Here is a 57,025-nt window from a genome sequence, read left to right as displayed (position 1 = left end):
GGCGCCTTTGGCGTCATCGGAGGAGTCGGTGTAGCCCAGGGCATCACCTTCGCTCTCGGCTTCCCCTCCTCGCTCGCCGTCTGGAGCATCTTTGCCGGGCTCTTTGTCGCCACCGCCACCGGCCTCTTCTTCGGCGTCTATCCCGCACGAAAGGCAGCCATGCTGAACCCCATCACTGCGCTGCGGTCGGAGCTCTAAATGAAACTCGCCGACTTCAAAGAAACCGTCACCATGGCCATGGACACGCTGCGCGCCAACAAGCTGCGCTCCGGTCTCACCATCCTTGGCATCGTCATCGGCGTCTCCACCGTCATCCTGATCTCGTCGGTCATCAACGGCCTCAACGGCCAGGTCTCAGAGGCTGTCTCCAGCTTCGGCACCAACGTGCTCTGGGTCTTCCGCTTCGAGTTCGGCTTCGGTCGTCCCACCACCGAGATGCTGACCCGCAAGCAGCTCACCTATGACGATGCCATGGCCATGAAAGACCTGCCGCACGTCGTCGCAGTCTCACCCGGCCTGCGCTATGCCAACATGCAGTTCAACGAAGGCAACGTCACCGCCAAGTTCAAGAGCCGCAAGGTACAGTCCGTCTCCATTGAAGGCGACACCGCCTCTGTCAAGGACGTGTATGACTACAACCTGACCGCCGGCCGCATGTTCACGGAGACCGAAGAACAGCGCGCCTCCGACGTGGTCGTACTCGGCTACGACACCGCCGCCGGCCTCTTCCCTGCGGAAAACCCCATCGGCCAGGAGATCGCCCTCGACAACCGCTTCTTCACCGTCATCGGTGTCATGGACAAGCAGAAGTCCCTGGTAGGCGGCGGAAAGAACCCGCAGGACAACTACGCCTACATGCCGCTGGCCACCTTTCACAAAATCCACCCCGAGATCCTCGATTACTGGGTCAGCGTGAAGTACGACGAGCAGAAGAACCGCTCTCTGGTGGAAGACGAGCTGCGCGACCTGCTGCGGCGCCGCCGCAAGGTGCCTAACAACAAGGACGACAACTTCGCCATCTTCTCGTCCGACTCCATCACCCGCCTGTGGTCGCAGATCACCGGCGGCCTGTTCGCCCTGATGTTCGGCCTCTCGTCCGTCGGCCTGATGGTGGGCGGCGTCGGCGTCATGAACATCATGCTGGTCTCCGTCACCGAACGCACCCGCGAGATCGGCGTGCGCAAGGCCATCGGAGCCACCAAGCAGACCATCCTCTCGCAGTTCACGCTGGAGGCCATCACCCTGTGCGCCGTCGGCGGCTTCATCGGCATCACCGTCGGAGGCATTCTCGCCGGCCTGCTGCACTTCCTCCTGCCGGTCAGCATCTCCGTGGTCTGGATCATCGCCGCCTTCATCGGCTCCTGCGGCATCGGCCTGGTCTTCGGCATCTACCCAGCCTGGAAAGCCGCCAACCTGAACCCCATCGAAGCCCTTCGTTACGAGTAATAAGTTGTGCGTGCTGAGTTGTGCATTGTGTGTAGAAATGGCCTGAGGGCCCAACTCACACCACACAACTCGTAACTCGCAACTCCGCTCCATTTACCCTAGAAGCAATGGCCCTCGGGATTGCCATCTTCTTCGCTCTGCTCACCCTCGCGGGAATCGCCTTCTGCCTGATGTCGCTCTGGGGAACGCGGGACTTCGTCCGCACATGGCGCAAAACACAGCGCCCGGACTTCGCGCCCGGCGTCACCGTCATGAAGCCCCTCAAGGGCATGGACCCGCATCTCTACGCCGCCTTCGCCAGCCACTGCACCCAGCAGTACGAGGGGCCGGTACAGCTTCTCTTCGGCGTCTCCGACATGGCCGACCCCGCCGTCGCCGAAGTCCATCGTCTGCAGGCCGAGTTCCCGCAGATGGACATCCTCCTGGTCCACACGCCACAGCGGCTGGGCACCAGCGGCAAGGTCAGCAACCTGGCCCAGATGCTGCCGCACGCCGCGCATGAGTACATCGTCATCAACGATGCCGACATCCTCGTCTCGCCGCGCTACCTGGCGCGCGTGCTCTCGCCCTTTGACGATGCCCGCACCGGCATGGTCACCTGCGCTTATCGCGCACTCACCACACAGCGCGGAGCCACGGTCTGGGCAAAACTCGAAGCTCTCGGCATCGCCTGCGACTTCGTTCCCGGCCTGATGGTCGCGCGGCGTATGGAGAAAGGCATCCACTTCGGCCTGGGCGCAACGCTGGCCACGCGCAAGCGCATCCTCACCGAGATCGGCGGCCTGGAAGCCATCGTCGAGTACCTTGCCGATGACTACGAGCTTGGCCTGCGCATCAGCCAGGCCGGTTACCAGGTTGTGCTCTCAGACGAGGTTGTCGACACCTCCGCCCCGCAATACACCGCCCGGGACTACTGGAGCCACCAGATCCGCTGGTACCGCACCGTGCGCGATGCGCGCCCCGGCGGCTACTTCGGCCTGCCCACCACCTACTGCGTACCGTGGGCTCTGGCTACCGTCATCGCCTCAGGCTTTGACCTTTGGGCTTTCTCGCTGCTGAGCATGGCACTGCTGGCCCGCATGGCCATGTGCCTCACCGTTGGAGTCGGCGTACTGCGCGACGGACAGGTGCTGCGCGACCTGTGGCTCATCCCGTTCAAGGACTCGGTTTGCCTCCTGCTCTGGCTCTTCGGTCTGACCGACGACACCATTGAATGGCGAGGCGAAACCTTCAAGCTGAACAAGGGCAAACTTGTGAAGACAGTTGTTAGTTCTTAGTTCTCAGTTGTGAGTTATCTCCACCGATCTGTCATCCCGCAGCGATCTGCTTCTCTGACACCTGACAACAGAGCACTGAAAACTCCCCCTACTTCGGGACCACATTCCCATAGTTCGAGATCAGTGCTTTCCCGCCGCTCTCCAGAACCACGAAGTAATCCTTCCCCAGGAACGGCGGCACCTTGCCGCTCTCCGTCCACAGGAAGACCCTTTGATGGCTCAGCCACTTCGCCTTCAGCGATGCCTCGTCTTCAAAGATCTTCGGAGCGTCCGTGAAGAACGATCCGTACCAGAGGTTCGCGCTGCGCCCTTCGTAGATGTGAATGTCATTGCGCCGCAGGTAGAAACCCAGCGTCGACCCGGCCTCGTACTCGCCGTGAATCACGATCAGGTCTTTCGGAGTTACATCGTTCTTGATTGCGTCCGCAAGCTGCTTTGAGGTCAGTGCCGGGGCAAAGAAGCGCAGCCCCGTATGCGCCGCCAGCAGAAAGGTAAACGCCATCCCCACGATCCAGAGGTTCGACACATGCGGCTCAAACTGCCGCCGCTTCCACCACGCCATTGCCGTGCCCACGCCAAAGGCCACGGCCGTCAGCCCCAGCGGGCCTTCAAACATGCCCATCGCCGGCCCGGTCAGGTCAAGAAAGTGCCCGAACGACAGAGCGTACTCCCCGGGATTCTGCTGCAGCAGCGCCGCAATGTCCGTGCCCGGCGGCGGCTCCTTGGCATTCAGCAGCAGAAGTCCGCAGACCATCATGATCAGGACACCGAGGACAAACATCACCGTCACCACGCGCTGTCCGGTAGCCACCAATGGCTGCGGCACGGCAAAGCTTTCGGCCTCGACGGCTTCCTCCTGCAGCCAGCAGGCAATCAACAACGCCAGGGCGGGCAGCGCAGGAAGAACGTAATACTCCTGCCGCGTGCTGAAGCTGAAGAACAGCATTGGCACCGCCGCCCACACCGCCAGGAACAGCCGCTCGCGGCCGGCCTTCGTCGCGTCCCGGAACCGCACCCGTTTCAGCGCCGGCAACACAAATGCCGACCACGGCAACAGCCACACCAGCAGCAGCGCCCAGAACAGCCACAGAGGAACCGTGTCGTAATCCCGCGGCACCCGCAGGTTCATGTAGCGCAGCACGTGCTCGTTCATGAAGTAGAACCACGTCCACCCATGCACATTGCCCAGCGTGGGCTCCGGTACAAACCAGTGGCCGTTCTGCCGTATCAGGCCAACCGGGTGACCGTGGTCCGGATTCGCCAGCCCGATCAACACATGCCACGGCGCGGCCACTGCGAGAAAGACAAGCAGAGAGCTGATGGGCCGCATCTGCCACACCCGCCGCGGCATGCCTCGCCACCCATGGGCCAGCAGCAGATAGACGACGGCAATGGCCCCCGGGAAAACAAGACCGATCAGTCCCTTTGTCAGAACGCCCAGCGCACAAAAGACGGCAAAGCCCCAGCAGTACGCTGTTTCATATCCACGGGTGCTCCATCCTCGCAACTCTAGGGTAGGTGGCAAGGCACTCTCCACCCTCCAGAAGCAGTACATCGCCACCGTCAACCACAGACACACCGCCACATCCGGCAACAGAATGCGGCTGAAGATAAAGATCCCGAAGCAGCTCAGCAGCACGATCGCCGCATAAAACCCAGCCCGCTCGCCGTTCAGCCTGCTCCCGAAGATCCATGCGATCGCCGCCAGCGCCAGCACCATCAACGCCATGGGCACGCGCGCCGCGGCGGCATAGGCCCCCAATACCTTCATGGACGCCGCCATGGACCAGTACAGCACCGGCGCCTTCTCCAGGTAGCGGATGCCATTGGCATACAGCGTCACCCAGTCGCCGCGCTGCACCATCTCACGCGCCACCTCGGCGTGAACGGAATCCGCATCGTCCAGCAGTGGCGGCGAAAACAGCGTAAAGCTGGCATAAAACACGGCCCACAAGGCCAGCAGCCACAAAACTCTTCTCGTCGATGGAGGAAGGGCTCTCACGTGAGATCAGTGTAGGTGCAGTTGCGCGATGCGAGTTGGGTGGCGTGTGTTCTTCGTCACACCACAGAGAACGCGCAACGCACATCTCGCAACTTCTGTTGTAGTCTCAGGCTCGGATGAAGTTGCGCAACGACAAGCTGATGGAGGGGGTTGAAGGCCCTCCGACAGAGATGATTTTTGGCGAGTGGTACCCGGCGCTGCGCAGCGACCTGCTGCGCAAGGGCAAAACCACGACCGCCCTTCTGCTGGGCGTGCCTCTCCTGCTGGGCCGCAAGAATGACGGCAGAATCTTTGCCATGAGGGATCTATGCCCCCACCGCGGCATTCCGCTCTCCGCGGGCTGGTTTGATGGCGAGCATGTGCAGTGCAAGTACCACGGCTGGAAGTTCGAGCCCTGCGGCGGCCAGTGCGCCGAAATCCCTTCGCTGACGCAGTTTGACACCCTGCAGCCCGGCAAAATCTACGCCGGCGCCTATCCCTGCGTGGAGCAGGATGGCTATGCCTGGGTGTACATGCCGGAGCCAGGCGCCAGCCGCGTCCAGGCCAGCCTGCCGCCTGTTCCCGAGCTGCCAAAGTTCGGCAAACACTTTACTTACGCCCATATTTCGGCAGATCTTCCGTGCAATGTGGACCACGGCATTATTGGCCTGATGGACCCGGCGCATGGACCGTTTGTGCATCGTGCGTGGTGGTGGCGTTCGGCGGCCAGTATCCACGAGAAAACAAAGCATTTTGAGCCGATTCCGGAGGGTTTCCGGATGTCGCCGCATGTGCCGTCGTCCAACTCCGCGCCGTACAAGCTGATCGGAAAACCGGAGACAACGATCGATTTTGTGCTGCCAAATCGGCGTTTCGAGACGGTTTTAGCCCGTAAAAACGGCGAAATTGTGCACTGGTTCGCGTCGCTGACAACCGTAACGCCGGTGACGGCCTCCACCTGCCGCATTGATGTCATCGCCGCCTGGAGCATGCTGCACTGGCTGCCGGTGGTGCGGCCCATCGCAATGTGGTTCGGCAAACGGTTCGTCCGCCAGGACCAGGAAACGATGATGGAACAGGCCGAGGGGCTGCGCTTCCGGCCGGCGATGATGCTGATCGACGACGCCGATAAACCGGCCAAATGGTACTTTGCCCTGAAACAGCGGCGTTTGAGCGGAGAAGGGGAGCATCCGCTGCCTGGTCCGGTGGAGCTGCACTGGCGCAGTTAAGGCTATCTAACGATAGGGTCATCGCGCTGGAGTAACCCTACAGGTAGGTAACCACCGCAGATCGCGCCAAAACCGCGTCAAATGTATGTAAATGATGTGCCGCATTAGTTTGACGCGCGTTATCCACGTTGCTACCATAGAAGTCGAGCCCCTCTGCTCTACGAGACCAGCGGGGGGACCCTGCAACAACTGATTTGCTCCTGCCTGCCGAGCCTCCCATTGGGAAGTGTGACAAGTAGTTGAGCCGGACACGAAAAAACGTGAGCCGACTTGATGGCTTGCCAGAAATCGGCAGAGCGAGTGAATCCTGGCCTCGGGAGTCTTCGTCCAATGGTGGAATCCCAAACTCGTCCAATGGCTGAATCCCAAAATCCTTTAACAGAGAGCAAAACCCTGAACACCGAACTGGAAACCCTCGTACCTGAAGAGACGACCGCCGTTGCGGCCGCCACCGACACCACGCACACCACCAACGCTGATGAAGCCGACGATGTCGATTACGACATGGCAGACTTCGCGACCGCGCTCGAGAGCTTTGATCGCGAGCAGGCAGCCGAGAAGGAAGCAGCTCAGTCGGTTATGTCCGACGACACCATTACAACGGGCACGGTGGTCAAGATCACCGATAAGCACGTGGTTGTGGACATCGGACTGAAGTCCGAGGGCCTGATTCCGCTGGATCAGGTTGTGGATCACACCGGCGCACCGAAGTTCCAGGTGGGCGATACGGTGGATGTGGTCGTCGAGCGCGAGGAGCCCGAGGGCGGATATCTGGCCAGCTACGAGAAGGCCCAGCGCCTGCGCGTTTGGGACGAGCTCGAGAAGGCCTGCAACGACAAGGCAATCGTCACCGGCACCGTTCTTGGCCGCGTGAAGGGTGGCCTGACCGTCGACATCGGCATCAAGGCATTCCTCCCTGGCTCTCAGGTTGAGATCCGCCCTGTCCGTAACCTGGACGCCTATGTTGGCCAGCCGATCGACATCCGCGTCATCAAGCTGAACAAGAAGCGCGGCAATGTGGTTGTCTCCCGCAAGGAGATCCTGGAAGAAGAGCAGAACAGCAAGAAGTCGCTGACCCTGGAGACCCTGGAAGAGGGCGCGGTGCTGACCGGCGTGGTGAAGAACCTGACCGATTACGGCGCGTTTGTCGACCTGTCCGGTCTGGACGGCCTGCTGCACATCACCGACATGAGCTGGGGCCGCCTGACGCATCCGCGCGACCTGGTCCAGGTTGGCGACGAGATCCAGGTAAAGGTTCTGAAGTTCGACAAGGACAAGCAGCGCGTTTCGCTCGGCTTCAAGCAGCTGACACCTGACCCGTGGCTCGACGCTGTGGAGCGTTACCCGATTGGCGCGCAGGTTCGTGGCCGCGTTCTCTCGGTAACCGACTACGGCGCGTTCGTTGAGCTGGAGCAGGGCATCGAAGGCCTGGTCCACGTCAGTGAGATGAGCTGGTCCAAGCGTCTGAAGCACCCCTCGAAGCTGGTTAAACCTGGCGACGAAGTGGACACCATCATTCTGCAGGTGAATCCGAGCGACCGCCGCATCTCGCTGGGCATGAAGCAGCTGCAGGAGAATCCGTGGGAGCAGCTGGACGACAAGTTCCCGGTCGGTTCGACCGTGGAAGGCCGCGTCCGCAACCTGACCGACTTCGGCGCCTTCATCGAGATTGAAGACGGCATCGACGGCCTGGTCCACGTATCGAACCTGAGCTGGACCAAGCGCGTGAAGCATCCTTCGGAAGTCCTGAAGAAGGGCGAGAAGGTGAAGGCTGTTGTTCTGGGTGTTGAGCCTGAGAACCGCCGCCTGTCGCTGGGCATCAAGCAGCTGGAGCCGGACGTCTGGGATACCTTCTTCGCGCAGCACCGTACCGGTGATGTGGTGAAGGGCAAGATCCTCCGCACCGCGCAGTTCGGCGCGTTTGTTGAGATCGCCGAAGGTGTTGAAGGTCTGTGCCACATCTCTGAGATGGTCGACGACATCGGCGCGCCGGTGAAGATGGACATCGGTGACGAGAAGGAGTTCAAGATCGTCAAGATGAGCCCGGAAGAGAAGAAGGTTGGCCTGAGCCTGCGCGGTATCGGCGAAGATGCCAGCCGCGACGAGGTCGAGAGCTACAAGAAGGCAGCTTCTTCCTCCAGCTCCACCTCCTCCTCCGGCACCACGCTGGGCGACCTGATCAACTGGAAGCGCTCGGAGCGCGAGTAACCCTCGCTTCCGCAGTAAAAACAAGCAACGGCCATCCTTCGGGGTGGCCGTTGTTGTTTCTGCACGACAGAAGCATCCGGATGACAAGCAACAAAAAAGCGCCCGTGGCCGCATGAGGGATGGCCGCCGGGCGCTGGCGCGGAGAATGGATTCGCCTTAAGTACTTCGACGGTCATCGAAGTACTTAAGCAGACGCGGCGATCCTCGGGGGCGATGCATTAAATGCGGAGGACGTCTGCTTTTAAAGCTTGCTTGTTTCCAACGATGTGGCTTCCCAGGGCCCGAGAAGCATTCCGCGGAACATCTCGGCGACTCTAAATCTGCGAGAGTTCGTCGAGGTAGGCCTTCAGCACATCGCGGTTGACGGAGAGGTAGCCGCAGCGGCCTTCGCGGCGGACCTCGATCAGGCCGGCGACCTCCAGCTCCTTGATGTGGTGGGAGAGGGTGGGCGGCGTGATGTTCTGCGTCTCCTGCAGTTCGCCACAGGTCATGCAGCTTTCGCGGGCGGCCAGGTCCTTCAGCATCTGCACGCGGCGCGGCTCTGCCAGGGCGCGGCCAATGCGCGCGAATTCCTTGGGTGTGAGCGTTGCTTTGCGGGTAACCATGCGGAATTTATTCTACCTTCCGCGCAGTTTGCTTAACTGACGGCGGTCGCGCTTGGAGGGCCGTCCTTCGTGCTCGAACTCGAAGACGGGCATGGACTTGCGAGCCTCTGCCACCAGGGCGCGCGCGGCCTTGCTCTCTTCGCTCTCCTGGTAGAGCGCCTGCGCGGCGGCGGCAGGGCCCCGGATCTCACTGAGGGCGAGTACGTTCACCTCAAAGGTGCCGCCGTCGTTGGTGATCCGCAGCCGGTCGCCGGGTTTTACCTCGCGGGAGGGCTTGGCGTTCTGTCCGTTGAGAAGAACGCGGCCGAGGTCGCAGGCCTTGACGGCGATCGACCGGGTCTTGAAGAAACGGGCCGCCCACAGCCATTTATCCATGCGCACATGTGCAGGTACAGCCATGGTGATTATTCTCTCGCGTCGAAACCTTCTTTCGCCAGTAAGGACGAGCCAAACGTATCTTCGCTATGCCATGATCGTTGGCATGAAGCACGTCCGGCATGCCGCAGCCGTTGCAGTCCTTTGTGTCTCTGCCCCGGTCTTTTCGCAAACCGCAGCACCCCAGCCCGCAGCCCAGCAGCCGCCGTCGCGGCCTGCTGTGAATGAGCAGGTGACGGTAACAGCATCGCGCCAGGCGCTGACGCTGGATGCCGGCGCATCGAGCGTACGTGTGCTCTCAGACGAAGACCTGAACCGCACACCCGGCTTTACGCTGGATGACCGTTTGAAGCAGGTGGCTGGCTTTCAGCTCTTCCGCCGCACCTCATCGTGGGTGGCGAACCCCACCTCGCAGGGTATTTCGCTGCGCGGACTTGGATCGACGGCGGCCTCGCGCACGCTGGTGCTGAGCGACCAGGTGCCGCTGAACGACGCCTTTGGCGGCTGGGTGCACTGGAACGAAGTGCCGCGGCTGGCGCTGCGCCAGGTGGACCTGATGCGCGGCGGAGCTTCGGACCTGTACGGCTCCTCTGCGATCGGCGGAGCGATCAACGTGACTCCGGAAGAGGCTGGGCCGCTGCGCTATGGAGCTTCGCTGGAAGGCGGCGGGCTGAACACGCTTAACGGCGATGGCCTGCTGACCGCAGCCAGTGGCCCGTGGAGCGGCCTGGGCGCGATCACGCTGTTCCAGACCGATGGCTATAAGCTTACCGCTCCTGCTGCGCGCGGACCGGTGGATGTGCCTGCGTTTGTGCACTGGCAGAGCGGGCGCACGGAACTGCGGCACCGTTTCACCAAGGAGCTGGACGGCTTTCTGCGTGGCAACCTGCTGAATGAGAATCGCGGCAACGGCACGCCGCTGACGACCAACGCCACGCGCATATGGCGCTATGCGGCGGGCGGCGACTGGAACTCAGCCGACTATGGCCGAGCCTTCCTGCGGCTGTATGGGTCAGAGGAGAATTATCGCCAGAGCTTCAGCACGGTGCTGGGCGGAGCAGCACGCAGTTCAGAGCGCGTGGTGCGCACGCAGAAGGTTCCTTCAGAGGAGCGCGGCTATGCCACGCAGTGGGCGCGGGGATTCGCGGGGGCTCCGGTAACAATTGCCCTCGGGTCGGACATGCGGGACATTCGCGCGACCAACATTGAGACACCGTACAACGCATTGAACGTTCCGCAGCCGCAGACCAATACCCGCGCGCGGCAGCGCGACACCGGAGTGTATGGCCTGGGAGTATGGCAGCCGCGGCACTGGACCATCCAGCTTTCGGGCCGCTATGACCGCTTCTCCATCCTTGACCCGCGACAGATCTCAACGCCTGCCGTTGCGCTGACCGGACGCGATGAGAATGTCTTCAGCCCGCGGCTGGGCGTGGTGCGGGATATCGGACGTGGCGTTTCGCTGACGGGGTCCGTCTTCCGCGCCTTCCGTGGAGCCACGCTGAACGAGCTGTACCGCACCAGCACGGTGGGAACCACCACGACGCTGGCCAACCCGGATCTGCGTTCGGAGCGTGCGACCGGATTTGAGCTGGGCGGCAATATGACGCTGGCACACGATATCCAGGTGCGCGCCTCGGGCTTCTGGACGATGGTGAACCGGCCGATTACGACCGTGATCCAGACACAGACCTCCAGCGCCACGACGGACAAACGCTTCAACGCGGGTCAGCTTCGCAGCCGCGGCATGATGATCGAGACACGCGTGCATCCGATCCGCCCGCTGGTGATTACCGGGGCCTACCAGCTTGCAGTGGCCACCGTGACGCGTTTCGATCAGCAGCCGCAGCTTGTCAACAAGTGGGCGCCGCAGGTGCCACGCCACTCCTTCACATTGACCACCCAGGCAGAGAGCCGCCACATTGGCCGGCTGAACGTGATTGCCTATGCCAGCGGCCGCCAGTACGACGACACGCTGAATACGCTGAAGCTGGGAAGCTATGTACGGTTTGATGTGCAGGCCGAACGCGACTTCGCGCGGCGGTTTACGGCGTCAGTCGCCGTGCAGAACCTGCTGGACCGGTCCATCGATGCGGGACGCACCGGCGTGCTGACGCTGGCGGCTCCGCAGACAGTCACCATGCGGCTGGCGCTGCATGGTGCCAGATAGACTCCCGGCCTTCCCATCAGCTACCGTTTTGCGATGCCGCGATAACGGTGCGTCCTTCGACGGATGACCCAGGGCCAGAGCGCCAGCTTCGCGCAAATCAGCACCGCCAGCAGAGAGAACAGGGCGATGGCAACAGTCTTGTTCTCGGGCGAGATCATGCCCTTTCCTGTTGCGGGAAGGTGCGGAGCTCACCCTCTTCCACCTCTCCCAGGGGCTCGCGGCGCAGCAGGGGAAGCTGGGCCAGGGCGATGCGCATGCGTTCCGCCATCTCAGTGGAATCTGCCGGGTTGCGGACGCCGGCCAGCGTTGTGTACATGCGGCCAAGAATCTGGTCGCGGACGGAGCGCTGGCGGCGGCGTACCAGCCAGCCGAGCGAGCCATGCAGCAGGGCCACGGCCATGGCGGCCACGGCGGTCATCTTCCAGGGGTTGCTGAAATGAGGGCTGAGGAACAGGTGCACCAGCACGATGACCGGTAGGCTCATCAGGTTCAACACCATCTCAATATTTCTGAAGAATGCAGTCATGGCCCATCTCCCTAATTTTTGGGGAATCCAAGTGTAACGCGTCTATTTCCCCGGAGACAGGTAACGCTAGTTGTACAGGGCAGCCTCGAACTGCTGCAGAAGCTCGTCGCTCCATGCATGGCTGCTGCTGCGCCAACTGCTCTGCTGGCCTTCCATGAAGTTGGGGAAGTTGGTACGGCAGTAGCCGCAGCGCTGGCCGAAGTCCGCGATGGCGTGGGCGTAGCCGTTCAGGTAGAGCACGGCTTTCAGGCCGTCCGGCGACCAGACGATGCTGGCCAGGTGTTCGCGCTCAGCGTCGGGGATGTGCTTCACGTTGTAGATCAGCATGGCGTCCTGGATGCGCTCATCGGAGTCGCCAAAACGCGTGTCGACGGCGTAGAAATACGCCGTGTCGCCTTCATCTTCAAAGATTACTGCCCAGGGGACGGTGGGGGAAAGCGAGGAGAGATAGGCCTTGCCTGGGCGGAACGAAACGGAATCCATACCCCTTCACGATACACTCAAAGCAGTCCCGGAACCCCGGAAACGGGCCTGGGGACGCCATCGCAATGACCCTGCCACGTATTCATTTTGGACGTCCGCAGCAACTGGCTGCGCTGCTGTTGCTTGTCTTCTTCGTGCAGGGGCTGTACCGCATTGCCCATGCCCCGCTGACCGAGACCGACTATCGCTACGCCCGCTGCGGGCGCGAGATGTGGGAGCGTCCGTCGCCGCTGCTGGGTTACTTCACCTCCTGCGGCAACATGCAGGGCGATGGCACCTTTGCCTACCGCGCCGCCGGTCTGCCGCTCTCCGTCCAGCGCTGGGCCCTGCTGACGGTCGACCACTTCCGCAAGCCGGAAGACCGCCTGTATCCCGGCGATACGCTGAATGGTTCCACGTGGGAATCGCGCCACCAGCTCTCCTATGTGAACTGGCTGCTGCGCCTGCCTTTCCTGGGCTTTGGCCTGTGGCTGGGCGGAGCTCTGTGGTGGGTAGCCCGCCGCCTGTTCGGCAATGAAGGCGGTTTTTTCGCACTGGGCCTGTATACCTTCTGCCCGGAGATTCTGCGCGCCTCCACCACGCCGAACAACGAGATTCTGGCGGCGTGGGGCCTGTTCGGGCTGATCTACACCAGCATTGGCGTGGCGCATGCCATGCAGGGTCCGCGGCATAAGTGGAAGCCACGTATTCTGCTGCTGACGCTGGCGCTTGGACTGACGGCGACCGCGCATATTCTGGCCGCCATCTTCGGCTTCCTGGTCTCGTTTGTGCTGATGCTGTACCTGGGCGAACGCCGCCGCGGCAACGTGATGCAGGCCATGGTTCTGGCGGGCGCCGGTGCGATGGCGATTGTCTTCGCCTTCTTCGCCTTCCGCATCGGCCCGTTCAGCTATGTCTTCACGGCGGGCGCGGCGCGTTTCTGGTTTTCGCTGCAGGGCCTGTCGCTCTTCTTTGGCAACTGGATGGAGAACGCCGCGCTTGAGATTGCGCTGCTGGTGGCGCTGGTGCTGTGGGCGACCGTGCGGCGCTCACGCTACTTTGGCAACACGGTGCCGCTGCTGGTGGCGCTCCTTCTGCTGCCGCTTGCCTCCACCGGCGTACGTTCCGAGCCCTGGCTGTGGGCCGTACCGTTTCTGCTGACCTTTACCGGCGGCGTGTTTGCCGATGCGCTGGAAACAAAGTACCGCAAGCTGTTCCTGGTACTGGCCGGAACCGTACTGCTGACGCAGGCACTGATCTCGGTCGTCACCCTGAAGCTGGCGCTTCTCTAAGGGTGTCTTCCAGTCGCTTCTCCCTGGAAGCCGGTGTTTGAGAGCTTTAGCTTTCAAACAGATTAAGCAGTGGCCCTTCAAGCCACTGAAAGAGCGCGTGACGAAGAGGGCTCAAGCCCCGGGTTCTTTATGACAAGAACCGGGGCTAAGCCCTTTTATCTCTGGCTAAAGCTCTCCGGCAAAAAAATCACCGCAAAGAAAAAATCCCGCCCCCCGCTGATGCGAGGGGGGCGGGGTGGGTTCGAGAGGTTCCCAAGTAAAACCCTCTTAGGCGACCTCTTCCAGCACCGGTGCCGGTGCGGTGACGGTGAGGCCGTGCGTGGCCAGCGGCACGCTGACAATGCCCGAGCAGCACTCGCGAAAGATGGAGCTGACCTCGGAGCGGAAGACGCCGCGTTCGACGGCGGCCCCCTGGCTGACCATCAACATCTCCACGCCACTGGTACGGATCAGGCGCGGCAGCTCGCGGCGTGCCTTGCCCTGGCCGACGTGAATCTCGACGCGCTGAGCGATGTCCAGGCTGGAGGCGACCTGCGTCAGCCAGTCCTCGGCGTACTCTTCGCCCAGGGGAGCCTTGGTCCGCAGGGTATGTGCCAGCGAGCCTTCATTCACATCGGGCACCACGTGCAGCAGGTGCAGCGTGGAGCCGGTCTGCGAGGCATACTGTGCGGCCTGGCGGACGTGCGCAAGACCTTCTTCCGGGCTGCTGACCCACACCCCGAGATGGCGGTCCATGGTTGCCGGCGGAGTTCCGCCGACCATGGTGCGTCCCAGGGTCCAGACCGGGATAGGCAGGGTTTGAATCATGCGCGCGCGCATGGAGCGGTGCCAGGGGCGGGGAAGGCCGGACTGGTCGCTGGGGGGCAATACAAGTAGGGCATCGCGGTGTCTCTGGCAAAACTCCGCGATACCCTCCGCCGGATTTCCGCTCATCAACACCCGCTGGCATTGAGGATAGTTATCGGCTTCGGCGAAAAACGATTGCAACTGCGTGTTGGCATCGCGATACAGCATGCGATCCGCGTTGTACACGTGCAGCAGGGTCAGCTTGCACTGGAGCATGTCCACCCAGCGCGCCACGGCAGGAACAGCCGCGTGGCAAGCATCAGAAAAATTGGTAGCGAAGATGATGTGTCTCGTGTTTTGCAGCATCGCCATACTCCTTTAGAAAACAATTCCATCGACCGGTTGCAGGTCGCCCAGCTTCTTGCGCTGCTCGCTGGGCAGCTGGTGAACCTCGCCCATCTGCTCGCGCAGGTTCAGTTCAATCGTCCGCGACAGGGCGGTCATCGGCGTGTCGTGAATGGTGTTCTCGAATGGGTTAGAGATCTCTTTGCTCATCAGGTCAGCCGCGATAAACGTAAAGCTGATCAGCGTGCTGGCGACCGGGGTCAGCAGCTCCAGGTTCTCCACCAGGGCCAGCGGCAGCAGCCAGCAGAAGATGCTGACCAACAGGCTTGGCATGTAGTCGAACTGGCGGGGCAGCGGCGTGTTCTTGATGCGCTCGCAGGCGCCCTGGATATTGGCCAGCGTGGTCAGGTTCTCGTCGATGGCCGTCCAGCGGAAGCTGTCAATCATGCCCTCATTGCGGGCCTGCTTCAGCAGCCGGCCCATGCGTACCAGAAGGGCGGCCGGAACGTTCTTGTACTGGCGCAGCTCATCGGCAATCTCTTTGCCAAGAATGGACTGCAGTTCGGGGAAGGGCGTCTGTTTGCGCAGGTGGCAGCGAAGCACGTGCGGGAACGCAATCTGGTGCAGCACCAACTGATTGCGCAGCGGGATGCGGTCTTCCGGTTCCAGCTCATCGTCCAGCATGGTCAGGAACTGGCGGCCGAGCGCGCGCGAGGTGTTGACCAGCGATCCCCACAAGGAACGCGCCTCCCACCAGCGGCCATAAGCCGAGTTGGTGCGGAAGGCAAGGAAGATGGTGAGCGCCGAGGCCAGCGGAGCCACGGGCAAGCCATCCAGAGACATCCAGTGGTGATGGAAGACCGTGTAGACGATGGCGACCGTGCAGTCGAAGAACAACAGGATCAGCAGGCGGCGCCAGGCCTGCGGCCAGATCCTCTTCAGTGGAAGTCGATCACGAACAATCATGGAAGGATGTGTTTCCTCTCTATTGCTCGATTTGACTCAAGATCGCGCGCTATCCCGCCCTATCCTTCCGGTACTCTTTTGCACGCATCACGGGATAGAGGGCGAGGCTATCTTTTGATAGCGAGGGGGCTCGTCCGCGGATATGCTGGCGTCTAATGGAAGTACGCCATGCCTACCGCCGCAGCACGCCGTAGAAGAAGACGCCGCATCCGCATCAGTAACCGGATCCGCGGCTTTGCCTCCAGCCGCCGGCACATGCTCACGCTGGCCGCGACGGTGGTGGCCCTGCTGGCGGCGCTGGAATGGGTCTACGACTTCGACTTCTCGCTCGGCATCCTGTACATCTTCCCGGTGATTGTGGCCGCCACCGTGCTGAACCGCTGGCAGATTGTGGCGGCGGCTATCTTCTGTGCATGGACACGCGGCCTGTTTACCGCGGATGAAACGCACCTGGAACACATCCTTCGTTTCTGCATGGCCACCATTGCCTATACCGGCTGCGGCCTGCTGATCTACCAGATCAACGACTCGCGCCGGGTGGTTCTGCTGCACTATGCACGCATCCGCTTTGAGCAGAAGCTGCGCCGCCGCGCCGAAGAGCAGCTTCGCCTGATGGCCGAAAGCAGCCCGGCCGCGATCCTGACACTGTCTGCCGATGGCCGCATTCTTGCCGCCAACCATGCGGCACATGAGATGTTCGGCCTGAGCGAGCACGAGTCGCTGACGCAGCGGCCTATCCGCGACTTTGTCAGTTTCTTCGATGAAGCTCTGCGGCTGCCGTCTGACCTTGGCCGCATACGCACCAACACCAGCACCTGGGCGGCCCGCGCGGATGGAACGCACTTTCCGGCCAGCGCGTGGTTCTCCATTTACGGCGATGCGGACAGCCGCAGGCTTGCGGCCATTCTCGTGGACAACTCCAACGACGTACGGGAACGCGAGCAGGCCCACTTCGAGCAACTGACCCAGCACAATCGCGTGCTGGCAGGAGCTGTCTCGCATGAGATTCGCAACCTGTGCTCGGCGATTGCGGTGGTGTCGTCCAACCTGGAGCGGCACAGGAACCTGACGGGGGATGCGGACTTCGACGCGCTGAAGAACCTTGTCTCCGGCCTGAGCAACATGGCCTCGTTTGACCTGCGCAACCAGGCGCGTACGCAGCATCCGCCGGTGTCCCTGGCGGCGCTGGCCGATGAGCTTCGCGTCATCATCGGGCAGGACTGGGAAGAGATTGGCGGCACGCTGGAGTGGCATGTCCCCGTGAACTTTCCCAGCGTGCAGGCCGAGCGCGATGGACTGCTGCAGGTGCTGCTGAACCTGACACAGAATGCCCTGCGCGCCTCGGAGCAGATCGAGGCTCCGCAGCTGGCGATTCGCGCCTTTGACCGCAAGGGCCGCGCCGTTCTGCGGATCTCCAACAACGGGCCCGCCATTGCCGATCCGTCGGCGCTGTTCCAGCCTTTTCGCACGGCGTCGACCAACGGCACCGGGCTTGGCCTGTATGTGGCGCGCGCCATGGTCAAAAACTTTGGAGGCGAGCTGCAGCATGTACCTACCGTTACCGGCGTGACCTTTGAGATAACCCTGCGCTTTGCGGGTTCGCGTAGCATCGAACTGGACCAGCCACAGGAGGTAGAAGCGCAGTGAGCACAGCCACCGGTACAAAGACCGTCCGCCTGTTTATCCTGGACGACCATGCACTCTTCCGCGAAGGCCTGCTGCGGCTGCTGGAGAGCGACAGCCGCTTTGAGATAACGGGCCACAGCGGAACGCCCGCCACGGCACTGCAGCAGATCGTCACCGCCGCTCCGGATGTACTGATCCTGGACTACGACCTGGGCAGCCAGACAGCGCTGGACTTTATGCAGCAGTTGAAGCGTACGGATTTTGAAGGACGCGTTCTGCTGGTCACCGCGGGCCTGCCGGACAACGATGCGCTCACCCTGATCCGGCTTGGCATCTCAGGCATCTTCCATAAGCAGGACTCGCCCGAGTCGCTGCAAAGGGCAATCTTCGAGGTCTCGCAGGGGCGCGTGCTCATTGATCAGCAGTACCTGCAGACGATTGTTGCCGCCAGCACACCGCAGGACGCTCCGCGGTTTACCGAACGCGAACGCACGACGCTGCGCTACCTGCTGCAGGGACTGGCGAACAAGGAGATTGCATCGCAGCTCAACATCTCAGAGAGCGCCGTGAAGGCAACGCTGCAGCAGTTGTTCTCAAAGACCGGCGTACGGACGCGGTCGCAGCTGGTGCTGCTGGCGATTGAACGCTACCGGTCGCAGCTCTAGCGAGACACCCACCCATCGCTGCGCGATGGATGGGGCACCCGGCCCCTCCAAGGCTACCGTTTGACGGGAAAGACCGTGCGCAGGCGCGGCTCCTTCAGATAAAGCCCGATCCAGACAGCGATACCGAAAGCCGTCGGAGCAAGCCACTGCATCGGCTGATGCGCGAGGATGTGCGCCATGGCGGCCGCTCCAAGATAGGCGGTGAGCAGGATGCCGCCCACAACCTCTGTGGCAGGGATCAGCGCCATCAAACCGCCAAGCAGGGCGACCGTGCCCATGAAGGGAAGCAGGCTCTCCGGAAAGCCGAACTGCTTCAGGCCCTCAACCACCATCTGCGCGTGACGCAGGGAGTTGATGCCGCCGGAGAGGATGAAGAGTGAGGGAATCCAGACCAGGATGCGACCGGTCCAGAGTGCTGCCTTGGAGGTGCCTTCAGTTACGGACATCAGAGGGAAGATCCTTTTGCGGGGGATCGGTTCCAACTGGCGGAACCGTCCCGCAAGGATACGAAAGTCCTACTGACAGAGGCTAGCTGGTTTTCATAAAACTGAAGGCGCGGATCAGGTAGTCCTTCAGGCCGGTACGCGGGACGACCGCGTCCAGGAAGCCATGCTCCAGCAGGAACTCGGAGCGCTGGAAGCCTTCGGGAAGCTTCTGGCGGATAGTCTGCTCGATAACGCGCGGGCCGGCAAAACCGATCAGGGCACCGGGCTCGGCGATGTTCAGGTCGCCCAGCATGGCAAAGCTGGCCGTGACGCCGCCCGTGGTCGGGTCGGTCATCAGCGAGATGAAGGGGATCTTTGCCTCGTCCAGCCGCGTCAGCGCAGTGGAGACCTTGGCAAGCTGCATCAGGCTGGCAATGCCTTCCATCATGCGCGCTCCGCCGGAGGCCGAGACGATGACCAGAGGCGATTTCGTCTCGTAGGCGCGGTCCACGGCGCGGGCAATCGTCTCACCCACGACGGAACCCATGGAGCCGCCGATAAAGCCGTACTCCATGACCGAAAGCACCACGTTATGCGGACCCATCTGGCCGACAGCGTTGATGATGGCGTCGTTCAGGCCGGTCTTCTTGCGGGCCTGGTCCAGACGGGTGCTGTACTTCTTCAGATCAGTGAACTGCAGCGGATCGGTCGAGCGCAGTTCCAGGTCCACCAGTTCGTAGCCCGGCTCCAGTAGCATCGCAATGCGCGTGCGTGCGTCGATACGGAAATGCTTGCCGCACTTGGGGCAAACATACTGATTGGCCTCAAGATCGGCCTTCCAGATCACCTGACGGCAGCCGTCACACTTGATCCACAGACCTTCCGTGCGGACCGTCTTCTCCGACTCGTTGATGATCTCGTTCTCTTCGCGCTTAAACCAGGACATCTGTGTAGGAAACCGCCTTGTGTATTTTACCGGAGCGCCCGTTTCGGTGCAGCTACCGGGCCACGCGCTGGCGTCCCCGCCGCATCATGCCGGAGATACCGCCCATCAAAGCAAGAAACAACGTGATGTAGATGGCGCGCATGGCGAACTCGGAAAGCATCTGCCCGGCGTGCCCCTCGGGCGAGCGCAACAGGGAGAAGATCAGGTACTGTTGCTTCGCGTCAATGCCGAGTTTTTTGTAGAAGTCTGCCAGAGCCGTGAGCATGGCCGCGAAAGCCGTATCCAGGACGTCTCCACGGTGCAGGACATACCGCTGAATCACCATGAACAGCGCCGTAGAAAACGTGGAGAGAAACGAGATGGCAAGCCCGGTAACCAGGCCGATGCGCGCTCCAATGCCGCCATCCATGGGCCGATTGGGAGCCGGCTTCAGGTAGAACCAGAGCGTGGTGGTGGCCGCCGTCAGAATCCAGAGGAAGCGCGCCACGCTGAGCACGGGCACCAGCACGGCAAGCGCGGATAGAACCGCCGCCGCCGCGGCAACCATCAGCGCCGACAGCAGGGCGCGGTGCCAGTCAATACGAGCAAGGCTCTGCGCGGCAGGAAGAACGGAAGCGATCCCCTGCTCCTCTACCTGGTCGGCCGAGACATACAACTGTGCAGCGCCGCAGTGCGGGCAGAAGGCTGAATCGCCCGGGAATAACTGGTGGCACCGGTGGCAGGTAACGTCCATGCTTCTAAAAGGCTAGCAGAGCAGGAGCAGCCGTGCTGACGCACCGGTCACTTTGCTGAAACCAGCACCATGCCGTCAGCGCCCTTGCCCGCGAAGATGCTCTTCACCGGCTCGCGCGTGGCCATGTCGATCACGTCAATGGTGCCCGACCGCAGACTGGAAACATAGGCGTGCTTGCCGTCTCGATCAATGACCACCGCCTGCGGATACTCGCCGACCGCAATGGTCTTGGTCACTTTCATGGTGGGCAGATCCAGAAAGACCAGCTTGTTGGCATGGACCTGGCACAGCAGCAGAGTTTTGCCGTCAGCGGTAATGGCGCCGCCGTAACCTTCACTGGGCAGCGGGACATACTCCTTCACCTTGTTGGTCGCTGTATCAATCACTGCCAGACGGGGAGATTCCTGGTCTGAGGTGAAGACGTACTTGCCGTCGCTGGTAATGGTGATGCGCTGCGTGTTCTTCGAGATGGGAATAATGGTGACCAGCTTCTTCGCATCCAGGTCAAGCACGGACACGGTGCCAGGACCGACATTGGCGGTGTAGGCGCGCTTGCCGTCAGGCGAGAGTACGAACATGTGCGACTCCGCCTGCCCGGTGGGAACGGAGTAGAGCACCTTGTAGCTTTTGGGGTCGATGGCCGTAATGCTGTGGTCAAGCTCGGTGCTCACCCAAAGCACGTTGCGATGCGTGTCATAAACCGGCTTGTGCGGTCGTACGCCATGGCCAAGGTCAATGGTGTGAACAATCTTGTGCGAGGCGATGTCGACGACCTGGATCGTCGAACCGTCCGTGCCCGGCTTCCCGACGCCCGCGTTGCCGTACATAGGAATGTAGGCGAGCTTGCCGTCGGGCGATGTGGTGATCTCATGCCCGGTGACACCGTTCTCCGGAATGGTATCGGTCACCTTGCCGGTCGCGGTGTCAATGTAAGCCAGGCTGCGGTCCGTCTGATTGGTGACCAGCAGGGTGGACTGGGCCAGGGCAGAGGTAGCGAAGAGCGTAGCGGCAAGAGCGATTTTCATGGGAGCCAAGGATAGCAGGAAAACCGTATCCCTGGCGCCGGGGAAGACGGTATCCTTGGCCCATCAAGGAGCTTTCATGAAACGTTTTGCCGCGGTATTGCTGAGCTGTGTCTTACTGCCCGTTTCCACCTTCGCCCAGCAGGGCGCGCGTGTGCAGGATATCGATAAGTCGCTCTCCCCTTGCGACGATTTCGATAACTATGCCAACGGCCAGTGGCGCAAGCAGAATGCCATGCCCGCCATCCAGACCAGCTGGGCGCTGCGCACGGTTACGCAGGAAGAGACCACCGCCAAGCTGCGCGGGTTGCTGGACGAAGCCTCGTCGAAGAAGCAGACCACGGGCAGCACAGAGCAGTTGATCGGCGACTTCTACGGTTCGTGCATGGATGAGGCGGCGGTGAACGCCGCGGGACTTAAGCCGCTGCAGCCCACACTGGCAAAGATTGATGCACTCCAGGACGCGCGAGCCGTGCAGGCGGAGATGATTGAGTTGATGAAGGTGGGCATTCATGCACCGCTCAACATCAGCTCCTCGCAGGACCCGCACGCTCCGCTGAATACGATTGCCGACATCAGCCTGCGCGGACTTGGCCTGCCGGACCGCGACTACTACCTGCGGAACGAGCCGCGCTACAAGGCCATCCGCGAGAAGTACATGGCGCATGTGCAGAAGATGTTTGTGCTGGCAGACTATAGCGAGGCACAGGCACAGGCTGCGACCGATGCCGTGCTGAAGATTGAGACCAGCCTGGCCGAGGCGCGGCTGTCGCGCGTGGAGCTGCGCGAGCCGAAGAACACGGACCATCCCATGCAGTTTGCGGAGCTGGCGAAGCAGTACCCCGGCTTCGACTGGGCGGCGATGTACAAGGCGCTGAACGTTCCAGCGGGCAAGCTGAATCTTAGCCAGCCGAAGCTGACCTCTGCATTTCTGGCAGACCTGAAAGGCACCTCGGTTGCGGAGTGGAAGGCCTACCTTCGCTGGCATGTGCTGCATGCCAATGCCGCGTACCTGCCTGCCGCGTTTGTGGATGAGAACTTCGCTTTCTTTGGCACCGTGATGACCGGCGTGAAGGAACAGAGGCCGCGCTGGCAGCGTTGCAGCCGCCTGGTGGATGCACAGCTTGGCGAGGCGCTGGGCAAGAAGTATGTTGAGGTGTATTTCTCGCCCGAGGCCAAGGCCCGTGCGCGCGAGATGGCCGTCAACATTGCGGAGCAGCTGAAGCTGAGCATCACCAGCAACGACTGGATGACCGCGGCCACCAAGGCTAAAGCGCTTGAGAAGGTGAGCGCGCTGAATATCAAGGTGGGTTATCCGGACAAGTGGAAGGACTACTCCAGCATAAAGATCAGCCGCGCCAGCTTTCTGGGAGACGTGATGTCCACACAGGCGTTTGCGGTGCGCGACGACCTGGCGCTGATTGGCAGGCCGCTCGACCGTGGCCGCTGGGAGATGACTCCGCCCACCATGAACGCTTACTACAATCCGCAGATGAACGAGGTGGTGGTGCCGGCCGGCTATCTCCAGCCGCCGGGCTTCAATCCGAAGGGGCTGGACGCCATCAACTACGGCGCCATCGGCGTGACAATTGGCCACGAGATCAGCCACGGCGTGGATGACGAAGGCGCGCAGTTTGCCGCCGATGGATCGTTGACCATGTGGTGGACTCCGGAGGACTTTGAGAAGTTCAAGGCAAAGACCGCATGCACCACGCAGCAGTATGACAACTACTTCATCGAACCCGGTATCCACCACAACGGCAAACTGGTGACGGGTGAGGCTCTGGGCGACCTGGGCGGTGTGAATCTTGCGTATCGCGCGTATGAAAAATCGCGCGAAGGCAAAGGCCCCGAACCAACAGTCGACGGCCTGACACCGGAGCAGCAGTTCTTCCTGGCAGAGGCACAGTGGCGCGGCGCTCTGGTGCGCCCTGAGGCGGCCCGCAGCCAGGTGCAGGTGGACCCGCATCCGCTGGGCAAGTGGCGCGTGCTGGGGCCGCTGAGCAACATGCCGGAGTTTGAAAAGGCATGGAGCTGCAGGAAGGGCAATGCCATGGTGCGCGAGGAGAAGTGCAGGGTCTGGTAGCGGGCTCCATCCCCTTTTCTTCGGGAACCTTCCACACCGGATAAACTCTCCATACCATGCAGCGCATCGGCATCTTCGGTGGAACCTTCGATCCTCCGCACATTGGTCACGTCGCCGTGGCGTGCGCTGCCGTGGATGCCTTTGCCCTGGATGCTGTCTGGTGGATGCCTGTCGGCCATCAACCGTTGAAGTCCCGCCCTCCTTCGGCGAGCTATGCGCAACGGCTTGCCATGGTGCAGCTCACCTGCGAGATGGATCCGCGTTTTTCCGCAAGTAACGCCGACGCTCCGCGCAGCGACGGGCAGGCAAACTACACCGTTGACCTGTTGCAGGCGCTGGCGGCGGAGCACCCTGACTGCGCATGGTGGAACATTGTCGGCGCGGACAGCTTTCTGGACCTTCTCCGCTGGAAGCAGCCCGAGCGGCTGCTGGAGCTGGCCGAATGGATTGTTGTTTCGCGCCCGGGATTTGAGCTTTCGAAGATCGCTTCCATGGGGCTTACGCCACGGCAGCGCGAGCGGGTTCACCTGCTGGCCGAGGTGGACGTGCCTGTCTCCGCCACCGCGCTACGCGAAGCACTGGCCCGTGGAGAGCGACCTGTGGCCATTCCATCCAGGGTACTTAAGTTCATCGAAGAGCAGGCGCTCTACCGATAGACTGACGTTGTGAAACGTCTTTTCTCCCTGCTGCTGCTCGTGTTCGCCTGCTCAACGCTCCACACGCAGGAGCCGGTACGCTTCTTCCAGTTCACGGACGCGCACCTGTTCGACGACGGCGACAAGATGCCGCGCGAGGAGGCCTTCAAGGTAGCCGCCGACGATCGCCGCGCCTTTCGCTGGGCCATCGCCGCTATGAACGCCAGTGACTTCCATCCGGACTTCGCCGTCTTCACCGGCGATCTTGGCCTGCAGAATGTGGACTTTTCGCAGTCACGCTGCGCGGCAACACCCGTGCCGCTGGACGCCGAGGGGCTGCCGCCGTTTCGCCTGGACAACGCCGTGGAGGAGGTGGCCGACCTGCTGGCGCCGCTGAAGGTCACACGCATCTTCTTCGTCGCCGGCAACAACGACGTCATCCACGAACGCATCGCCGACGCCAGCCGCTTCAGCTGCTTCCTGGCGTTGCTGCAGGAGCGTATGAAGGTCAAGCATGGTGCGGAGGTCTATCCTCTGTTGACCAGGAACGCCTTTGTCATCCGCGGCCTGCGGTTTGCAGGCATGGATACGGTCAGCATCAAGTCAAAGGACAACTTTGCCTCGCCCTGCGGCATAGCGCCAGAGCCGATCAACTGCCCGCACGAGCAGATCAGCCTGATCGGCGATCTGGCTGACGACTCGCCGCAGCCTCTGGTCATCTTCACCCATGCGCCTGACCTGATCGATCCCTACCGCAAGCATCCCGTGTGGGACATTGACGACGCGCTGCGCAAGGACTGGGAGCAGACCGCATGCGGGCCGAAGGTCATCGGCATCTTCACCGGGCACTTCCATGACAGCGCATTGTCGACGTATGCTGGCGTCGACAATGCGCTGGCGGTCAATCCCTGCGTTGCCGCGAAGACCCGCGTTGCGCCTCCGCTCAGCGGCAAATACCAGCTGAACACGGCAGACCAGGCCCGCGGATTTTTGCGAGTCACCATCAGCCCGGCCGGCATCCAGAGTGTAGATGCCAGTTGGTACACCTCGCAGACAGTCGTACCGCCGGCGAAGTAAGGAGAAACACCCATGCACGAACAACGCATCAACTACCCGGCAGCGTTTCCTGAAGGCTTGAAGGCCCTGACGCAGCTTGGACACGTGATCAACAACAGCGGGCTGGAAGCCAGCCTGATGGAGCTGGTGAAGATGCGCTCATCGCAGCTGAATGGCTGCGCCTTCTGCATCGACATGCATAGCAAGGACGCCATGGCCGCCGGCGAGACCACGCAGCGGCTATTCGCCCTGGACGCATGGCGCGAGACCACCTTCTTCACCCCCCGCGAGCAGGCAGCCCTGGCCTGGACCGAGGCGATCACCAATATCCAGCAGGGACACGCTCCCGATGCCGTCTACGCGCAGGTGAAGGCGCAGTTCACTGAGGGCGAGATTGTCCGGCTGACCCTGGCGATCACCCAGATCAATACCTGGAACCGGCTGGCCATTGCCTTTCGTCCACCGGCAGGCAATTACCAGCCACCAAAACATGGCTAGCAGGAAACCTGCGCGATTCGGTACGATGTCCTATCCTTGAGGATGTACTGAAGGAGAAGAATGGCGACCAACGAGAGCAAGCAATTGGTTCTGGCCGCAGCGGAAGCGGCCGACAGCAAGAAGGCTGAGGACATCCGTATCCTCGAGCTTGACCCCTCAGAGAGCGGTCTGTGCGACTACTTCCTGATCTGCAACGGCACCAACGAGCGCCAGAACGACGCCATCTCAGACGAGATTGAGCTGCAGCTGAAGCGCCAGTTCGGTGTGTATCCGAACTCGGTCGAAGGCCGCAAGCAGGCCGAATGGATCCTGATGGATTATGTGGACTTCATCGTCCACATCTTCTCCCCGGAGAAGCGTGAGTTCTACGGCCTGGAGCGGCTGCGCAAGTCGGCCACGACGATCTCCGTTGCGGAGATGCACGAGGATCTGGCGGCGAAGTCGAAGGCTGTACGCGCGAAAAAGACCGTAGCCAAGAAAGCCGTAAAGAAAACGGCAACAAAGGCCGCGGCGAAGAAGGCTCCAGCAAAGAAAACTGTTGCCAAGAAGGCCGTGGTGAAAAAGGCTGCTGTGAAGAAGACAGTTGCCAGGAAAGCTGTAAAGAAAGCCGCGAAGAAGCGCTAGGCTGATTTCCGGCTCCAGAAAGCAAAAAGGCCGCCCTTTCGGGCGGCCTTTCTGTTGGTTGATGACTTCGAGTTAGAAATCGTACCGCAGGCTCATCTGCGTGATACGCGGATCAGCGGCCGAGGTGGACTTACCGAAGTTGGCGTTGTTGGTGTCGCCAATCGGGTTATCGAAGTTGGTGTGGTTGAAGATGTTGAAGAAGCTCGCCTGGAAGGTGAACGTGTGACGCTCCGTGATGTGGAAGCGCTTGATTGCACCGAGGTCCAGGTTGATGTAACGCGGTCCGTAGATGCTGTTACGCTGCACCGGAACATCGCACCAGGTAGTCGGGCAGGTGTACTGGCCCCAGGTTCCGGCCGTAATGAAGCCTTCTGCCGGGCTGACATTGTGGTTGATCGAGTTGCGCGGATTGCCCGTGCCACGATAAACCGCCAGTTCCACACCGGTCACGCCATCCTTGTTCGGATCGTAGGTGCTCGAACCGTTCTTGATGTAGATCGGCGTACCGCTGCGCCACTTGAAGATCGGCGACACAGCCCAGCCACCCAGCAGTAGGTTGTTCTTCTTCCACTGCGACTCGATGTTCGAGGTCACAACCAGGTTGTGGCGAACGTCAAAGTCAGCCGCGCCATACTGGTAGCGCGGATTGTAAGGCGAAACGATGCCGGTTGCGCCACCCTTGACGGTGAACACATCCGAGATCTGGTCCATCGCCTTGGAGTAGGTGTAGTTCGCCAACAGCTGGACGCCCTTCGCGTAGCTCTTACGAAGGCTGACCTGGCCACCGTTGTAGTTGGAGCCAAACAGGTTCGTACGGAAGTTGTCGTTGTTGAAGACGGAAGTCGGACGAGCCGTGCTGTAACCGTTCGGGTAACCCTGTGCGGCGCACTTCGTCTGCTGCGTACCGGTAACACCGGCGGGGCAGGCAACGCGGCCTTCAAAGGTGTTGATGTTCATCAGGCCAATCAGTTTGCGGCCGAATGTACCAACATACGCAGCTTCCAGGACATAGCCCTTGAAGCCCGTCTCTACGCTCAGGTGAGCCTGCTCGTAGTAAGCGGTTACAAGGCGCTGGTCAATGTGACGCGGTACCGGCTTGGCGCCGGCGACGGCCAGGGCAGCATTGCCAGTGAACGGAGCCTGGTAGACCTGGCTGCGCAGCGTGGAGCCGATAACACCCGAACCCGCACCATAGCCATACGCGTTATCGACAAAGCGAGGAGCGTTGAAGCGGATGTTTTCATAGACGTTGTTGTACAGGCGGTCGTAGCCGATACCGAAGCCGGCACGCAGAACCAGCTTGCCGTTGCCCATGGTGTCATACGCCAGACCAACACGCGGGGCAAAGTTGTTCGTGTCCTTGTTCCAGATATCGCTGTCCTTCTGGATGAAGGATGCGCCCTGTGTGGCAGCGAGCAGCGGTGTGTTCGGCAGGTTGGGGTTGCCGGTCGCCGTTGGGGTTCCGAAGTTTCCAAAGTAAACGTTGGAATCGAAGCCCTTCTTGAAGTTATGCGGCGGTCCGAAGTACTCCCAACGGACGCCATAGTTCAGGGTCAGGCGGCTGTTGGCCTTCCAGTCATCCTGGATGTAGGCCGCAAACTCCTTCGCGCGATAGCCACGATACGGATCCGGAGCAGAATTGGTGGTTGGATCCAGCGAGGCGCTGGCCATGTAGAGGCTGCCAAGAGTCGACGGGCCACCCAGGATAGCGTTCAACTGGTCCTGATCCGCCAGGCCGTCGGTCGCAAGACCTTCCACCGACCATGGGATCACGGTTCCGTTCACATCGTTATAGAACGACGAACCGTTCCGTGTACGAACGAAGCGGAAACCGCCCTTGATGGTATGCGTTCCTGCGCTGCGGGTTACGGAACCTTCATAGGCGAACTGGTTATCCGTGAAGTACTGCGGGAAGCCAGCCGTTGCACCAAAGCCGGTCGACAGCGAATCGGCGGCGTAGATGGAAGGAACGCCCTCTGTTCCAGGGGCAGAGAAGTTAGACACGTGACGGAGATAGCTGGCCTTTGCCATCGTGATCAGGCGCGGAGTCCAGGTACGCGTCCAGGTCGTGCCAAAGATCTGCGAACCGCCGATATTGTTATAAGCCGGTCCAGGCGTGGAGTCGCCACCGCCATTGTTGAAGGCGCTGTTGTACAGATCAACAATGTAGGTGAACGCCAGCTGGTCCTTGTCGGTCAGCTTGTGGTCGATCTTCATGCTGCCGCGGTTCTGGTTCGTAGTCTGCGAGGACACAATGCCGGCAAGTCCATACACCGGAACCGGGAACAACGTGGTGATGGTCTGGTCGCAGGCAGCGTTGTAGCAACCGTTCGACGAGAGAAGACCCTGCGCGATATTGCTGAAACCAGACGTAGCAAGAGGGAACGAACTGGGATACTTCGCCAGCAGCGCCCTAAAGACAGGACCCTGTGTACCGGAATTCGTCAGCGCTCCGGCGCAGTTTCCACCTACCCAATTGGAGCCCGAAGGGCTGCCCAGATTCAGAGGGCATGCGCCCACCTGAGCAAAGTGATTCCCGTCGCTGTCAGTCGTAACCGCGGTGTTCTGCTGCGTGGTGCCTTCCATGAAGGTGCGGTACGCACCGCTGCCGACAAAATTCAGGAACTGCTGCGTGGTGGCGGTTACGACCGAGGGAGTTCCCTCGCGGAAGCGGTGAACTTCCAGGGTCGCGAAGAAGAAGGTCTTGTCCTTGAAGATCGGTCCGCCAATGGAGCCGCCGAACTGGTTACGGACGCGGTGATCGCGCAGGCCGTTCTGGTTGGAGAAGTAGCTGTTAGCCGCCAGCGTCTGAATACGGTTGTACTCAAACAGCGAGCCATGCCACTGGTTGGTACCGGACTTCAGCACGGTATCCGTCGCGAAACCGCCTGCGCGGCCATACTCTGCGGGAGGAACGTGCGTCAGAACGCGATACTCCTGGATGGCATCCGGGGAGATGGAGGTCACAGCGCCGCCGCGGCCGAAGGTGAAGCCGCCCCCGCCCTGGCCCTGGTCATTGTTATCAAAACCATCGACGAGGAAGTTACCGGTACCCGTACGGGCGCCGTTCACGGCGAAACCACGGCCGGTTGCACCGCTGTCAGGGCTTGCACCGGCTACGAGCGAAACAAACTCGTTCTGGGTACGCGATTCAAGCGGGGAGCTCTTCCAGACAGAAGAATCGACGACCTGCGACATTGCGGAGGTCTCGGTCTGCACCTGCTCGGCGCTTCCGCCTTCTACGGAGACAACAACCGACTCCGAACCGACCGACAGCGTTACATCTTCGCTGGTCGCGGTGCCTACAGAGGTCGTAATGTTCTTGATCTCGGACGAGGAGAAGCCCGAAGCTTCAACCTTGACGTTGTAACCAGAGGTAACGCGCAGATTCAGAAACTGATAACCACCCTGAGAATTGGTGGTAGCGGTACGGGTCTCGCCCGTAAGCGTGTTAGTCAGCGTAACCGTGGCACCGGTAACCGCCGCCTTGGAGGGGTCCGTTACGGTTCCAACGATCGTACCCAGACCAGCAGTTGTCTGGGCCTTCAAGGGGCCTGTGCAGAGGACCAGCCCAAAGAGGATTACAAAAGTGAAAAGCTTCTTCATAGGTTCAGCGCATCTCCCGAAATGGGGTTATGGGAAATTCTGTTTTTGTGAGCTTTTATTAGTCTTAGGTCGTGCTTAATTTGGGCTCACTCGCCAGATTTTTAGATGGACATCGGTGTAGCAATACTTATGCCAATCCCGCGGAAAGCTGCAAACGCTTGCATACACGGGGCTTCCCATCCAAAACGATGAGCAAATTCACCCTTGGTTATATGATTTATGGAATGTTCACAATTCCTGCTATTGAAAATTGGATGAATCCGCAATTGTGAAGCTCTCTTTTGTCACGATCGCCGCCGGTTCTGACCGCACCGTGGACACCCAGGTGGCGGAATATCTGCGCCGCACCACCCGGTTTGCCCCCGTGGATGAGATCGCGCTGAAGTCAGAAAAAGAGTTTGTGGAGCGGGTGGAGCGTGAGAGGCGCGATGGCGCCGTGCTTGTCATCCTGCTGGACAGCCGGGGAAAGCTCTTGACATCAGAAGAATTTGCCGCCGAACTGGGGCAGGCACGCGACGGCGGCAAGCGACGGGCGCTGCTGGCCATTGGGCCTCCGGACGGCTGGTCGCCGGCCACACTGAAGCTGGCGGGTATGACGCTCTCCCTGGGCCGGATGACACTGCCGCACCAGCTGGCGCGACTGGTGCTGGCGGAGCAGGTGTACCGCGCCTTCACTATCCTTGCCGGGCACCCGTACCACAGCGGACACTAGCAGTATGAACGAAGACGCCTCCTCGAAACGAGGTCTGGTCCTCATTAACACCGGCCCGGGCAAGGGCAAGACCACCGCAGCCCTGGGAACAGCGCTGCGTGCCGCCGGAAACGGTATGCGGGTGCTGGTGCTGCAGTTCCTGAAGGGAAGCTGGCACCATGGCGAACAGGACTCGATTGCCACCTTTGGCGAAGACTTCCAGATCAGGCAGTTGGGCCGCGGCTTTGTGAAGGTAGGCGGGGCGGAGACCGATCCGGAAGACCTGCGCATGGTGGAAGAGGGCTGGGCAATGTGCCGGGAAGCACTTCTCTCCGGCGACTGGGACATGGTCGTTCTGGACGAGATCAACTACGTGATCAGCTATGGGATGCTGGCCCCCGAGCCGGTCGTGGAAGCCCTGAAGCAGCGCCCGGAGATGGTGCATGTCATCCTGACGGGGCGCAATGCGCACCCGTCGCTGGTAGAGCTGGCCGACACCGTCACCGAGATGCGCGAGGTGAAGCACGCCTATCAGAAGGGCATCCTGGCGCAGCGGGGAATCGAGTTCTAGCTCCCATGGAAAACTTTCGCCTGCGCGTCTTCCGTTCCGTGTCCCGGCATTTGAACTTCCGCCTGGCCGCCGAAGAGCTCCTGCTGACGCAGCCCGCCGTCACGCAACAGATCAAGGCGCTGGAGACGGAGCTGGGTGTCTCGCTGTTTGACCGCTCTGCCGGTCGTGTGACACTGACGCCTGCGGGCAAGGCTCTGGTCCCCTATGCGGAGCGGCTGCATGACCTGGCGCAGGAGGCACAGGCCGCCGTCGCGGCCACCACCGGCATTGTCGCGGGCAATCTGTCGGTGGGGGCGTCGCAGACCATTGGGCAGTACCTTCTGCCCGGCTTCCTTGCCGCATTTCTGAAGCGGTCGCCGTACGCGCACCTTGAAATGAGCTACGGCAACACGCAGCAGATGCTGGAAGAGCTGCGCGCCGGGAAGATTGAGGTCGCTCTGATTGAAGGTCCGGCAACGGGACATGACCTGAAGATCACGCCTTTCCTGGAAGATCACATGGTCTGCATTGTGCCGCCTCACCATGCGTGGGCCGACAAGAAGATTCCCGTGTCAGACCTGCCGCATGCGGTGCTTCTGCGCCGCGAACTCGGCTCCGGGTCACGCCGTATTGTGGAGCGCGCATTGAAGGTCGCGGGCGTAAAGCTGACCGGCCTGAACAACGGGCTGATCTTTTCCTCGACCGAAGCACTGCTTTCGGCCGTCGAAGCTGGTTTAGGCATCGCCTTTGTTTCACGCTGGGCAGTGCGGAACCAGTTGACCCTGGGCACGCTGAAGCTGGCACATATGGATGGGCTTTCCCTGCGCCGGACCTTCTCGCTGGCAACCGTGGCCGGGCCTGCACTGCCGGAGACGGCCCAGAGCTTTTGCGACCTGGTGTTGACCCATGCGGCGGAGCTCGCTCCGCGGCCCACCGGGCGGCCTGCTTCCTGACGAAAAAATGCCGGTCCGTGAGGACCGGCCTATCGGGTTATTCAGGCGGAGACCAAGGGTTTAGATTGGAGCTCCTGCCGGAATCTGGTTGTGATCGACACTGGGGCGACGGCCCGGAGCCGCGGGAGCCGCAGCCGGAACGGCAGCTCCACCGCGAGCGCCGCCTGCTCCACCCGCCGGTGCAAAGGCGGCGGAGTAGAAGGCTTTCGCTTCAGCACTCAAGCTGTCATTCTTTGCCTGGTCCGCGGCATAGCCGCGCAGCTTGGCAACCGCCTGCGCGGCAAGTCCCTTCACCTCAGGCGTTACGTCACTGCTGGTGCTCAGCGCCTGCAGATGTTCCAGCACCGCGTAGTCGATAGCGAACTTCGACTGCTCGGCCAGGCCTGTCTGCGCAGACGACTTCCAGGTCGCGTCAATAGTCGCATCCAGCACCTCGCCCAGCGAAGGCATCTTCGCATCGCGGGCGTGGAACTGCGTCAGGCGCACTGCGCGTGCCGGGTCCAGCAGGGCATCGAGCGTGATGGTGGCCGCAACACGAACCGGAGCGATGGGATCAAACGCATCGCCGGCGTAGCCGGTAAAGCTCTCGCGGGTGCGCGGCAGGGACGGAGGACGAGGCGGCATCAGACCGATGACCGACTCCGGCAGCGTCAACTCCGCCGGATTCAGCGTCGACAGAATCGCCTTCACCGCTGCGCGCTGCGCCTCCGGAGAAACCATCGGTGCGATCTGCTGACCATCGCCACGAACAGCGTAGCGGTAGTCCTCACCGGCGACGGACTGCGCCGCGGCTTCCACCTGGTAGCGGTGGATGAGGTAGACGGGAACCAGCGTGTCTTCCAGCTCCGCCATGGGACGTCCATGCTTGATGGCGGCGTCAGAGAAGTTCTTCATCGCGACGGCGCGCACCTTCCACAGGCGTTCCAGTTCCTTGGCGGAGTCGGGGCCGTTGTCCCACTGCGACGAGTGCGGATGGATGGTCGAGGGGCCGTTGTCCGTCAGGAAGTACATGCCCTTCTTGATGCCGTCCTGCAGGATCTTCTCGAGACCAGCCTTCTCCTGCTCCGCTGTATAGCTGGGCGGGAACTGGTGGTACAGGTAGTTGATGGCCTGCTTGTCCCACTGGCCCAGGCCGGGCTCGTAGGCGTGTGACAGGTCAATGTTTCCCTTGGCATCCAGTTGAATGTTGGGGAACGGATAGTCGTCTACCGAGCTACCCAGTCCAAAGGCCGACGATGCATGGTTGTGGCCCAGCCCGATGGTGTGACCGCTCTCATGCGCAGCCAGGTGCCGCATACGCTGCAACACGGTGGCAAGCTGCTGCGGGTCGGGTTTGTCACTGGTCTTGTAGGGCGAGAGCAAGGCTTCAGTGATCAGGTAGTCCTGCCGCTCGCGGCCGCTGGTCAGCGTGACCTCGCACTTGATGGACTCACCCGTGCGCGGGTCATAGACGCAGGCTCCGTTGGAGAAGCCACGCTGCTCCTCCGGTACCCACATGATGACGTTGTAGCGAATGTCATACGGGTCAGCACCTTCGGGCAGAAGCTCAGCCTTCAGGGCATTGGAGAAGCCTGCCGCGAGAAACGCGTCCGACCACCAGCGAAGCCCCTCCAGCAGCGCCGTGCGGACCGGCTCCGGAGCGCCGCGGTCCACGTAGTAGTGGATCGGCTCAACGGGGTCGGAGACCTCGGCGTTGGGGTTCTTCTTGATAAGGCGGAAGCGCGTGATGTAGCGCGTTTCGCGCGACTCGCCCAACGGCTTTGACCAGTCAGAGTAGGCGTTGTTCACCAGCTGGCCGGCACGCTGGTCCCAGATGCGCGGTTTGTACTGGTTGTCCGGCAGCTCAATCAAGGACTGGCGAACGGTCAGGCTGACGTTGTTGGCGTCAGGCGAAACAGCAGCCAGACCGCTGCCACCCTCACCGCCAAAGAAGCCTCCACCGGAAGGTTCCTTGCCGAAGGTCAACAGCGTTTCGATCTCGGTGTTCTTCGGGAAGTTCTTTGTGTGCGCGTCGATGATGCTGGAACGCGACGGGTCAAGACGGAAGCCGGTCCCCAGGCGCGAGGCGTAGCCAATGGCGTCTCGCATCAGGAAGTCCGTGGCATCCACCAGCACCGCGCCGTTCTCATCCTCGGCCGCGATGGTGAAGCCGCCAATGACCGACTGCGGGAAGCCTTCACGATAGGCCTCTTCCTGCGCGGGTTCGCCCGTCCTGGTCAGCCAGCGCGTGTTCTCGGCCGTCAGCAGCACCTTGGGGCCAAGACGCGAAAAGTGAACAAGCTGTCCCTGCTGGATGGCTCCGCGATTGACGCCTGCTCCGGTACCGGAGGCGCTGTGCTTGATATAGAGGAACTGCTTGTCCCATTCCTTGATCTCAAGGTAGAGATGCGCGGTTTTGGCGTCGTAATAGAGAGGAAGGAAACCATCCTTCTTTTCCAGCGATGCCGTGCGCTGCGCAAGGGTGGGCACAGGGCCTCCGGCAGCCGGCGCATCTCCGCCGGCTGCGCGCCGTTGCGCAACCGCCATGGGAAGAGTGGAGAACAGCAGAGCCGCAGAGACACCGCGGCGGACAAACGATCGGATCATCGAAAGCCTCATCAAGTGTTGTTCTGAAACAGCGATAGAAGGATCTTTGTTCGCTGCGGGAAACCCGCGCGGACAATGCCAGAGATGTACAGATATCCCACTGGACGTACCACTTTGAAGAAAGGTTTCAGGCCTGTCCCGAAAAGAGAAACATACTGAGAACACCCCCAAATGGGGGCGGACGTCTCTCCTGTCCTCGCATCAGAATTGGGGAGAGGTACAAAACAAGATGGCCCGCATGCACTTTCTGGCAGGCACGGGCGCAGTTCTTCTGGTTCTGGGCTGCGCCATGCAGGCATATCGACCGAAGCTTGAGAACCCACCCGTTACGGCGGAGGTCCAGGCACCGGACGAGGTCAAACACATCCTTCGGCAACGCTGCTACAGCTGCCACTCCAACGAGACGCAACTGCCCTGGTACGACAAGGTTGCCCCGGCGTACTGGATTGTGCAGCACGATGTGACCGAAGGCCGTGAGCACCTGAACTTCTCCACCCTTGGATCAAAGCCCGCCGCTGCCCAGCGCGCAGCGTTGTTTGAAGGCGTCAACATGATTCAGCTCGGCGCCATGCCGTTGCCGAGCTACCTCGCCGTGCATCGCGGAGCCGGGGTAACACCGGCCGAGCTGGCCACGCTGCGGCATTATCTTGAGACGCCACCTCCTGCGGCACCGCAGACCACGGCGGCCGCTCCGGATGATGAGGCGCAGTACAAACACTGGCTTGTGGCCGGCGAGATGCCGCTGCGTGTGCAGCCCGAATGGAACGGCGTTCCCTTCATGCCGGAGTACAAGGACTGGAAGCCCATCAGCAGCACCGACCGCTGGGACAACCACACCATGCGGCAGATTCTTGGCAACGAGATCGCACTAAAGGCGATCGCAGAAGGCAAGATCGACGACTGGCCCGATGGCACCGTCTTTGCCAAGGTGGCCTGGTACCAGAAGCCCGACGGCAAGGGAGGCATTACAACCGGCGCCTTCCAGCAGGTGGAACTGATGATCAAGGACAGCAGGAAATACGCCTCCACCGAAGGCTGGGGCTGGGGCCGCTGGCGCGGAGACGACCTGAAACCCTATGGCAAGGATGCTCACTTCCAGAACGAGTGCATCAGCTGCCACGAACCCGTGCGCCATGCCGACCACGTCTTCACCATGCCGATTGCAGGTGCCCAATGAAGCGAATTCTTGCCCTACTTCCGCTGACTCTTCTGCTGGGTGGTTGCGGCCCGAAGCCACCGAAGGCCGCCTACCCGGAATTAAACGAGACTGCCACTCTGAACGGATCACTGCCGTGGAACCCGCGGAGCGGACGAGTCATTACCTCGTGGATCAACCCGGGACAATCCATGACCACGCTTTATGGCGACGACACCGCCGTGAACTACGCCCGCTCGCACGCCGACGGCAAATATCCCTTTGGAGCAAAGCTGGGTGCCGTGACCTGGAAGCAGCAGGAGGATCCGCGCTGGTTTGGCGGCCGCATCCCCGGCCAGGTGGCGCGGGTGGAGATTGTGGTTTCCAACGGAGCGGGCGGCAGCTACACGAAGTATGAAGGAGCTCCGCTAAAGCCAGTGCCAGGCAGTGATCCGGAGCGGGCGCAGTTCCTTCTGGAACAGCGCGCCGCTGTCATGCCGTAGAAACTTACCGTGTCCTGGAACTTGGCGGAGGGGGAGGGAACGGCTTCGGCAGGACCGGAGGCACGTACTCTTCTTCGCTCGCCGGGTCAGGACGGTGCTCCTCAACCAGCTTGGCGATCGCGTACTTCAGCGGATCCAGACCCTCGCCGGTGACAGCCGAGATGGAATAGAAGGGAAGCTTGCGGCGCTTGGCGAAGGCCTGCAGCTTCTTCAGCTTGTCCGGGTTGGCGGAGTCAATCTTCGCGGCGACGACAATCGTCGGCTTCGAATCCAGCCCATGGCCGAACTCGGCCAGTTCCTTGGTGATGGTCTTGAAGTCTTCGACCGGGTTCTCGCGGCCGCTGGCGTCGGAGACATCGACCAGGTGCACAAGGACCGAGGTGCGCTCAATGTGGCGCAGGAACTGGATACCGAGGCCCGCACCCTGCGATGCGCCTTCAATCAGTCCCGGCACATCGGCAATGGTGAACGACGAGGTATGCGGGTACTCACCGATCTTGACGACGCCAAGATTCGGCTCCAGCGTGGTGAAAGCGTAATCGGCGATCTTCGGCTTGGCGGCGCTCAGGCGGGAGATCAGCGTGGACTTGCCCACATTGGGATAGCCCACCAGGCCGGCATCGGCCAGCAGCTTCAGCTCCAGGCGGTAGTGGCGCTCTTCGCCGGCGCGGCCCAGCTCATGCTCCAGCGGAGCCTGGTGGGTGGAGGTGGCGAAGTGCTGGTTGCCGCGTCCGCCACGGCCTCCGCGGGCAATGCAGATGGTCTCATTGACGCGGGTGAAGTCGTGGATCAGTTCGCCGGTGTCGGTGTCGTAGATCTGCGTTCCGACAGGAACTTCGAGCGTGATGGGTTTGCCGGCGGCGCCGGAGCAGTTGGAACCCTCGCCGTGAGTTCCACGGCCCGATTTGTACTCAGGATTGAACCGGAAGTGGACCAGCGTGTTGTGGCTGGCCGAGCTGGTCATGTAGATATTGCCGCCATGACCTCCATCGCCGCCTGACGGGCCTCCCCGGGGAACGAACTTCTCACGGCGGAAGGCCATGCAGCCATTGCCGCCATCGCCCGCCTTGACCCGGATTTTTGCCTCATCGATAAACATTACGCTGCGCTTTTCCTCAACTTCCTCGACTTACTAGTGTACCGAAGGTTCATCGGCATGAAAAACACCTTGAATTTTCTGTTTACAAGCCATTCATGGTGGTGTGCCATGTTGGAAGTAGTGCCCTTTTCCTGAAAGTTCTGTAAGAGGCATGCCCGGCCAGCTACCGCTGGCTGAGGGCGCATTGATGTTTTTCGGAGGCAGCATGAGTAAATTGAGAGGCTTTCTTGGTTTGGCCGCTGTGGCCACACTTGGTCTAAGTCTGAACGCAGTGGCCCAGTCGACCACGCAAGGTGCCATTTCCGGTACCGTGTTTGACGCGACGGACGCGGCTATCAGCAACGCTAAGATCACCATCCATAACGACGGAACCAACCAGGACGTCGTTTTGACCAGCGCCGGCGGCGGTGAGTTCAAGGCCCCGCTTTTGCCCCCTGGCACCTACACCGTCACCGTCGACGCAACTGGCTTCTCGGCGTCGAAAACCACCCAGGTCATTGTTACCGTCGGCAACGTCACCACGCTGAATCCGCACCTGGCGACCGGCAGCACCGAGCAGACCGTTGAAGTGGTCGCCGACATCCCGGCCATCGACTTCTCCTCGGCGACCTTTGGCGGCCACCTCAGCACCAGCGAAATCGCGAACATCCCGATCAACAACCGCCGCTGGTCCTCGCTTGCGCTGACCACCCCGGGCGTCACCAACGATGCTTCGGGTTTCGGCCTGCTCAGCTTCCGCGGCATCCCCTCGGTCCTGAACAATGTTCAGATTGACGGTACTGACGACAACCAGGCCTTCTTCTCCGAAGAGCGTGGACGTACGCGCGCAGGCTACTCGATCTCGCAGGTTTCAGTGCGCGAGTTCCAGGTGATGACCGGCGTTTACTCCGCGGAATATGGCCGCGCCGTAGGCGGCGTGGTGAACTCAGTCACCAAGTCCGGCGGAAACCAGTTGCATGGCGAGGTTTACTTCTTCCACCGCAACGACAAGACCAGCTCGAAGAACGAGAAGACGACGCTGACCACGCTGAACCCGACGACCAACACCTACACTCCGCAGGTGATCCGTCCCAAGGACAAGCGTAATCAGTACGGCTTCGGCGTAGGCGGTCCGCTCATCAAGGACAAGCTCTTCTGGTTCTACGCGTTCGACGTCTTCGACCGTCAGTTCCCGGGCATCGCAGTTTCGGGTAACCCTTCCACCTTTTACTCGGCGACAGCCGGCCCCTGCCAGACCTCCGGCTTGCTGACCGCTACTGGCGCCAGCCTGGCGCAGTGCAACGCTGCCCTGGCTGACCTGAACACTGACCTGGGTTCGGTGCCGCGTTACGGCCACCAGAACATCAACACTCCGAAGCTGTCGTGGGTCATTTCGCCCAAGCACACGCTGGACGTTTACTACCACCGTCTGCGTTGGGATTCGCCCGGCGGCGTGCAGACGCAGGCAGCTCTCTCCTACGCCCGCGACTCCTTCGGTACCGACTTCGTCAAGCTGGACTACGGCATCGCCCGTCTCAGCTCGCTGATCAACAACCACATGACGAACGAGCTGCGTTACCAGTACGCTCGCGAACTGAACTGGGAAGGTCAGCAGCCTTACACCGACTACTCCAAGAACCACCTGGTCGGCGCGAACGGTGTGACGACGTATGCGTCCATCACGGCCTCCGCTGGTGGTTTCAACCTTGGATCGCCCTACTATAGCTATCGCACCGCCTATCCTGATGAGCGCAAGTGGCAGATCGGTGATACGGCTTCCTACCAGTTCGGCAAACACACCCTTCGCTTTGGTGTGGACTTCGTTCATAACTACGACATTCAGAACAACCTTTACCAGAGCAACGGCTCCTACAGCTATGCCAACGTAGGTCTGTATCTGGCCGACATCCTGAAGCCCTCGGGCGCTTGCAACCCGCTGACCTCTTCCGGAACTCCCACCCTCAGCGCGACCGGTACCGCCGGATGCCACAGCGGTCTGTCGCAGGGCTTCGGACCACAGGCCTTCGACCTGGCCACGCTGGACTCCGCCTACTTCGTCCAGGACGACTGGAAGGTCACGCCGTCACTGACCCTCAATCTCGGTGCACGGTATGACTACGAGTCCTACCCGGGGCCGTACGCTTCTGCTGTCAACTCTGCTGTTCCGCAGCAAACAAACCACCCTACGGACAAGAACAATATCTCTCCGCGTATCGGTTTTGCGTGGGATCCGTTCGGCAAAGGCAAGTCGGTTGTCCGCGGCGGATTCGGCATCTACTACGGCCGCATCATCAATGCCTCGCTGATGAGCGCTTACACCACCACCGGTGGCGCGGGCGGACAGTTGCAGATCACCGCTTATAACGGAACCAACGTCGGAACGACCTCCGCCCCGCAGACCATCAAGTTCCCACAGACACTGAGCGCGCGTCCTGGCGGAAATGTATTGCTGGGTGTGTTGTATCTGGACAAGAACCTGCAGAACCCCTACACCGAGCAGTTTGATCTGACGGTCCAGCAGGATCTTGGCAAGCGCAATGTTCTGTCGGTCTCCTACATCGGATCGCTGGGACGTGAGCTACCGAACTTCCTGAATCTGAATCTGGACCCGACACAGACCTACAACGTGACCTACACGCTGGCGGCGAATGCTACGGCTCCGGGGAACTGCCTTGTGGCTGCGTGCGGAACCACTTTCACGCAGAAGGTTTACTCCTCGAGCGTCCGGAACACCGTCGCCAACACCACGACCTCCAACACGCTGAACCCGGCGTACAACCAGATCACGCCGCTGATCAGCAACGTAAACTCGAGCTACAACGCCCTGACGGTCGACGTTACCAACCGCCAGTGGAAGCGCATTTCGTACGACGTGAACTACACCTGGGCACACGCTCTGGATTACGCCCCGAGCTCGTCGACCAGCTTCAGCCCCGGCAACAACTGGCTGGATCCGTACAACCCGCGCTCCAACTACGGAAACTCGAACATCAACGTTCCTCACCGCCTCGTGGGCTGGGCGAACATCAATCTGCCGGGTGTAAAGAGCAATGGTGCTCTTAGCTACCTTCTCAACGACTGGTCCATCAAGCCGCTGATCCAGATGCAGAAGGGTCTTCCGTACTCGGTAGGCACCAGCTCTGGTTCGCCCAGCGCACAGTGCACCAGCGGCACGGCCTGCTTGCAGGCTTACTCCTCCGGCGTGGCTGGTACGGGCGTCAGCTCGTTCATCCCGTTCTTCGGACGTAACCAGCTCTTCGCTCCGCGCAACATCGTTATCGATACGCGCCTGCAGAAGGACTTCCGCATCAAGGAAGGCGTGAGCTTCCAGCTCATGGCTGAGGCGTTCAACCTCGCCAATCACCGCAACATCACCGGTGTGAACAGCGGTGCGTTCTCACTGGCCAACAACACCCTGACCGCGACGACGAACTTCGGAACGCCGTCGAGCTCGGGTGTGAACGGCAACTATGCTTACCAGGTGCGTCAGTTCCAGTTCTCTGGCCGCGTTACCTTCTAACCTGAACAACCCACAAAGGGCGGCGGCTTCGGCCGCCGCCCTTTTTCTTTGCCCAAAACTACTTCCCAAACCGCAAAAAGCTGCGTAGGCTGCAAGTCAGAAGGAAGTTGATTTCTCTCACGTTGAGCAAGGTACAGAGAGATGCAGCGGATGATGCAGGCAGCCGTGCGCGCCATGGTTTTGTATGCGCTCGCGGTCCATGGACAGGCCCTTTCACAAGCGGCTTCCCAGATCGTGTCCCAGACGGACAATGCCATCGCGGGGCATGTCATGGATGGCAGATCTCCCGTTGCCGGGGCACTGGTGCTTGCCCAGCAGACCGGCTCCGCGCAGCAGTTGCTCACCCGCACCGACGCTTCCGGCAGCTTTCAGATCGTCCACCTGCTCCCCGGCGAGTACACCGTAACCATCACCGCCGCAGGCCATGCGCCGCAGACGCGCTCACACATCCTGGTCAGCACCTCGGGGATCGTACAGATCGATCTTGCCTATGCCCCTCCTGTGCCGCTTTCCATGGAACCAGCCGCAGGGGAGCGCATCAGCGACACCGAGGCGCACGCACTGCCCGTTCTTGATCGCCGCGCGGAGATGTTGCCGGCGATCCTCAGCACCTCCGGTACAACCAGTGAAGCTGTCGAAACACCGACGATCAGTTATCGCTCTGTGCCCACTGCTCAGAACGCAGCGCTTCTGGATGGAGCCGAGAACACGCAGGCGTTGCGCGGCGATGCGATCGCCTCCGGACGCTCGGCGAGCATTGCACCGCGCGAGGCGGTGGAGGAGATGACGGTTTACGCCACCAGCGCTCCAGCCAGCATCGGCCGCGCCGCGGGCGGTTCCGTCAACGTGACCACGCGTCGCGGCACGCAGCAGTTCCATGGCGCGATGTTCTTTCTGTGGCGCGAAAGCGCGCTGGACGCCTTCGACCCAACGGCCATCGTCACGCGCTACAACAACGGGCTGGTCAGCAGCTCGCTGGTGAAGCCCAAGGATACGCGGCAGCAATGGGGCCTGCGGCTTGGCGGGCCACTGTGGCGTGGCAGGCTCTACGGCATCTGGTCATCGGAATGGCAGCGCCGCAGCTTCCCGGCTGTCTCCACGCCGGCTGACCCGAACTTTTTCCTGCTGACATCGACACAACGCGCACTGCTGCAGAACCGGGGCGTAACCAATACACGCATCAACTCCGCTCTACGCTATCTGGACAGCCTGATGGGAGAGCTCCCGCGCCGCGCCGATTACTGGTCTCAAATGCCGCGCCTGGACTTCGACCTTACGGCACGGCATCGGCTGATGCTGAGCTACAACAGCGTGCGCTGGAGCTCGCCAGCCGGTTCACGCACACGCCCCGTTGTCGATCGTGGCCTTGCCAGCATTGGCGATGACAACATGCATGTCGACGGCGGACAGGTGCAATGGGCAGCACGATGGGGCAGCCGCTTCACCACCGACCTGCGTGCCCGCATGGTGCATGACTATGAGTTCCAACTGGCGCCCGCGCCCTTGCCGCAGGAGCCGGCCACCGGGCCCGGCGGCTACGCTCCGCAGGTCAACATCGCCAGCGACTTTTACTTCGGCAAGCCCGCCACGCTGAACCGCCGCGGCTTTCCGGATGAGCGTCGCTGGCAGCTTGCCGCAAATTTTACGTGGACACACGGACACGTCACCCTGTTGGGCGGGGCGGAGACCAGCCGCGTGCAGGAGGTGGTCGACAATCTGCCCAACGAAGGCGGCAGCTACCTTTACTCCAGCGGCACCACCAACGGACGCGCGGGCGGTCTGGTGGACTGGATCACCGATTACACCTTCGATGTAAACGCATACCCCACCGCGGCGTGCACCAATGGGCAGAATGCAACGCTGCACTACTTCTGCTTTCAAAGCTTCTCGCAAAGCTTTGGCCAGCAGGCTACACGGTTCACGCTGGGCGAGCGGGCTGCATGGCTCGGCATCCGGTGGCGCATCAACGGAACGCTGAGCGTCGATGCCTCGTTGCGATACGACCATCTACAGCTGCCTGCAGCACAGCGGCCCAACGCATCTCTGGACGCTGCCTTCAGCGATGTTGGCTCCACCAGCACCCTGCCTTCGCCGCAGAATAACCTTGGCCCCCGTGTCGGCTTTGCGTGGTCGCCCTTCGGCGAGCGACAGGGCGTTGTCCGTGGAGGCTATGGCATTGTGTATGGCCGTCTGCCAGGAGCGACCCTTCGCACCGCGCTGGCCGACACAGGTTTGCCCTCCAGCGTTGTGAGTGTGCGCGTCACCTCACGCACACAGGTTGATCCACAGTGTTCCTCGGCCGGCACCAGCTTTGGATATCCGGCCACCTATCGCTGCATCCCTGCCGGTGTGCCAGCCAGGACCACGGCGGCGATGCTGTTTGCAAACGATTTCCATCTGCCGATGGTGCAGCAGGCACATCTTTCGCTGGAGCGGCAGCTGGGCTGGGGAATGCTGCTGCGCATCAGCGGCGTTACCGCACTGAGCCAGTACCTGCCGAACTCCGTGGACATCAATATTGCTCCCGCAAACACGCGCGGCACCTTTCAGTTGAAGGGGGGCACAGGCGCGGTGGGTGTGCGCCATGGCGACACCTTCGTTGTGCCGCTGTACACAGCACGCCGTAACGCGAGCTTCGGCACGGTTACGGCGATCCGTTCCAACGTGACCGGAACCTACAACGCATTGTTAGTGGAAGCTCGTAGACGAATGAGCCAGGGTCTGGATCTTCGGATAACCGGGGCATGGCAGAAGTCTCTTGATTTTGGCCAGAGCGCCAGCGCGATTCCGGACCGCAATGGGCAGTTTGACCCGTACGAAGTGGGCTACGATCGCGGAGTTTCTTCGCTTGAGCGTCGCTGGCGCATCGTTGCTTCCGGCCTGTGGCAGCCACAATGGACCCTGCACGAGCATCTGCTTCAGCTTGCCGCCAATGGCTGGAGTATTGCTCCGATTCTCACAGCATCCGCGGGCCGCCCCTACAGCCTGATGATCAGTGGCGGCGACGCCTTGAGCGGCGGCCGCGAAAGTATCAATGGAGCAGGCGGTCTGCGCTATCTGCCAACGGTGGGCCCAAATACGCTGAGGTTACCCTTCGCGCTGAACCTGAACCTGCGCCTCAGCAAGGCTTTGCCACTCCATGGCCCGGCACGCCTGCTGTTGCTCGGCGAGGCATACAACGCGACCAACCATGTGAACGTCATCAACGTGACCCAGCGCGCGTACCTGGTTGGAGCAACCAGCAATGGTGTCACGCAGCTTGTCTTTCAGGATGCCGCCACGCTTCTAAGCGAAGGCCTGAATCAGCGCCCCTTTGGAACGCTGACCCAGGCCGGTAATGACTACACACGGCAGCGCCAGTTGCAGTTTGGCCTGCGTGTGGAGTGGTGAGAAGTTATGCCTTCTGCTCTTCTGCAAGATAGGCTTCCAACTGGCCAAAGGTACCGCCCCAGCCCTTCGTCATGCTTTCAAAGAACTGTGCGAAGAACTGCTGTTGCGCCTGCCCCGCATACATAGCTCTTGACCGCAGTGTGACCAGCGTCTTTCCGTTCTTCTCCTCGAAGGTCGTTGTGGAGAGTGTTTCAAGCGGAAAGTCCGGAGCCATGGGGTGCGTGGTGGGCTCACCCTGCTCATCGGCGAAGGAGCTGACCATCACGATGCGCGAGTAGGGTGTAAGGTCGCGGAAGCTCCACCGTCCCCACATCAGGTTGCCATCCGGGAACTGCATGCCATACAGCAGATGGCCGCCTTCACGCATGTCGGCCTGCTTGATGATCAGCTTGCACCCGACAGGGCCAAACCATTTCTCCAGCCGTTCCGGCTCCGTCCATGAGCGGTAGACCAGCTCCCGCGGCGCCTGCAGTTCGCGCGTCAGCACAAACTCCTCGCCGCCCAGTGTCGATACCACCTCTTCAAAGCGGGACACGGTGTCGGCCAGGCCTTCCAGTGCGCGGCTCTCGGCAATCGCATCGCGCAGCTTGCGATTGGCAAACTCCATCACAAAACTCACTTCGGTTTGGCTGACGGTCTTTTCGGTGAACGTGATGGTTGCACGGAAATACGGATCGTTCACATGCTCGTAGACCAGCCTGTGCGGTGCGTCGACCACTTCATACCGCACCTCATTGAAGTACTCTGTCCCATCCGGTCCGATCATGGTGTGAATCCACAGCCCGCCAGGTTCCACATCCATCTGTTTCGTCACGGTGCGGAATCCGCGCGGTCCCCACCAGTTGCTGACATGCTCCGCTTCAGTAAACATACGGAAAACAAGTTCACGCGGCGCGCGCAAGACACGGCTCTCAACAATCTGGGTCTCTCCAACAACTGCTGCCATCACATTGCTCCTTGGGTTGGGCGGCCGGATGCCGCGTCTTCGTCAGTGTTTCCGTTTCTTCTTTTTCTTCTTGTGCTCTTTGCTCTCCGCTGCCTGCACCGTGGCCAGGTAGTCTTCCAGGCGGTCAAAGCTCTCCGTCCAGAAGCGCCGATACTCCTCCACCCATCCCGCCACATCTTTCAGCGGAGCCGCCTGCAGCCGGCACGGACGAAATTGCGCACTGCGCGTGCGCGAGATCAGTCCGGCCTGCTCCAGTACCTTCAAATGCTTGGTAATGGCAGGCATCGAGATGGAGAAGGGCTTTGAAAGCTCCGAGACAGAGGTCTCGCCGAGCGAGAGCTTTGCCAGAATCGCCCGCCGCGTGGGATCCGCCAGCGCGGCAAACGTCGTGCTGAGTTGATCGTTCATATATTTCACCACTCAGTTATTTAATCTAACGGTTAATTACAGAACGAAGGCTGACGCTGTCAAGCCTTCCATGAAAAATCACCGGTAAACGGAGAACAACTCGGTCGTAAAGTAGCGTTCCATGCGGTCAGGGAAGACGGTAACGACAGGTCCGTCAATTTTCTTCGCCACTTCGACCGCCGCACAGAAGTTCAGTCCCGAGCTGGGGCCTACGGGGAAGCCCTTGCCGATGATCTTGCGGGTTACAGCGATCGCCTCGTCGTCTTCCACTTCAACCGTCATCAGGCCGGGAAGCCGGTCCTCGCGAAAGATTTTGCTCAGGCTGTCGACCACGCCAGGAATGCGCGCGGAGAAGCTGCAGCATTCCACATCACCGAAGCTGGTCTTGTTGATCGGCCGCGCGACAACCGGCGTCACATTGCAGCCGGAATCGCACAGGCCTTCATACAGGCCTACCAGCGTTCCTCCGGTTCCAACACCGCTGACCACGGCGCCGACCGTGCCACCGGGAATCTGGTTGATGATCTCGTGCGCCGTGCCGACACGATGTGCGCGGGCATTGTCCTCGTTCTCAAACTGCAGTGGAAGAAACGCGCCCTGCTCGCGGCCCAGGCGCTGCACCTCACGCAGAGCGCCAAAGATGCCTTCTTCCTTCGGCGTAAGGATGATCTGCCCGCCGTAGCCACGGATCATCATGGCGCGCTCGGCGGAGACACCTTCCGGCATCACGGCAATAAACCGGAAGCCCATCTGCGCTGAGACCAGCGCCATGGCAATCGAAGTCGAACCGGAGCTTGCCTCGGCAATCAGATCGCCTTCGCGGATGCGGCCCTCGCGAAAGGCCTTCTCAAGAATGAAGCGGGCGATACGATCCTTGGTGGAACCGGAAGGATTCAGAAACTCAAGCTTGCACCAGATAGGCGGATGATCGCCCAGGGTAATGGGAACGAGTGGCGTGACAAAGGACCGGCCGGGAAACATGCCGATATTCTAGTTGGCCGGATGGCTGGTTGGCTGGAGAAACCCACACGCTCCAGCCATCCAGTCATCTGGCCAGCCGGACAACTAGTCGTGCGGCGCGGCCAGCATGGCGTTGAACTTGTCAAACCACTCATCGAACTTCTCCACGTTGAAGTCGCCGGCAAACCGCAGCGGGTAGACATTCTTTACCAGGATCTCCTTCGCCTCAGGCTGCGTTTCGAGGATCTGCATCACCTCGCTGATGAATGCATCGAGCGGCATGGCGCGCGGATCAGCCTTCTGCCCCGGACCCATCAGTTCCGTCTGCACGTAGGGCGGGGCAAGCTCCAGCACTTCCACGCTGGTGCCGCGCAACTGGTAGCGCAGCGACTGCGACCACGAGTGGATAGCCGCCTTTGTTGCCGAGTAGGTAGGCGTCAGCGCCAGCGGCGTAAAGGCCAGGCCAGAGCTGACCGTCATGATCGTGGCGCTCTTCTGCTTTTCCAGCGTAGGCAGCAGGGCGGCGGTCAGGCGGATGGGCGACAGCAGGTTGGTGATGATCGTGTCCTCGGCGACCCTGGTGTCGATAACCTTCTCCGGCTTCATGATGCCGGCCATATTGATCAGCACATTCAGCGCGGGGAACTTCGCCGTCAGCTCCGCTGCAAACTCGGCGATAGCCTGCTCGCTCGTCACATCCAGCGTCATGGCCACGATGCCGGGGTTCGCCGCGACCACCTCATCCAGTACCTGCTGGCGGCGGCCCGCGATGATGACCGTGTTGCCCCTCTTATGGAAAGCCTCGGCAAGACCGCGGCCCAGGCCGGAGCCTCCGCCTGTAATCAGAATCGTGTTTCCTGTGATGTTCATATCCGTGATTGCTCCCTTCATCAGTTACTCTAAGATTGTCACTCTCTTTTGGGAAGTAGGCACTTTTCGGTAATACAGTTACCACGAGGTAAGTAATATGGATTCCATCAGACAACCAAAGAAACCGAAGGCCCCGCTCTCCTTCCAGTCGCCGGGCGGCAAGTCCTCCGCTCTTGCGGATATAGACGCCCTGGTCCAGCAAACCATCGCACGCGTTGCCGATAAATGGACGCTTTTAACACTCGAGGCGCTGGACCAACATGGCACGCTGCGCTTTACCCAGTTGGCGGAGCAGGTGGGCGGCGTAAGCCAGAAGATGCTGACGCAGACCCTGCGGCAGATGGAGGCCGACGGATTTGTGACACGCACCGTGCATCCCATCATTCCACCGAAGGTCGAGTACACGCTGACCCCGCTGGGCCGCAGCCTGGGTGAGGCCTTCTGCAGCGTGTGGATCTGGGCAGAGAAGAACTACAAAGCCATTGAGAAGGCACGGACAGCCTACCGGGAACGAAATCCCGCATAAGGGATAACACCCACCGGCGGCAGGAGTCTTAAGGAAGGATTCAGGTTAGCGAGGTAGCATCTGCCGCAGATGAAGCGCGTTCTATCGTTTGCAACAATGGCCATTTTCTCCGTGGCCGGTGTGGTTGCACAGCCGGGGCCCCGGGAGACACTGATCCAGGTCGTCGCCAATGAGCGGGCGGCTCTGCAACACAAGCCACCGTATCTTTACACCAGCTTTGAACGGTCGGACCGTACCGGCGGCAAGCTGTGGAAGGAGCGCGTTGCTGAGGTTGCCGAAGGCCGCGTGCGCTACCTTCTGGAAGAAGATGGCAAGCCGCTGGATGCCGCCAGGCAGCAGGCGGAACTGGCAAAGCTGAAGAAGATCGCCACCGATCCCGCGGCATTTATCCGCGCGGAACAGGCACGCAAGAACGATGAGAAGCATGCCCAGCAGATGCTGGAGCTGCTGCCTCACGCCTTTCTCTTTGAACTGGCCGGTACCGATGGCCGCTACACACGCATTCTCTACAAGCCGAATCCTGACTATGCCCCACAAAACTACGAAGAACGCGTTCTGCATGGCATGAGCGGATCGATGTTGGTGGATACGCAGGAGATCCGGCTGCACTCGCTGGAGGGAAAACTGAACGACGACGTGAGTTTTGGCTATGGCCTGCTGGCAACCATCCACAGCGGCAGCAACTTCTCAACCCAGCGCGACGAAGTGGGCCAGGGTGTATGGAAGACAGTGAAGGTTGAGACACATATCGATGGCCGCGCCATCTTTTTCAAAACCATTGGCCGCCAGCAGGTCAGCAATCACGAGGCATTCAAGCCGCTTCCGGCGGAGACGACCCTTGCACAGGCCGTAGCGGCGGTGATGCAGTGAAGCGCCATTTGTTGTTCGTAATGTGCCTTACCGCCGCGGGCGCGGCGCAGCAAAGCCAGACGTTGACCGTGGAGCAGAATGTGCCGCTGCATGTGCGGATTACGAAAACAGCCAACCTGAAGCGCGGGCAGGCGGTGGAAGGCATTCTGACGGAGCCGATCTACGTTGTGGACCGCATGGTGCTGCCAAAGGATGCCGTGGTCAAAGGCATCGTCACCGATTTGAAGCCGGCAGAAAAGAAGCTGCGGGTACAGGCATGGCTGGATGGCGACGTTACCCCGCTGCATGACCCGGTTGTGAAGTTTGAGAGCGTCCTGATCGATGGCCGCGATGTTCCGCTGGACGCCCGCGCGACCATCCGCGAGACGAAGCTGGTGCGCTTCGTTCCCGGCCAGCAGAAGTCAGGCATCGCCGCGCAGGCAAAGAAGGCAGCGCACGAGAAGATTGCCTCCGTAAAGGACCAGGTTGCTGCCCCTGGGATGAAAGATCGCGCTCTGCGCCTGCTGTACAGCCAGCTGCCGTATCATCCGCAGCGGATATGGGCAGGCACGCAAATGATTGCCGACCTGGAACAACCCGCCGCAGTCCAACTGCCTGCGCAGGAACCAGCTGCCGCCAGCGTGGCCACCCCGGAGACGCTGGACAAGCTGATGGTGAAGGCGCGGCTTGCAACCTCGTTAAGCTCCGACACCGCGAAGCGCGGCGACAGGGTAATCGCCGTGGTGACAGAGCCGGTGGTGGACGCACAGAAGAAGGTGGTTCTGCCCGAAGGCACGACACTGGAAGGCATGGTGCTGGAGAGCAAGCCATCCAGGAGCTTCAGCCGCAACGGCCAGCTGCGTTTTGACTTCAGAAGTGTGAAGCGCCAGGACGAACAGTCTCAGAAGGTCCATGGCACGCTAAGCGGGGCGGAAGGCAGCTCCGCAGCAAACATTACGGTTGACCGCGAGGGCGGAGCGAAGGCCAATGCCGATAAGAACCGCTTTGTGGCTCCGCTGCTGCTGGGCGTGCTGGCCGCGGCGGCGCAGCACCAGGACCGCGATGGCAACGGCCTGGGCCGGCAGACCGTGGCCGCCAATGGGTTCGGCCTGGTAGCGCGCGTGGTGGCTCTTACGGCCAACGATCGCAATGTGGCCACCGGCTTTGGCGCCTATGCATTTGCCAAGTCCATCTACTTCCGCTTCCTCACCCGCGGACATGCCGTGAGCTTCGAGAAGGACACCCAGGTCGAAGTTCTCCTCTCAGCCCGCTGACCCGTCAGCCCGCCGCGAAAGGTCAGCGGCGTTTCGAGCGTTGCTTCGGCCAGTACTGGAAGGCGTCTTCATGCAGTTCGCCTTCCAGGTCAAGCAGCTTGGACTGCATCCGCGCCTGCGCATCCGAAATGGCGCGGTTATAGACCAGCGGGCCAACCTCTTCCAGGAAGAAGTCCAGCAGAAGGCCCGCCGCCAGCGTGTTCAGCGGCTCGGCAAGGTTCGTCTCCGCGTAAAGCTTGAGAGAGTTGATCGCTTCGTCGCGGTCCTGTGACGTGAGTTCAATCGGCATACCTTCTGATTGTGCAGCGGCAAAGGTGCAGTGTGCTTCAAAATGTCACCGCCCAACCACCTTTCGCATCTAATTTCCTGTAACACTCCTGTAACATTGGAGGGTTGGCGCCTGCTGCGGGAAATTTCCGTACAGCGTCCTATACGTCGAGAGAAGGAAGTCAGTCGAAAGCCTTGGCAAGCGAATTCCAGGTAGAAGAACGGCAGGTGACAGTGGACGGTGTAGCCGTGCATTGCCGCATTGCGGGCGCGGGACGCCCCCTGCTGCTGCTGCATGGTTTGCTGGCCGACGGCCAGACCTGGCGGCGCAACCTGAAAGACCTTGCGCGCCACTCCACCGTGTACGCGATTGACCTGTTCAACATGGGGAAAACCCAGCGCGTGGCCGGGCTGGATGCCAGCCTGGAAGCGACCGCCGACCGCATTGCCCGGCTGATGGACGAGCTGGGCCTCGACGTCGCCGACGTAGCAGGACATTCCCATGGCGGAGCCCTGGCCATGATGCTGGCCGCGCGTCATACCCGGCGCATTGGCAAGCTGGTTCTGTTTGCTCCGGCAAACCCGTTCTGCCTGCACGGTGAGCGCAGTGCGCGTTTCTTCACCACACCGGTGGGCGCATGGCTTGGCCGTCGCGTTCCCATGTGGCCGCGCCTGCTGCACCAGGCAGCTCTGCGCCGCATGTACGGTGAGCCATCGCGCATTATTGATGGCACGCTGGACTGCTACACCGAGCACCTGAGCATTCCCGGCACCATGGATCACCTGCTGGCCATTGTCCGCGGTTGGAGCACGGACATGCGCGGACTGAAGAAGATGCTGGTACGTCTGGCCGATGTTCCCGCCCTGCTGATCTGGGGAGACATGGACCGCGCCGTGAGCCTGCCCTCTGCCGAGCGGCTGGTAAGCGCCATGCCGCGCGCTCAGCTGATGGTGCTGCCCGGCGTAGGTCATCTGCCATTCGAAGAACAGCCCGAAGTTTGCAACAAGGCCGTGGCGCGCTGGCTGCAGCAGTAAATACTTTTTCCTGACTAAAACACCGGGTGCCCAATCCATGTGAAGCATGGGTGGGAGATCGCGCTTTCCACCCCAAAACAAAACGGCTTTAGCCGCTGAGGTCATTCCCTCAACAACTAAAGCCATTTTCTCCTGACCAACGTACCTACTCCGCGCTCGTCCACTTCCAATCGGTGACCTCGGGCAGGTCTTCCCCATGCTCGCTGACATGCAGCTTGTGCTGCTGCATCTTCTCGCTGTAGATCTGCCGGACGCGGTCATACTCTCCCGGCAAAGCATACTTCACGCAATCCAGCGCCAGGGAGAAACGGTCCACATGGTTCAGCACCGTCATATCAAACGGCGTTGTGGTGGTGCCTTCGCCGCGGAAACCATGCACGTGGAAGTTCATGTGGTTGCTGCGCTTGTAGGTGAGCTTGTGCACCACCGTGGGATAGCCGTGGAAGGCCATGATCACCGGCTTGTCCTTCGTGAAGATACGTTCGAAGGTCTCATCATCCAGACCATGCGGATGCTGCACCTGCGTCTCCAGCGTGAACAGATCCACGACGTTGACGAAGCGCACCTTCAGCCCCGGCGCCCACTCCCGCAACACCGTCACCGCGGCCAGGGCTTCCATCGTCGGCACATCGCCGGCGCTGGCCACCACCACATCCGGCAATTCGTCCGGGCTGCAGTTGGAAGCCCACTGCCATTCGCCCAGGCCGTCCGTGCAGTGGCGCACCGCTTCGTCCATGGTCAGGTAGGTATGCGCCGGCTGCTTCCCGGCAATGATCAGGTTGATGTAGTTACGGCTGCGCAGGCAGTGGTCACCCACCGAGAGCAGGCAGTTCGCATCGGGAGGGAAGTAGATGCGTGTCACATCGCTCTGCTTGTTCGCAACATGGTCAATAAAGCCGGGGTCCTGGTGCGAGAAACCGTTATGGTCCTGCCGCCAGACGTGCGAACTCAGCAGGTAGGTCAGCGATGCTACCGGCTTGCGCCATGGCAGTTCTTTGCATGCCTTCAACCACTTGGCATGCTGGTTGAACATGGAGTCGATGATGTGGATGAAGGCTTCATAGCAGGAGAAGAAGCCATGCCGCCCGGTGAGCAGGTAGCCCTCAAGCCAACCCTGGCAAAGGTTCTCGCTCAGCACCTCCACCACGCGGCCGTCGGTGGACAGGTTCTCGTCGACAGCGAGCCTCTCTCCTTCCCACTGCTTCGTCGTGGCCTGGTACACATCCTGCAGGCGGTTCGAAGCAGTCTCATCCGGACCGAAGATGCGGAAGTTGCGATTGGCTGAGTTGCGCCGGATCACATCGCGCAGGTAATCGCCAAGGATCTTCGTTGCGGAGACCTCGTCGGCAGCGCACGGACGCACACACTCCACCGCGTAGTCGCGGAAGTCCGGCAGCGACAGCGGTTTCAGCAGCTCGCCGCCATTGGCGCTGGGATTGGCCGACATGCGCAGGTCACCCTTCGGCGCAAGATCAAGCACCGAAGCGACAGGGCAGCCATCGTCTTCAAACAGCTCCTCCGGCTTATAGCTGCGCAGCCAGCCTTCCAGCAGCTTCAGGTGTTCCGGGTTGGTGCGTACTTCATCCAGAGGCACCTGGTGCGCGCGCCACGTGCCCTCTACCTGTTTGCCATCCACCATGTGCGGGCAGGTCCAGCCCTTCGGCGTCCGCAGAATCAGCATGGGCCACGCAGGCCGCTCAGGCGGGTTCTGCGACTTTGCCTCTTCGCGAATCCGCGCAATGTGGTCAAAGATGCGGTCCAGCGTATCGGCCATCAACGAATGCATCGTCGCCGGATCATCCCCTTCCACGGTATAGGGCGTGTAGCCATAGCCGCGGAATAACTGCTCCAGCTCTTCCTGCGGAATACGCGCCAGCACCGTCGGATTGGCAATCTTGTAGCCGTTCAGGTGCAGGATCGGCAGCACGGTTCCATCCGTAACCGGGTTCATGAACTTGTTGGAGTGCCACGAGGTGGCAAGTGTGCCTGTCTCCGCTTCGCCATCACCCACAATGCAGGGAACCACCAGGTGCGGGTTATCAAACGCGGCGCCATAGGCATGCACCAGCGAGTAGCCAAGCTCGCCCCCCTCGTTGATGGAACCCGGCACATTCGCCGCGCAGTGGCTGGGAATCCCATACGGCCACGAGAACTGCTTGAAGAAGAGCTTCAGCCCATCGTAGTCCTGCTGAATATTCGGATACGTCTCCGAGTAGCTGCCTTCAAGAAAGGTATTGGCAAGAATGCCCGGAGCTCCATGTCCAGGGCCGGTGATGAGCAGCATGCTGTGCCGCCGCTGCTGGATGATGCGGTTCAAATGCACATAGACGAAGTTCAGCCCGGGTGTTGTGCCGAAGTGCCCAAGCAGGCGCGGCTTGATGTCGTCCACCGTTAGCGGACGGCGCAGCAGGGCATTGTCCCGCAGGTAGATCTGTCCGACAGACAGGTAATTTGCAGCGCGCCAATAGGCGTCAATACGTCCGAGATCTTCGGGGGTAAGCGGCATCGCAATCATCTCCGTGGGTTGAGCGGTTACTGTGTGGCTTGCGTGCACTCGTGTGCGAGTTGCATGCCTTCGTCAGCGTGTATGACCCATGCGGCAAGTTTTGATGCGGGTGTGGAGAGCAACGTGTCGCCCGCCATCACCTCAGTATTGCGGGCGGGATCCACCTGCATGCCCCAGCCTCGCAGGCCCTCGGCAATGGGGCCGCGAACCTCAGGGGTATTCTCTCCGATGCCTCCACTGAACACAACCGCACGCGCTTCGCCTAACACCGCAAGATACGCACCAATGGCCGCGCGCACACGATAGGCAAACATCGCCATCGCCAGCAGGGAACGCTCATCTGTCTTCTTGCGAAGGATGCGCGTATCCAGTGACTGGCCGGAGATGGCCAGCAGGCCGGACCTCTTCTCAAGGAAGTTGAGTGCCTCACTCGCAGACATACCTTCGTGCTCCATCAGGAAGGGAACAATCGCCGGATCGATGGAACCGGACCGCGTGCCCATCATCAAGCCTTCCAGCGGCGTGAAGCCCATGGAGGTATCCACTGACCTGCCGTTGCGAATCGCGCAGACCGACGAACCGCTCTCGAGATGTGTCGTCACAATCGACGCATCTTCCAGCGGCGTTCCGCTCAGGTAACAGAACTGTTCCATCTGGTAGCGGTGCGAGAGCCCATGAAAGCCATACTTGCGGATACCATGCTTTTTCGCGATCTCCCGGTCGATGGGATACCGCCATGCGACCTCGGGCAAGGTGTGATGAAAGGCCGTGTCGAAGGTGCAGGCAACCGGCAGCGCACTGCCATGCTGCTGCAGAGCGTGGATGACCTTCACAGAGTTTGGATTATGCAGCGGCGCAAGTTCCGCGCGCGCCTCAATCTTCCGGAGCACCTCTTCGTCCACGCGCACGGCCTGCGTGAAATCACTGCCGCCATGCACCACGCGCACACCGGCCAGGTCGGGCTTCGGCAAACCGAGCTTATCCAGCGCATCCAGCGCTGCCGTCGTCATAGCGCCGTAATCGCCCGCGGGCAACGGCTCTTTGCGCGAAGCTTCATCGCCGCGCGCAATCTCGATCTCCGTGGGCTTGCCCACGTTGTCGATGCCGCCGGTCAGCAAACGCTTCCCCGCCGAGGCGCGCGACTGGCCAGCCTCGGTCTCCACCAGGTCAAACTTCAGTGAATTGCTACCCGGATTGAAACACAAAACAATTGGCATGGCACCCTCAGCTTAGGACAACTTCATCATCGCCCCGTGAATTTGTTCCGTGCAGTGTGCCGCGTCACACCCTGATCCTTTATAAGGCTGTGCCGGTTGCCGTAGGTGTAAACTTCTCCGCCGTTTCACCGGCGGAACGCCCTGCGTCTGGCAACCCGGCAAAGCGCGTGCGCGGGAAGTGCTCGGGATAATTTTCCCGGATAAACTCCATCATCTTCTCCCGCACAATACAGCGCAGGTCAAAATTGTCCCCTGCGTTGCGATTACTCACGAGGCAGCGCAATTCCATGGTGTGCTCCTTGATGTCCGTCACCTGCAGGCCGCATACCTTGCCATCCCACAGGGGAGACGCCTGGCATATCTCCCGCAGCTTTTGACGCAAAGGTTCCACCGGAATGGCGTAGTCCACGTACAGAAACGCCGTTCCCATAATCTCGGATGATTCACGCGTCCAGTTCTGAAAGCTGTTCTCAATGAAGTAACTCAGCGGAACGATCAGGCGCCGCAGGTCCCAGATCTTGACGACGACATAGGCCGAGGTGATCTCTTCAATGCGTCCCCACTCGCCCTGGACGATCACCACGTCGTCGATGCGGATCGGTTCGGTCAGCGCAATCTGCACGCCGGCCAGAAAGTTGGAGGCCGTGGATTTGGCCGCGGTGGCAAGTACAAGGGAAGCGATACCAGCGGAAGCCAGCAGGCCGGTGCCGGCCTTCCAAAGCCGGTCGTCGTGGAAGGTCCACAAACAACCGGCGATCGTCACCACCATGATCAGCGAGATGATGAAGCGGCGAAACAGGCCGAACTGCGTATGCACGCGCCGCGCCTGGATATTGTCTGTCGAGGTAATGTCATAGCGGCGCAGGAAGATGTTCTGCACCACGTACACAATGCCGGTGGCAAACCATCCCAGCGAGATGACGAAGAGGATGGCCATCGCCTGGCGCACCTCGTCGTGGTAGCGCGTGGGAATCGGCAGCACCGGCTCCACGAAGAACAGGCAGGTCAGGATAAAGATGGCGCGCGCCGGCTTGGCCAGGTACTTCTGCAGCCCGAAGCCTATCCCGCTGGTGACCGGGCTTGCACTCTCAGCCTGCTTGCGCCGCAGCACACGGAACAGCACCGTGTGGAACACATTGGAAAAGACCAGCGCAGCGCAGAAGACGAACAGCGCAAGAAACCAGCCGTGCCAGATGTGAAGCACTTTATCGAACATCGCCCATACCCCGATCAGAAAGTAAAGGCCCGCGCTCCGGCGGGCCCCTGCTGTGTGGGATGAGGCTATGGCCGAGGTGGTTGTGTCACCTGCACCATGCTCCTCATGTGCCGGTCTCATTTTGAGACAGAGGGCCTGCCGCTTTGTTTTTCTTGCTTTGTCATTCTGAACGGAAACTGATCCTTTTATTCGCTCTCCTACATACACTGAAGCAATCATGCCGAACTTTTTTAAACATTTGTTTCGCCGAAAGGCACGGATTTTTCCGCCCACACAAGTGGAAGGATATGAGCCTACAGGTTCTTTCACTGACTCAGACGAAGCAGATCGTAAAGTTTTTGCGCAACTCATTGAGCTTGGCTCCGATCTCACTCAACCTCGCCATTGCATCCACTATTTCTATTTCAAGACCTCTCAAGATGCGGATGATGCAGCCGATCAACTGAAAGCAATGGGCTTTCGAATCAAGCTTGGAATGAAACTGGAAAAGAGCCACGTTGCTATGCGTCCGTGGCTCGTGATGGCAGAACACACAGCAATCATCAATGAGCAGTCCATCCATGCGCTTCGTATCCCGTTCACTGAGATCGCCGAGAAGCACGGCGGTGAATACGATGGCTGGGAAGCGCAGGCGGGATAAGCAAATCGCCGTAAAATAAAAGTGGATGGCATTCACCGAACAGTTCGACGTCCTCATCGTCGGGGCCGGCCACGCAGGCTGCGAAGCCGCGATGGCTGCCGCCCGCATGGGGCTGCGCACCGCACTGTTCACGCTGAACCTCGATCTCATCGCACAGATGAGCTGCAACCCCGCCATTGGCGGTATCGCCAAGGGTCACCTCGTCCGCGAGGTCGATGCGATGGGCGGCATTATGGGCGAGGTCGCCGACGCCGTCGGCATCCAGTTCCGCCTGCTCAACACCTCCCGCGGCCCCGCCGTGTGGTCGCCCCGCGC

At 61.0% G+C, this 57,025-nt stretch carries 50 protein-coding genes and 1 pseudogene (2 of these 51 cut by a window edge); 27 read left to right on the top strand and 24 right to left on the bottom strand.

Annotation, left to right across the window (positions count from 1 at the left end; all coding sequences use genetic code 11):
• From OHL13_RS15710 to hpnI, 3 genes are all read left to right on the top strand, one after another.
• Positions 1-198 carry the 3' end of an ABC transporter permease gene (locus OHL13_RS15710; RefSeq protein WP_263411074.1) on the top strand. 1,029 nt of this gene lie to the left of the window's left edge, so only the last 198 of its 1,227 coding nucleotides appear in the window; its start codon lies off the left edge, out of view; the stop codon is at positions 196-198.
• The gene (locus OHL13_RS15705; RefSeq protein WP_263411073.1) at positions 199-1,446 is read left to right on the top strand and encodes an ABC transporter permease; all 1,248 of its coding nucleotides are present in this window, start codon (positions 199-201) and stop codon (positions 1,444-1,446) included. It abuts the gene before it with no gap.
• A gap of 107 nt (positions 1,447-1,553) precedes the next feature.
• Positions 1,554-2,723 (top strand): bacteriohopanetetrol glucosamine biosynthesis glycosyltransferase HpnI, encoded by a 1,170-nt coding sequence (gene hpnI / locus OHL13_RS15700; protein WP_263411072.1) that lies wholly within the window; start codon positions 1,554-1,556, stop codon positions 2,721-2,723.
• Between the two features lie 88 nt (positions 2,724-2,811).
• On the opposite strand, the gene OHL13_RS15695 is transcribed toward hpnI, so the two are convergent.
• Entirely contained in the window at positions 2,812-4,692 is a 1,881-nt protein-coding gene (locus OHL13_RS15695; RefSeq protein WP_263411071.1) for an ArnT family glycosyltransferase, read from the bottom strand.
• Between the two features lie 149 nt (positions 4,693-4,841).
• Between OHL13_RS15695 and OHL13_RS15690 the strand changes: the two genes are divergently transcribed.
• A complete protein-coding gene (locus tag OHL13_RS15690) occupies positions 4,842-5,933 on the top strand; it encodes a Rieske 2Fe-2S domain-containing protein (RefSeq protein ID WP_263411070.1) in 1,092 nt (363 codons plus the stop codon).
• 354 nt (positions 5,934-6,287) lie between these two features.
• A complete protein-coding gene (locus OHL13_RS15685; RefSeq protein WP_263411069.1) occupies positions 6,288-8,141 on the top strand; it encodes a 30S ribosomal protein S1 in 1,854 nt (617 codons plus the stop codon).
• 314 nt (positions 8,142-8,455) lie between these two features.
• Here the strand turns inward: OHL13_RS15685 and OHL13_RS15680 are convergent, their stop codons facing one another.
• Both OHL13_RS15680 and OHL13_RS15675 read right to left on the bottom strand, forming a co-directional pair.
• Positions 8,456-8,746, bottom strand: a complete 291-nt coding sequence (locus OHL13_RS15680; protein WP_263411068.1) for an ArsR/SmtB family transcription factor — start codon at positions 8,744-8,746, stop codon at positions 8,456-8,458.
• 12 nt (positions 8,747-8,758) lie between these two features.
• The gene (locus OHL13_RS15675; protein ID WP_263411067.1) at positions 8,759-9,145 is read right to left on the bottom strand and encodes an RNA-binding S4 domain-containing protein; all 387 of its coding nucleotides are present in this window, start codon (positions 9,143-9,145) and stop codon (positions 8,759-8,761) included.
• Positions 9,146-9,227: 82 nt separating this feature from the next.
• Between OHL13_RS15675 and OHL13_RS15670 the strand changes: the two genes are divergently transcribed.
• The gene (locus OHL13_RS15670) at positions 9,228-11,291 is read left to right on the top strand and encodes a TonB-dependent receptor (protein ID WP_263411066.1); all 2,064 of its coding nucleotides are present in this window, start codon (positions 9,228-9,230) and stop codon (positions 11,289-11,291) included.
• Between the two features lie 20 nt (positions 11,292-11,311).
• On the opposite strand, the gene OHL13_RS15665 is transcribed toward OHL13_RS15670, so the two are convergent.
• From OHL13_RS15665 to OHL13_RS15655, 3 genes are all read right to left on the bottom strand, one after another.
• Complete coding sequence (locus tag OHL13_RS15665; RefSeq protein ID WP_263411065.1) at positions 11,312-11,449, bottom strand: hypothetical protein; 138 nt, start codon at positions 11,447-11,449, stop codon at positions 11,312-11,314.
• The gene (locus OHL13_RS15660; protein WP_263411064.1) at positions 11,446-11,817 is read right to left on the bottom strand and encodes a hypothetical protein; all 372 of its coding nucleotides are present in this window, start codon (positions 11,815-11,817) and stop codon (positions 11,446-11,448) included. The genes OHL13_RS15665 and OHL13_RS15660 overlap by 4 nt, the downstream gene beginning before the upstream one ends.
• A 66-nt stretch (positions 11,818-11,883) precedes the next feature.
• On the bottom strand, positions 11,884-12,300 hold the full coding sequence (locus OHL13_RS15655) for a DUF2251 domain-containing protein (protein ID WP_263411063.1): 417 nt from the start codon (positions 12,298-12,300) through the stop codon (positions 11,884-11,886).
• A gap of 65 nt (positions 12,301-12,365) precedes the next feature.
• Between OHL13_RS15655 and OHL13_RS15650 the strand changes: the two genes are divergently transcribed.
• A complete protein-coding gene (locus tag OHL13_RS15650) occupies positions 12,366-13,571 on the top strand; it encodes a hypothetical protein (RefSeq protein WP_263411062.1) in 1,206 nt (401 codons plus the stop codon).
• Between the two features lie 267 nt (positions 13,572-13,838).
• Here the strand turns inward: OHL13_RS15650 and OHL13_RS15645 are convergent, their stop codons facing one another.
• Together OHL13_RS15645 and OHL13_RS15640 are read right to left on the bottom strand one after the other, a co-directional pair.
• Complete coding sequence (locus tag OHL13_RS15645; protein ID WP_263411061.1) at positions 13,839-14,729, bottom strand: universal stress protein; 891 nt, start codon at positions 14,727-14,729, stop codon at positions 13,839-13,841.
• Between the two features lie 6 nt (positions 14,730-14,735).
• The gene (locus OHL13_RS15640) at positions 14,736-15,668 is read right to left on the bottom strand and encodes a bestrophin family protein (protein WP_263411060.1); all 933 of its coding nucleotides are present in this window, start codon (positions 15,666-15,668) and stop codon (positions 14,736-14,738) included.
• Between the two features lie 168 nt (positions 15,669-15,836).
• Here OHL13_RS15640 and OHL13_RS15635 point away from each other — a divergent pair, with 168 nt between their 5' ends.
• Together OHL13_RS15635 and OHL13_RS15630 are read left to right on the top strand one after the other, a co-directional pair.
• Complete coding sequence (locus tag OHL13_RS15635) at positions 15,837-17,315, top strand: ATP-binding protein (RefSeq protein ID WP_263411059.1); 1,479 nt, start codon at positions 15,837-15,839, stop codon at positions 17,313-17,315.
• Positions 17,312-17,959 (top strand): response regulator transcription factor, encoded by a 648-nt coding sequence (locus OHL13_RS15630; RefSeq protein WP_263411058.1) that lies wholly within the window; start codon positions 17,312-17,314, stop codon positions 17,957-17,959. Before OHL13_RS15635 ends, OHL13_RS15630 begins: the two co-directional genes overlap by 4 nt.
• Positions 17,960-18,012: 53 nt before the next feature.
• On the opposite strand, the gene OHL13_RS15625 is transcribed toward OHL13_RS15630, so the two are convergent.
• The 4 genes from OHL13_RS15625 to OHL13_RS15610 form a co-directional block, all read right to left on the bottom strand.
• A complete protein-coding gene (locus OHL13_RS15625) occupies positions 18,013-18,405 on the bottom strand; it encodes a DoxX family protein (RefSeq protein ID WP_263411057.1) in 393 nt (130 codons plus the stop codon).
• A gap of 82 nt (positions 18,406-18,487) precedes the next feature.
• A complete protein-coding gene (gene accD / locus OHL13_RS15620) occupies positions 18,488-19,330 on the bottom strand; it encodes an acetyl-CoA carboxylase, carboxyltransferase subunit beta (RefSeq protein WP_263411056.1) in 843 nt (280 codons plus the stop codon).
• 52 nt (positions 19,331-19,382) lie between these two features.
• The gene (locus OHL13_RS15615) at positions 19,383-20,063 is read right to left on the bottom strand and encodes a hypothetical protein (RefSeq protein ID WP_263411055.1); all 681 of its coding nucleotides are present in this window, start codon (positions 20,061-20,063) and stop codon (positions 19,383-19,385) included.
• Positions 20,064-20,110: 47 nt separating this feature from the next.
• The gene (locus OHL13_RS15610; protein WP_263411054.1) at positions 20,111-21,088 is read right to left on the bottom strand and encodes a cytochrome D1 domain-containing protein; all 978 of its coding nucleotides are present in this window, start codon (positions 21,086-21,088) and stop codon (positions 20,111-20,113) included.
• Positions 21,089-21,164: 76 nt separating this feature from the next.
• Between OHL13_RS15610 and OHL13_RS15605 the strand changes: the two genes are divergently transcribed.
• Genes OHL13_RS15605 through rsfS form a run of 5 tightly spaced genes read left to right on the top strand, consistent with a single transcriptional unit; the run spans position 21,165 to position 25,984 of the window.
• Positions 21,165-23,171: a M13 family metallopeptidase gene (locus OHL13_RS15605; RefSeq protein WP_263411053.1), complete on the top strand. Its 2,007-nt coding sequence runs from the start codon at positions 21,165-21,167 to the stop codon at positions 23,169-23,171.
• A 56-nt stretch (positions 23,172-23,227) separates the two neighbouring features.
• Positions 23,228-23,827 (top strand): nicotinate (nicotinamide) nucleotide adenylyltransferase, encoded by a 600-nt coding sequence (gene nadD, locus OHL13_RS15600; protein WP_263411052.1) that lies wholly within the window; start codon positions 23,228-23,230, stop codon positions 23,825-23,827.
• Positions 23,828-23,836: 9 nt separating this feature from the next.
• Positions 23,837-24,883 (top strand): metallophosphoesterase family protein, encoded by a 1,047-nt coding sequence (locus OHL13_RS15595; RefSeq protein ID WP_263411051.1) that lies wholly within the window; start codon positions 23,837-23,839, stop codon positions 24,881-24,883.
• 12 nt (positions 24,884-24,895) lie between these two features.
• Positions 24,896-25,360 carry a carboxymuconolactone decarboxylase family protein gene (locus tag OHL13_RS15590; RefSeq protein ID WP_263411050.1) on the top strand — a complete coding sequence of 155 codons (465 nt, stop codon included), beginning with the start codon at positions 24,896-24,898 and terminating at the stop codon, positions 25,358-25,360.
• 60 nt (positions 25,361-25,420) lie between these two features.
• Complete coding sequence (rsfS, locus tag OHL13_RS15585; protein ID WP_263411049.1) at positions 25,421-25,984, top strand: ribosome silencing factor; 564 nt, start codon at positions 25,421-25,423, stop codon at positions 25,982-25,984.
• Positions 25,985-26,056: 72 nt separating this feature from the next.
• Here rsfS and OHL13_RS15580 read toward each other — a convergent pair whose 3' ends face one another.
• Entirely contained in the window at positions 26,057-29,182 is a 3,126-nt protein-coding gene (locus OHL13_RS15580; RefSeq protein WP_449649500.1) for a hypothetical protein, read from the bottom strand.
• An 84-nt stretch (positions 29,183-29,266) separates the two neighbouring features.
• Positions 29,267-29,590: pseudogene (locus tag OHL13_RS18765) on the bottom strand (carboxypeptidase-like regulatory domain-containing protein); the annotation flags it as partial.
• A gap of 268 nt (positions 29,591-29,858) precedes the next feature.
• Between OHL13_RS18765 and OHL13_RS15575 the strand changes: the two are divergent.
• Genes OHL13_RS15575 through OHL13_RS15565 form a run of 3 tightly spaced genes read left to right on the top strand, consistent with a single transcriptional unit; the run spans position 29,859 to position 31,784 of the window.
• Positions 29,859-30,302, top strand: a complete 444-nt coding sequence (locus OHL13_RS15575) for a 23S rRNA (pseudouridine(1915)-N(3))-methyltransferase RlmH (protein ID WP_263411047.1) — start codon at positions 29,859-29,861, stop codon at positions 30,300-30,302.
• Between the two features lie 4 nt (positions 30,303-30,306).
• Positions 30,307-30,852 carry a cob(I)yrinic acid a,c-diamide adenosyltransferase gene (cobO, locus tag OHL13_RS15570; RefSeq protein WP_263411046.1) on the top strand — a complete coding sequence of 182 codons (546 nt, stop codon included), beginning with the start codon at positions 30,307-30,309 and terminating at the stop codon, positions 30,850-30,852.
• A gap of 5 nt (positions 30,853-30,857) precedes the next feature.
• Positions 30,858-31,784, top strand: a complete 927-nt coding sequence (locus OHL13_RS15565; RefSeq protein ID WP_263411045.1) for a LysR family transcriptional regulator — start codon at positions 30,858-30,860, stop codon at positions 31,782-31,784.
• Between the two features lie 60 nt (positions 31,785-31,844).
• Here OHL13_RS15565 and OHL13_RS15560 read toward each other — a convergent pair whose 3' ends face one another.
• Positions 31,845-34,370: a zinc-dependent metalloprotease gene (locus tag OHL13_RS15560; RefSeq protein WP_263411044.1), complete on the bottom strand. Its 2,526-nt coding sequence runs from the start codon at positions 34,368-34,370 to the stop codon at positions 31,845-31,847.
• 229 nt (positions 34,371-34,599) lie between these two features.
• Here OHL13_RS15560 and OHL13_RS15555 point away from each other — a divergent pair, with 229 nt between their 5' ends.
• The gene (locus OHL13_RS15555) at positions 34,600-35,547 is read left to right on the top strand and encodes a heme-binding domain-containing protein (protein WP_263411043.1); all 948 of its coding nucleotides are present in this window, start codon (positions 34,600-34,602) and stop codon (positions 35,545-35,547) included.
• Positions 35,544-36,008 carry a cytochrome P460 family protein gene (locus OHL13_RS15550; RefSeq protein WP_263411042.1) on the top strand — a complete coding sequence of 155 codons (465 nt, stop codon included), beginning with the start codon at positions 35,544-35,546 and terminating at the stop codon, positions 36,006-36,008. Before OHL13_RS15555 ends, OHL13_RS15550 begins: the two co-directional genes overlap by 4 nt.
• A gap of 4 nt (positions 36,009-36,012) precedes the next feature.
• Here the strand turns inward: OHL13_RS15550 and obgE are convergent, their stop codons facing one another.
• Complete coding sequence (gene obgE / locus OHL13_RS15545; RefSeq protein ID WP_263411041.1) at positions 36,013-37,107, bottom strand: GTPase ObgE; 1,095 nt, start codon at positions 37,105-37,107, stop codon at positions 36,013-36,015.
• Between the two features lie 205 nt (positions 37,108-37,312).
• On the opposite strand from obgE, the gene OHL13_RS15540 reads away from it, so the two are divergent.
• Positions 37,313-40,606: a TonB-dependent receptor gene (locus OHL13_RS15540; protein ID WP_263411040.1), complete on the top strand. Its 3,294-nt coding sequence runs from the start codon at positions 37,313-37,315 to the stop codon at positions 40,604-40,606.
• Between the two features lie 141 nt (positions 40,607-40,747).
• Positions 40,748-43,996 carry a TonB-dependent receptor gene (locus OHL13_RS15535; RefSeq protein ID WP_263411039.1) on the top strand — a complete coding sequence of 1,083 codons (3,249 nt, stop codon included), beginning with the start codon at positions 40,748-40,750 and terminating at the stop codon, positions 43,994-43,996.
• Between the two features lie 4 nt (positions 43,997-44,000).
• Here the strand turns inward: OHL13_RS15535 and OHL13_RS15530 are convergent, their stop codons facing one another.
• From OHL13_RS15530 to OHL13_RS15515, 4 genes are all read right to left on the bottom strand, one after another.
• Positions 44,001-44,942 (bottom strand): SRPBCC family protein, encoded by a 942-nt coding sequence (locus tag OHL13_RS15530; protein ID WP_263411038.1) that lies wholly within the window; start codon positions 44,940-44,942, stop codon positions 44,001-44,003.
• 42 nt (positions 44,943-44,984) lie between these two features.
• On the bottom strand, positions 44,985-45,350 hold the full coding sequence (locus tag OHL13_RS15525) for an ArsR/SmtB family transcription factor (protein WP_263411037.1): 366 nt from the start codon (positions 45,348-45,350) through the stop codon (positions 44,985-44,987).
• 78 nt (positions 45,351-45,428) lie between these two features.
• Positions 45,429-46,331, bottom strand: a complete 903-nt coding sequence (locus OHL13_RS15520) for a PLP-dependent cysteine synthase family protein (RefSeq protein WP_263411036.1) — start codon at positions 46,329-46,331, stop codon at positions 45,429-45,431.
• An 84-nt stretch (positions 46,332-46,415) separates the two neighbouring features.
• The gene (locus OHL13_RS15515; protein WP_317889932.1) at positions 46,416-47,201 is read right to left on the bottom strand and encodes an SDR family oxidoreductase; all 786 of its coding nucleotides are present in this window, start codon (positions 47,199-47,201) and stop codon (positions 46,416-46,418) included.
• A gap of 76 nt (positions 47,202-47,277) precedes the next feature.
• On the opposite strand from OHL13_RS15515, the gene OHL13_RS15510 reads away from it, so the two are divergent.
• The 3 genes from OHL13_RS15510 (at position 47,278) to OHL13_RS15500 (ending at position 49,829) form a co-directional block, all read left to right on the top strand.
• Positions 47,278-47,706 carry a winged helix-turn-helix transcriptional regulator gene (locus OHL13_RS15510; protein WP_263411035.1) on the top strand — a complete coding sequence of 143 codons (429 nt, stop codon included), beginning with the start codon at positions 47,278-47,280 and terminating at the stop codon, positions 47,704-47,706.
• 69 nt (positions 47,707-47,775) lie between these two features.
• Positions 47,776-48,576, top strand: coding sequence for a hypothetical protein (locus OHL13_RS15505; protein ID WP_263411034.1), 801 nt, complete (start codon positions 47,776-47,778; stop codon positions 48,574-48,576).
• Positions 48,577-48,584: 8 nt separating this feature from the next.
• Positions 48,585-49,829, top strand: a complete 1,245-nt coding sequence (locus OHL13_RS15500; protein ID WP_263411033.1) for a hypothetical protein — start codon at positions 48,585-48,587, stop codon at positions 49,827-49,829.
• 22 nt (positions 49,830-49,851) lie between these two features.
• Here the strand turns inward: OHL13_RS15500 and OHL13_RS15495 are convergent, their stop codons facing one another.
• Positions 49,852-50,118, bottom strand: a complete 267-nt coding sequence (locus tag OHL13_RS15495) for a DUF2164 domain-containing protein (protein WP_263411032.1) — start codon at positions 50,116-50,118, stop codon at positions 49,852-49,854.
• A 173-nt stretch (positions 50,119-50,291) separates the two neighbouring features.
• Here OHL13_RS15495 and OHL13_RS15490 point away from each other — a divergent pair, with 173 nt between their 5' ends.
• On the top strand, positions 50,292-51,131 hold the full coding sequence (locus tag OHL13_RS15490; protein WP_263411031.1) for an alpha/beta fold hydrolase: 840 nt from the start codon (positions 50,292-50,294) through the stop codon (positions 51,129-51,131).
• Positions 51,132-51,276: 145 nt separating this feature from the next.
• Here OHL13_RS15490 and OHL13_RS15485 read toward each other — a convergent pair whose 3' ends face one another.
• From OHL13_RS15485 to OHL13_RS15475, 3 genes are all read right to left on the bottom strand, one after another.
• Positions 51,277-53,646, bottom strand: coding sequence for a phosphoketolase family protein (locus tag OHL13_RS15485; RefSeq protein WP_263411030.1), 2,370 nt, complete (start codon positions 53,644-53,646; stop codon positions 51,277-51,279).
• A gap of 17 nt (positions 53,647-53,663) precedes the next feature.
• A complete protein-coding gene (locus tag OHL13_RS15480; protein WP_263411029.1) occupies positions 53,664-54,854 on the bottom strand; it encodes an acetate/propionate family kinase in 1,191 nt (396 codons plus the stop codon).
• Positions 54,855-54,933: 79 nt separating this feature from the next.
• The gene (locus tag OHL13_RS15475; protein WP_263411028.1) at positions 54,934-56,070 is read right to left on the bottom strand and encodes a mechanosensitive ion channel family protein; all 1,137 of its coding nucleotides are present in this window, start codon (positions 56,068-56,070) and stop codon (positions 54,934-54,936) included.
• A gap of 217 nt (positions 56,071-56,287) precedes the next feature.
• Between OHL13_RS15475 and OHL13_RS15470 the strand changes: the two genes are divergently transcribed.
• Both OHL13_RS15470 and mnmG read left to right on the top strand, forming a co-directional pair.
• Complete coding sequence (locus tag OHL13_RS15470) at positions 56,288-56,710, top strand: ribonuclease E inhibitor RraB (RefSeq protein ID WP_263411027.1); 423 nt, start codon at positions 56,288-56,290, stop codon at positions 56,708-56,710.
• A gap of 25 nt (positions 56,711-56,735) precedes the next feature.
• Positions 56,736-57,025: the beginning of a tRNA uridine-5-carboxymethylaminomethyl(34) synthesis enzyme MnmG gene (gene mnmG / locus OHL13_RS15465; RefSeq protein ID WP_263411026.1), read on the top strand. It continues 1,621 nt past the right edge of the window; only the first 290 of its 1,911 coding nucleotides appear in the window; the start codon lies at positions 56,736-56,738; its stop codon lies off the right edge, out of view.

The organism is Terriglobus tenax (assembly GCF_025685395.1).
GTDB lineage: Bacteria > Acidobacteriota > Terriglobia > Terriglobales > Acidobacteriaceae > Terriglobus > Terriglobus tenax.
Note: the sequence above shows the minus strand (reverse complement) of the source record. Positions and strands in the feature narration are given on the sequence as shown.

Bases quoted from the DNA above. Each gene is read 5' to 3' on its own strand.
- OHL13_RS15705 (WP_263411073.1), top strand. From the start codon at position 199: ATGAAACTCGCCGACTTCAAAGAAACCGTCACCATGGCCATGGACACG.
- hpnI (WP_263411072.1), top strand. From the start codon at position 1,554: ATGGCCCTCGGGATTGCCATCTTCTTCGCTCTGCTCACCCTCGCGGGA.
- OHL13_RS15690 (WP_263411070.1), top strand. From the start codon at position 4,842: ATGAAGTTGCGCAACGACAAGCTGATGGAGGGGGTTGAAGGCCCTCCG.
- OHL13_RS15685 (WP_263411069.1), top strand. From the start codon at position 6,288: ATGGCTGAATCCCAAAATCCTTTAACAGAGAGCAAAACCCTGAACACC.
- OHL13_RS15680 (WP_263411068.1), bottom strand. From the start codon at position 8,746: ATGGTTACCCGCAAAGCAACGCTCACACCCAAGGAATTCGCGCGCATT.
- OHL13_RS15675 (WP_263411067.1), bottom strand. From the start codon at position 9,145: ATGGCTGTACCTGCACATGTGCGCATGGATAAATGGCTGTGGGCGGCC.
- OHL13_RS15670 (WP_263411066.1), top strand. From the start codon at position 9,228: ATGAAGCACGTCCGGCATGCCGCAGCCGTTGCAGTCCTTTGTGTCTCT.
- OHL13_RS15665 (WP_263411065.1), bottom strand. From the start codon at position 11,449: ATGATCTCGCCCGAGAACAAGACTGTTGCCATCGCCCTGTTCTCTCTG.
- OHL13_RS15660 (WP_263411064.1), bottom strand. From the start codon at position 11,817: ATGACTGCATTCTTCAGAAATATTGAGATGGTGTTGAACCTGATGAGC.
- OHL13_RS15655 (WP_263411063.1), bottom strand. From the start codon at position 12,300: ATGGATTCCGTTTCGTTCCGCCCAGGCAAGGCCTATCTCTCCTCGCTT.
- OHL13_RS15650 (WP_263411062.1), top strand. From the start codon at position 12,366: ATGACCCTGCCACGTATTCATTTTGGACGTCCGCAGCAACTGGCTGCG.
- OHL13_RS15645 (WP_263411061.1), bottom strand. From the start codon at position 14,729: ATGGCGATGCTGCAAAACACGAGACACATCATCTTCGCTACCAATTTT.
- OHL13_RS15640 (WP_263411060.1), bottom strand. From the start codon at position 15,668: ATGATTGTTCGTGATCGACTTCCACTGAAGAGGATCTGGCCGCAGGCC.
- OHL13_RS15635 (WP_263411059.1), top strand. From the start codon at position 15,837: ATGCCTACCGCCGCAGCACGCCGTAGAAGAAGACGCCGCATCCGCATC.
- OHL13_RS15625 (WP_263411057.1), bottom strand. From the start codon at position 18,405: ATGTCCGTAACTGAAGGCACCTCCAAGGCAGCACTCTGGACCGGTCGC.
- accD (WP_263411056.1), bottom strand. From the start codon at position 19,330: ATGTCCTGGTTTAAGCGCGAAGAGAACGAGATCATCAACGAGTCGGAG.
- OHL13_RS15615 (WP_263411055.1), bottom strand. From the start codon at position 20,063: ATGGACGTTACCTGCCACCGGTGCCACCAGTTATTCCCGGGCGATTCA.
- OHL13_RS15610 (WP_263411054.1), bottom strand. From the start codon at position 21,088: ATGAAAATCGCTCTTGCCGCTACGCTCTTCGCTACCTCTGCCCTGGCC.
- OHL13_RS15605 (WP_263411053.1), top strand. From the start codon at position 21,165: ATGAAACGTTTTGCCGCGGTATTGCTGAGCTGTGTCTTACTGCCCGTT.
- nadD (WP_263411052.1), top strand. From the start codon at position 23,228: ATGCAGCGCATCGGCATCTTCGGTGGAACCTTCGATCCTCCGCACATT.
- OHL13_RS15590 (WP_263411050.1), top strand. From the start codon at position 24,896: ATGCACGAACAACGCATCAACTACCCGGCAGCGTTTCCTGAAGGCTTG.
- rsfS (WP_263411049.1), top strand. From the start codon at position 25,421: ATGGCGACCAACGAGAGCAAGCAATTGGTTCTGGCCGCAGCGGAAGCG.
- OHL13_RS15580 (WP_449649500.1), bottom strand. From the start codon at position 29,182: ATGTCGCAGGTCGTCGATTCTTCTGTCTGGAAGAGCTCCCCGCTTGAA.
- cobO (WP_263411046.1), top strand. From the start codon at position 30,307: ATGAACGAAGACGCCTCCTCGAAACGAGGTCTGGTCCTCATTAACACC.
- OHL13_RS15565 (WP_263411045.1), top strand. From the start codon at position 30,858: ATGGAAAACTTTCGCCTGCGCGTCTTCCGTTCCGTGTCCCGGCATTTG.
- OHL13_RS15560 (WP_263411044.1), bottom strand. From the start codon at position 34,370: ATGATCCGATCGTTTGTCCGCCGCGGTGTCTCTGCGGCTCTGCTGTTC.
- OHL13_RS15555 (WP_263411043.1), top strand. From the start codon at position 34,600: ATGGCCCGCATGCACTTTCTGGCAGGCACGGGCGCAGTTCTTCTGGTT.
- OHL13_RS15550 (WP_263411042.1), top strand. From the start codon at position 35,544: ATGAAGCGAATTCTTGCCCTACTTCCGCTGACTCTTCTGCTGGGTGGT.
- obgE (WP_263411041.1), bottom strand. From the start codon at position 37,107: ATGTTTATCGATGAGGCAAAAATCCGGGTCAAGGCGGGCGATGGCGGC.
- OHL13_RS15540 (WP_263411040.1), top strand. From the start codon at position 37,313: ATGAGTAAATTGAGAGGCTTTCTTGGTTTGGCCGCTGTGGCCACACTT.
- OHL13_RS15535 (WP_263411039.1), top strand. From the start codon at position 40,748: ATGCAGCGGATGATGCAGGCAGCCGTGCGCGCCATGGTTTTGTATGCG.
- OHL13_RS15530 (WP_263411038.1), bottom strand. From the start codon at position 44,942: ATGGCAGCAGTTGTTGGAGAGACCCAGATTGTTGAGAGCCGTGTCTTG.
- OHL13_RS15525 (WP_263411037.1), bottom strand. From the start codon at position 45,350: ATGAACGATCAACTCAGCACGACGTTTGCCGCGCTGGCGGATCCCACG.
- OHL13_RS15520 (WP_263411036.1), bottom strand. From the start codon at position 46,331: ATGTTTCCCGGCCGGTCCTTTGTCACGCCACTCGTTCCCATTACCCTG.
- OHL13_RS15515 (WP_317889932.1), bottom strand. From the start codon at position 47,201: ATGAAGGGAGCAATCACGGATATGAACATCACAGGAAACACGATTCTG.
- OHL13_RS15510 (WP_263411035.1), top strand. From the start codon at position 47,278: ATGGATTCCATCAGACAACCAAAGAAACCGAAGGCCCCGCTCTCCTTC.
- OHL13_RS15505 (WP_263411034.1), top strand. From the start codon at position 47,776: ATGAAGCGCGTTCTATCGTTTGCAACAATGGCCATTTTCTCCGTGGCC.
- OHL13_RS15495 (WP_263411032.1), bottom strand. From the start codon at position 50,118: ATGCCGATTGAACTCACGTCACAGGACCGCGACGAAGCGATCAACTCT.
- OHL13_RS15485 (WP_263411030.1), bottom strand. From the start codon at position 53,646: ATGATTGCGATGCCGCTTACCCCCGAAGATCTCGGACGTATTGACGCC.
- OHL13_RS15480 (WP_263411029.1), bottom strand. From the start codon at position 54,854: ATGCCAATTGTTTTGTGTTTCAATCCGGGTAGCAATTCACTGAAGTTT.
- OHL13_RS15475 (WP_263411028.1), bottom strand. From the start codon at position 56,070: ATGTTCGATAAAGTGCTTCACATCTGGCACGGCTGGTTTCTTGCGCTG.
- OHL13_RS15470 (WP_263411027.1), top strand. From the start codon at position 56,288: ATGCCGAACTTTTTTAAACATTTGTTTCGCCGAAAGGCACGGATTTTT.